Origin of the sequence: Sphingobium sp. (assembly GCF_033795625.1) — a bacterium.
GTDB lineage: Bacteria > Pseudomonadota > Alphaproteobacteria > Sphingomonadales > Sphingomonadaceae > Sphingobium.
Genome location: NZ_JARYGI010000024.1, coordinates 1 through 48,294, shown reverse-complemented (window position 1 = coordinate 48,294; position 48,294 = coordinate 1). Strand labels below are relative to the sequence as shown.

Below are 48,294 nucleotides of genomic sequence, written 5' to 3'. Positions count from 1 at the left end.
GCCTCTTGCCCATTTCCAAACTCCTTCATAATCCAAAATAACAGAGATTCTGGACCACTCAGAAGGGGGCAGATCAAATCTTCATCAGCAAGGGCAGCGCGGCGTCGGACGACTTCACGATTTTTCCGGGCGATTGCACCGAGACGAACGATCGCCTGGAAATCGAGCAGCTCGCACGCCGGATCATCGCCAAATATCAGGAATGACGATCCCGCGCCAGCAAGGCGGGCGCGTTCCCCGGACATGTCCTCAACCAGAACCGCAATTGCCGAGATACTAAGAAGTGCCCGACATGGAGGAGAGGAGGAGGGCTGGTGGTGCATTTATCTGGGAGTTTGCCATGACCGCTACCGGCTCTACCACGTACCATCGGCCGCCTACGCCGCCTGTGTTCATCTCCGGATCGCTTTCCATCCGGCAGCTTCCTGCTTGCGTAATGAAGCAGCTCGGCGTCATCATCGACCAGGAGCTGCCGGTCGTAATCGGCGATGCACCGGGCGCGGACGCTGCCGTCCAGCAGTTCCTCGCCGATTGCGGTGTGCGTCACGTCACCGTCTTTTGCGGCGACACGATCCCCCGGCACAATATCGGCGCATGGCCCGTCCGGCAGATCCTGGCCGACGCTGCTCCGGGCACGCGCGCCTTCCATAGCGCCAAGGATCGGGAAATGACCCGTCTCGCAGGCGCAGGTATCGTCGTCTGGGACGGTGTCAGCCAGGGCAGCCGTGCCAACATCCGGCGCTTGTGCGAACGCGGACGTCATGTCCTCGTGTATCTTCGCCCCATGGATCGCTTCGTCACCGTGGCACCGATACGGAGCGGATGGCGTTTCTGACATCCGGCCGCCTCGGCTGACATCGTCGCAGCATGACGCAACTTCGTCGGTTTTGCATAGCCGCCGCGAGCTTCGATCGCCCATGACAGGAACAGCACCAATGACCGGAGCCATCCGATTGTCCGCCGGCGATGTCCGACAACTGCGCGAGGTCGCCGAGGGCATCGCCCGCCGCCACAGTTCTGCCACTCGCTTTGCGATCGAGATCGCCGAGCGCGTCAACCTCACAACGGGCAATGCCGCCCTCAATATCCTCGCGATCAGCGACGATCCGGATTGGGAGGACACCGACCTCTATACGACCCATCCCTGGTCGCGCATCCGCGAGCGCCATGAGCTTGTAAACGGCCGGGTGCTGTTCGATCTCTATATCTACGAGCGACCCGGCATCGGCGAGACCGGCGATCTTGTCTGCTGCGTCCAGGCCGAACTCGACGCTCAAGGTCTCGCAGCCGTTCATGCCGACAGCGCAAAGCATGTCTGGCGCCGGGCCGACCTGTAGGCTGATCGTCCGCCGATCCAGTACTATGACCGCGATCGCGGCAGCAACCACATCTTCGGGAACCTCGCCATGCGCCTATCAGATGACCTTGCCGCTAGACGCCGCCTCTATGCCATGCCGCTGGTCACGGCCCCGGCGGTGATGGTTATCGACATTCCTCCGCACCTTGCCGGACAGGGCCTCGCGCTCGATCGCTACTATATCGTCATGATCGAGACCAACGAAGAACTTGCTGCGTTCGAAGCATTCCTCACCGCCGACCGGGACGCCCTGCGATTGCCCGATCTCCTCGATCGCAAACCCAGTTGCCGCGAAGCCAGAGCGATCGGCTTCTTCGAGTTCGCGCCTCCCGAACCGGGCTGGCCATGGATCCTGCTTTGCCACTGGCCGCGGCGCTTTGCACAGCTGTTTGGCGCCGACCCCGATGCTCTCGCGCGCGACGCCTATTCGATGGAGGCGTTTGAGGATCGGGATAGCCTGCAATCGGCGTTGAAAGCGCACATTGCTGTGTTCGGCGACCTGGCGAGCGTCAAGATCATTCCACCACTGCCCGGCACAGCCGGGCGAGCATGATTGTGCCGCCGGACATCCAACTATGGACTTTCTAATATGGTCATCCTATATGACCAGTCAGAAAACATGACCAGAAAGGCCCGCCCCATGCGTGCTGAAACTTACGGCGCAGCCGATTTCAAGACCAACTGCCTCGCGATCCTGGACCGCCTTGCACGCCGCGATCTCGATCAGGTGACGATCACCAAGCGCGGCCGCACCGTTGCGGTGCTGACGCCGCCACCCAGCTCGGCCGAGGCGGTCGAAATGCTGCATGGCTTCATGCGCGGCTCCGTTGCGGTTCCCGAAGGGGTGGATCTGCTTTCGCCCATTCTCGACGAGCCGCTGAGCGCCAGCGACGGCAAGCTGCACCAGTGACGAAGCGGAAGAAGGCCGGGCCGGCGCCCAGCGCCGTGCTGCTGGATACATGCGCGGTCATCTGGCTCGCCAACGGCGATCCGATGCCCGCCGATGTTCTGGCGGCGATCTCGCATGCGGCGCTCGCGGACGGCGTATTCGTCTCTCCCGCGTCCGCGTGGGAGGTCGGATTGTTGAGCCGCGCCCGCGGCGAGAAGCAGCCTGCCGTCTCTTTCCTGCCCGACCCTCAGAGCTGGTTCGCCCGCTTCATGGGCGGGCCGGGGATCAGAGAAGCGCCGCTTCTTCCCGAGATCGCCATCGCATCTTCGCATCTGCCCGAGCCGCTACATGGCGATCCAGCCGACAGGTTCATCATCGCGACAGCCCGTCATCATCAGATTCCGGTCGTTACGCGGGACGGCAAGATCATCGACTATGCCGCACAGGGGCACATCGACGTGATTGCCTGCTGATCAGCACGGCCTGCTAACACTCAGGTCCCTTCGAGAAGCCGCTCTCGCGCCAGATCGAGCGCATGCGACAGGCGGAATGCCACCACCTGGTCCTTCGGATCGACGAGGCACTCGAGCGCTGCCTCCATGTGCTTGATGGCGTTTTCCAATCGAGGTTCTTCGTCCGTCATGATTGCTCTCCGCTAAACCGCGCTCAGTCGGCTGGCACCCTCCATAAGGAGGATGCCGGCCCCTGAGCCGGACGAGTCGAAAACGCGAACAATAGGACGCGTGCCTGATCTTTAGCCGGAGCCTGGACATAATACAGGCCATCCGGCCGCAAAGGCATGCAGCCGACTCTATTGTTCGGAGTTTCGACGCTCCGGCCCGCCACCGGCGGACGCACATCCTCTAGCCCGATCAGGCAGCAGCTGCCAATCGGTTCGTTGCGAAATTGCCGGAGGTCGAGATCAGGTGTGCGGGTTCAGCGCGTCGACAGACGTGCCGCTTCGACCGGACGATACATGTCCGCGCGATTGCGCATCAGGCCGGTGAGCCAGACGAGGTCGCTTGCGGCATCAGCCAGAGGCAGCTCGGCCACCGCATGGAACAGACCGCGCTGGTAGGGCGAGGCACGATCTAGGATCCCGGCGAGACGCTCGCGCGCGGGACTGTCCGGATCGGTGATGTCCGCATTGTCTTCGCGAGCCGCCTCGAGAAAGGTTTCGGCCAGCTCCTGGACTTCGTAGTAGCCCGAATCCAGACCTTCCCCAAGGGCGATGGCCGCGATCTGGCTGCGCACGCCCGGAAGATCGGGATCATTGACCGCATCGATCAAAGGCAGATTGAAATCGAAACCGGCGAGATAGTCCGCGATCATGGGGAGATATCCTTTCTCCCATTTACTAGAACATAGGAGGAACGTATTCAAGCCCCAAACCTCTTGAGGTACGACAGGACTATCATCATGCTTTCTTCTTCCGCATGGGCCGCCCGCACCGGCCGTCATCCCGCGCCGTGATCATGGCGGCCGCGCCCCTACGCCTCCATGGCCATCTGCGCCGCAACGCGCGCGGGTTCCTCCTCGAAATGGACGACGGCCACGTCTGGCGGCTCAAGGGCGCGCAGGATTTCCCGCCGCTTCTGGACACCGCCGTCATCGTCGAGGCACGCAAGGCCAGCAGCAGCCTCCTCGACGTTCTCTGGCTCGGGCCAGCGTAGCGGTCCCAGCGGCGCGCTGCGTTCTACCCCTCCGGCGTCGCGTTTGTGGCGAGGGCCAGCGGACCTCGGCGAGGACGCCTCGGCCCGCAATCAGCGTCGGACGAGGTCTGTCATCCCATCCTGCGCCGCCCTCGCAGGGTCTCGGCGTGCCAGGGCTGGTCCGGGCAAGCAAGGGCTGCCTCCACCCAAGCTCCGGTAGAAGAAAATGGGCCTGCCGACAGGATTATCTGATCCAAAGGGGTCGGCAGGCCCATTTTCTTCAACCTCCACTAGGGCGCAGCGCGACGTCCCTTGCTTGCCCGGACCAGCCCTGACCCTTGAGCCCCGGCGACGGCGGCTCCGGATGGGATGACAGACAGGCCCCGTCGCGTCCTCCGCTGATCAGGAAGGAATGGCTTCGCCATGCTTTTCTTTGTTCGGGCCGCTACCGCGGCCATTTTCTTGGCTCTGGCTCACCAAATAGGATGAAATTCTGTCAAGAAAACAATGGGATATACTCAATAAAGGGGAGGGGGTATAAGTATAAGTGCAGATGGGGATTGGCCCCGGACGCACTTATAGGAGTAAAGGCAATGAATATCGGTGAGTTTAACTTGAAGAAGGGCCGTGTCGTCGGGTGGATTGCTACCCGCACAATCGACCTGCCCAAGCTGGCCTTGCGTCCGGTGGAAAGCGAAAACGAACTGGCCCCCGCTTATGAGATCATCGCTCCCAATGTCGGCGGCCGCGTCGTGCAAGTCGGCGCGCTCTGGGAAGCCGTCGCCAAGCGGACCGGCGAAGTCTTCTATCAAGGCAATGTCGATGATCCTTCCATGCCCGAAGCACTGCCTATCGCGCTTTTCGGCTCGATTGAGGAAGGCTTCCGCGTGGCATGGCGCAGGCAGGAACGCGACGATTTTGGACCTGCCGTCCGCACGTCGCGCAACGATGCGCCTTCCGGTCCCAGCCGTGGCGACGATTACGGCTTCGGGGACAGCACAGCCAATGAAAACGGCGAACTGTCCAGCCAAAGCGCCGCCGCCGATCTGGACGATGAAGTCCAGTTCTAGGCGCTAGGCCAAGACGGGCCGGGGGGGCGCTGGAACGCTTCCCCGGACCCTGACCGATCATCGAGCATCAGGAGTCACACCCATGAGCAAGAAATCAGCTAGAAAGGCCGTTAGCACATTTGCCGACTTGCCGGAACTTATCGCGGAGGAAACCGCAACGCCCGAATTTGAAGCGTCGTTCGGAGACCCGATGCCGCTTTCGATCATCGAGCACGGCGACGAACCGGGCGAACATGACATGCCCGAACCGTTCGCCGCGCAGAAGACTTGCGGCGAGCTTATGACCTCGCTCTATCTCCTCTTGACGGACACGCGGCTTGACCCGCTCGCCCCGGATATTGCTTGGGGCATCGTCAATTCCTTCCACTTTGTCGCCGGAACACTGCAACGGCGCGAGGATAGCTTGGCCGATAAAATCCGCGACATGACGCGGCGCATGGAACCGGGCGAGGTATTCAACAAGGAACTGGAGGATTTGCAGCTTCAATGCCAATCCGTCATTGAACAGCGCGCCGCCGTGGAAACCATGCGCGACTATGCCGCCGCCATGTATCGCGCTTGCTGGCGCAAGGCTTGGTCCCCTAGCAAGGGCAGCAAGGCGTCATCCGTCACGACCGCAAGCTATATCAGCGCGGTTGACTTCCTGCGCGAACGCGCCCTTGCCAAGCGCGAGAAATACCAGCCCGACGGCCTAGTCGTCGTGTCTTCCGGCCCCGCTATCTGGGACGACTGGCAACCGATCTGGACCACGATGAGCGCAATCAAGCAGCGGACGCCGCGAATGGTTGTCGTCACCACGGGACAGCGCACGGGATGGGATGCCATCGTTGCGGCATGGTGCGCGCGTGAAGGCGTGCCCTTGGTCGCCTATGCTCTAACCGGACGTGGCAAGGCAGCGTTTGCCCGTAATCGCAAGATTGGTGAACTCGACATTTCCGAAGCCGTGCTAGGCGAAGGATCGGGCATTCAGGCGAACCTCTATCAGATGCTCCGCAAGAAGGGCGTTCCTATTCACGCCTTCCGCAAGCCCGCCGATGCCCCCAAGCCGCGCAAGCCGGAGGCATCCGGCGAATATTCCTTCAGGCGAGCGCGGCGCTACGCCTGACACGAGACGGCGCGGCGCCTTCCCCAAGCGCCGCGCCACCCATCACAGCAGACCCGCCAAGGCTGGCGCGCTTTCCAGCGCGCTGGCCTTTTTTCGTGCCACCGGCCGCCGCCGCGCCTGACGGCGCGGCGGCGGGGGAACCCGAAAGGGGAAGAGCCGACAGTCTCACGCCCCCGCGCCGGGAACGGCAGTCGCGCCGCCATCCCCCTTCGCAGGCAATGACGCGGCTGGCGATTTCCCCGAGCGGGCGGCATCGGACACAGCCGACGCCCCCTTGAGCGCAGCCAGCGCGGCAGCGCCGCCGAGCCGCAGCACATGGCCGACCAGATCGCGAAACTCGCGTTCGGTTACCTGCAAATCCTCGACCGGCAGCGCCGTGACGATCGCCGCATAGCGATCACGCAGCCGCTTGCGCGTTGCGGCGATCTCACCGGCAAGCTTTTTCTCGCGCTCGACCAGATCGGCGAGCTTATCGCGTTCAGACATTTTCGGCATGACCAGTTTCCTTGTTCAGGCTGGCCCGCTCGTCACGCCCGCCTTGTCGCACAGGCGCACCCGCGCCACAAGCGACCCCGCCGCCAAGCGCGGCCAAACTCCCCCACATCGACCGACACCGCATAGGGTGCGCCCGGCAGCGGTAGAGAAGACGCAGCGACGCCGTCGCTGCGAGGCAAGCGACGCACTCGCTTCGCGGTTTGTATTGCACCGTACGCACGGGTGCTGTGGCCAGAAACGGCCCTGAAATCAAATGCTTCCGTTGGCAGACGCGTCAGCCAGAATGCACTTTATTTGGCTGACGCGTCTGCCACCTCAGAAAATCTCCTCTCGAAACCCCAGCATTTCCGCGGCTTTCGGCTGGCAGACACGTCTGCCACGCCGATTTTATTGTGATTCCCGCCCGTCCGCGCTATATTGTCCGCGCGTCGTGACCTCCTTGCGAAGCTCCATTGGAGCATCGCCTTGGCAAGGGTCACAATCCGGATCGACGATGCCCTTTACGAGCGGCTGCAACGTCGCGCTCGTAAAGTTGGCGTCAGCGTCGCCGAACTCCTCCGTCCCGCGATCGACCAGGCAGCTGATCCCCGCAGCGGCTACGTTTATACGACGCAGGACGAAATCCTTTCCTGCGTCCTGCAGACGCTCTCGATCGTCGCCGCATCGGTGCGGCGCCGTTCGCCCGAAACGCTCGAGCAGGGCATGGCCGACGCCAAGGCGCTGCTCGAAGCGAAGGGCCTGCTCGGGCCGGAGCAGCAACCATGAATCGGCGCGGCAATCCCCCCGTCGCGAGCGTGCGGCGTGCGTCCCGGTCCCCCCTTCCTGGAGTCCGTTCGGCCGTATCTCACCCTGATCGGGGGAGCGCCCGGCCATGAGCATCTTCCGCAACGATACCCTTGGTAGCTGGACGCGCGGCGGCCAGGCCATCGTCCACAATGTGAGGATGACCACCCAGGTCTTTTTCCAGACGGTGATCGCCGGGATCGTGCTGTGGGCGATGGGCACCGGCTGGTATGCCTTCGAGAAGTCGAACGAGTATCAGCGCTTCGTGCTGGTCAAGATGGCAGAAGCCAGCTTCAAGGCCGATACGGCGCGGGGGACCAGCGACCCGCTGCTGTTCCGTACCCCTGACGGCCTGCAATACTGGACCTCCGCCGACGCCCTGCTCGAATCCAACATTGGCAAGCAGTCGCTCCTCAAGCTGGAAAAAGACCTCATCCACGGGGCTGCCATCGCCGGTCTCGGCGCCCTGGCGGCGCTCGTATTCGCCTGGTTCTATTTTACCCGCACAGGGCGGGGCCTCGGGTCCAACGAATATCTGCGCGGCGCCCGCTTCGGGACGATTTCCGAAGTCCGCCGTGCGCTCCGGGGGCAGAAGAAGGGCTCTCTCACCATCGGCGGTATCGCCGTGCCCGATGCCTTCGAACCGGAGCATATCCTGCTGGTCGGCGCTCCCGGAACGGGCAAGACCAACCTCATCACCACCATGCTCGAAGGTGTTCGTAAGGCGGGAAAACGGGCGATCGTCTATGACACCGCCGGGAGCTTCGTCGAGAAGTTCTATCGGCCCGGCACGGACATCCTGCTCAATCCCCTCGACCGGCGCACCGACATCTGGAGCCCCTGGGTCGATGTCCCGCAGGAATATCACTACGACCAGATCGCGGAATCGACGATCCCTGACAAGCTCGGCGATCCCTTCTGGTCGAAAGCGGCGCGAGGCACACTGGTTGCGGTCCTGCGCAAGCTCGCCCGGCAGAAGCACACCCTGATCTCGGTTCTGCTCGACCGGGTGTTGCGCTCCCCGCTCGCGGATCTCGCCGCCTATGTGAAGGGCACCGATGCCGCCGCCTTCATCTCCGCCGAAGGGGAACGCACCTCGGCCGGCGTCCAGGCTGAGCTTGCCTCGGTCATGCGCAGCTTCGCCTATCTCGACGATACCGAGGACGGCTTCTCGATTCGCAAATGGGTCGAGAACGAGAAGGACGACAGCTGGCTGTTCGTCACCGTCAAGGCCGACCAGCTTCCCTCGCTGCGTCCCCTGATAACGGTTTGGCTCGACATCGCGATCAGCGCGATCATGAGCCTGACGCCCGATCGTGAGCGGCGGCTCTATTGCGTGATCGACGAGCTGCCCACGCTCCAGAAGCTCCCCAGCCTCTCCGACTTCCTTGCCCGCGCGCGCAAATATGGCGGCTGCGGCATATTGGGCTTCCAGTCCTATCCCCAGCTCAACGCGACCTATGGCAAGGAGGATGCGGCCGCGATCACCGGCTACTGCTCGACCTGGGTGGCGCTCCGCGCGAACGATACCGACACGGCGGAGCTGGTCTCCAAGAATCTCGGCCGGGTTGAGCAGGTCGAGGCGAACGAGGGCATGTCCTATGGCGTGAACGACATGCGCGATGGCGTGAACCTGTCGCGCATGCAGGTGACCCGTCCGCTGGTGATGGACACCGAGGTCAACCATTTGCCCAACCTGTCAGGCTTCCTCCGGTTCGGCCGCAATCTCCCCGTCGTCCGCTTCACCGATCGCTTCAATCCGCTCCCCAGCGTCGCGCCCGCTTTCGTCGAGCGGACCGATCCCCCCAAGCGCCTGCCGCTCGGCAAGGCCATTATCTCCCAGGCATGGGCACGGCGCCGCGCGATCCAGGCGCAGCAGGCGGCGGCACGGCAAGGGCAGGCTCCCGTTCCACCTGCCGTGCCGGGCGCGTCGCCATCCCCCGAGAAACCGCAGGGCGATCTTTTCTCCCACCCGAAGAGGCCCCCTGCCTCCGACGAGGCGGTCGGCGTTCCCCGTCCCGAAGAGGCCGCGCCGCAGGAAGAGGCGTTCGTGCCGCCGGAGCACGTCGAGCCCGACATGGCGGATGATGTTTCGCCGGTCGCCGATCCCGGAGACGAGGAGAATGTGGTCGCAACGCCCGTCACCCTGCTGGGTGCGACGCGCGGCACTATCCGCGTATCGCTTGCCAGCCATGGCCGGGCCGAAGGCCCGCGCGAGAAGGCCAAGCCGGCATGATCCATCCCCGCCGCCTCAAGGGTACGCCCGCCAATATCGCCCGATACTATACAATCGGAGATTATTATACCAAGGGCGGCAACGAGCCGTCCGAATGGGGTGGCAAGCTTGCCCCCAGCCTCGGCCTGTCGGGACCTGTCGACCCCAAGCAGTTCGAGGAACTGCTCGGCGGGAAGGTCGGCGACCAGCAGCTCGGCCGCCGCCGCAAGGAAGGCATTCAGCACCATCCGGGCTGGGACTTCACGATCAGCGCCCCCAAGTCGATCTCGATCCTGGCGCTGGTGACGGGCGAGGAGCGGATTCTTGCCGCGCATGAACGGGCGGTCGGTGTTGCGCTCGCCTATGCCGAGGAACATGCCGAACTCCGCCGCCGCGTAGAGGGCGAGATCGTCCATGAGACGACAGGCCGGCTGCTGTTCGCGCGCTTTACCGAGCATGCGAGCCGCGAGGGCGACCCGCACCTGCATACTCATGTCGTCGTCCTCAACATGACCAATCATCTCAATGGCGACCGCATGTCGAGCCTCGAGACGCGCTCGATGTATGCCGAGCAGATCGTCATGGGCCAGATCTATCGCAACGAGATTGCCCGTGATGTGCGCGAGATGGGTCACGAGATCATTTTCGATCCGCGCAAGGGACTGTTCGAGGTCGAGGGCATCCCCGGCCAGCTCATCCACGACTATTCGCAGCGCGCCGAGCAGATCAACGCCCATGCCGCGGAACATGGCTACGAGGGGCAGGCCATGCGCCGCGTCTCTTTCTTTGCGACGCGTAAGCCCAAGGAGAGGGTTGGACTGGACGAGTTGCACGGCCAATGGCAGGCGCGGGCGGAACCCTATCGTGAGGACCTCGACAAGCTCCTGGCCGCTGCCCGCGAGCGCGGTGAACAGACCATCGAGACCGACCCGCGCGTTGCCCGCCGCGCCGCTCTGTTCGGAATACGGCAGAGCGAGACGCGTGAAGCGGTCAACAATATCGGGCGGCTCTATCGCACCGCGCTGGCATCGCATGTCGGCGAAGTCCGCTTCGGCGACATGCGGCCGTTGTTCGAGACGCAGGAAGCCAAGGGCAAGCTGTTCGTCACTGTCCGGCAAACGGGGGATCAGCCGCTCCCGCGCGGACGCACGTCGCGCCGGACCGCCAAACTCGAACTGGCGCTGTCCGAACATATTTCGCTCGCGATGCGCGACGCCGCTCCGGCCGCGAGCCGCGAGCGTCTCGCCGAAGTCGCTGCGGCGCAGGGCCTCAACGCCGAACAGACCACGGCGCTGATCGCGATCGGCAGCGGCACCAACCGGGCGGTCGGCGTCCATGGTGCTGGCGGCGTCGGCAAATCGACCCTGGTCCGCGCGCTGGTCGAGGCGACAAGCGACGATCACATCACCGTCGCGCTTGCGCCTACTTCTTCGGCGGCAGCGGAACTCGGCCGCAAGGCGGGCATCGAGTCCCGCACGCTCGCCTCGCTCCTCGCCAGCGGCGGCCATGGCCTCACCGACCGGCATATTCTCGTGGTGGACGAGGCGGGCCAGCTCGGCAACCGGCAGGCGATACGCGTGCTGGAGATCAGCCGCGCGACCGGCGCACGCCTCATATTTCTCGGCGACAACAAGCAGACCGGCGCCATCGAACAGGGCAAGGCATATTGGCTACTCCAGCAACTGGGCCTGCCGACCAGTCAGCTCAAGGAAGCTATGCGCCAGAAAACCGGCTCCACGCAGGAGGCGGCCGACCTCGCGCGCAAGGGTGACTATGCCGCCTCGCTTGCCGCCCTCGACCGCGTGACAACGGGCGCCAGCGCGGAGGAACTCGCCAAGACCATGGTCGCCGAATGGACTCGCCTCAAACCGGAGATGCGGGCCGACACCAATATCCTCGTTCTCGACAATGCGACTCGGCTGACCGTCAACAGCCATATCCGCGAGGTGCTGAGGCGCGAGGGCACGGTCGCGGCGGAAGAGCATCGGCTCGAAGTGCTGACGCCGGCCGGGATGACCGATCAGGAAAAGCAGATGGCGCGCTTCTACCGCGAAGGCCAGGTGCTCAAGTTTTCACGCGACAATCAGGGGCTGGGTATCGCCCGCGACGCCGACTATCGCGTTGTGGGGATCGGCCGGAACAACCATGGCCGTCAGGTCGTGCGTCTTGCCGACGAGCATGGTCGCATCATCGAATGGCGTCCGGGGCTCGGCAAGGCCGCCCATGTCAACGTGTTCCTGACTGAGGACCGCCAGATTGCCCAGGGCGACCGCATCCAGTGGCGGCTCCTCAACAAGGAGATCGACGTCAAGAATGCCGAGCGCGGCACCGTGTTGGCGCTCGACGGCCATATCGCGACCATCAAATGGGACCGGGGCGAGCGCGTCCAGCAGGTCGACCTCTCGGTTCATCGGACCTGGGATCACGGCTATGCAGAGACCGTCTATTCCGCACAGTCGAAGACCTATACCCGCGTCTATGCGCTGGCGCCGGTGGAATCGGGCCTGGTCAACGGCCAGAACTATTACACCGCCATCACTCGTGCCGCCTATGGCGTCAAGCTCTGGACCGAAGACCAGAAGCATCTCGCTGAAAAGCTTGCCTCACGCTCGGGCGAGAAGACCTCCTCGCTCGAAGGTCTCGGCCGGATCAAGGCCGACAGCCACAAGATCCGTGGCGCGCGGCACAAGGACCGGCACGACCGCTCCCGCGAGGCCAACGCCCGTGAACGGGATGCCCGTAAAGCGGAGCGCGAGCAGCGCGAACGCGAACTGCAAGAGCGCGCCGACCGTCCGCTCGGCTTTGCGGAAACCCTCGCGGGCCGCGCGCAGGGGGCCGCTTCGCTGGTCGACAGCTTCCTGCGCGGCACCATCGAGCGCGACCGTGCCCACGCGGCGCCTGCCCCCGACCACGCCGGTGCCCCCGAGCCTGTCCACCAGCCCGAGCCCCAACCGCAGCATGACCATGGCGGTCATGGCGGCGGACGCGACCGATAGGAGAGTTCCCATGAATCTGAATCTTGTGCTCGTCCTGATCCTCTGCGCCGCACTGCTGGCGCTTGTCTTTCGTCACTATCGCATCCCCATCCGGCATCGCTGGCGACGGCGGCGGGCGCGCGAGATGTGCGAGCAACTGCGCGGGCGCGACCGCGATCAACCTGCCGGAATCCATTATGCGCGGCTCCGCGCCATGGACCCGCTGGCATTCGAGGAGCTGCTGCTCGAGGCCTTCGAACGGCGCGGGCATCGCGTCATCCGCAATCGCCGCTATACCGGCGACGGCGGCGTCGACGGTGAGGTCATCATCGCGGGCGAACGCTGGCTGATCCAGGCGAAGCGTTATCGGGACGCCATCAGGCCCGAACATGTGCGGGACTTCGCACAGCTTTGCGCTACCCGGCGGCGTCGCGGCCTGTTCATTCATACCGGCCGCACCGGCGGGATGAGCCGTGCTGTCGTCGATGGTGCGACTGGCATCGAGATCGTGTCGGGACAGCGGCTTCTTGCCCTGTTGACCGGAGCGCCGTTCTCCCCGGAACCGCCGCCGCAACGCTTTCCTATCGGTCCGGGTCGCACAGGCTATCGCGATCGGGCACCGCAATGAGCGTGCATCGATCACGGCTCGCCCGCCGGCCGAATTTCCGGATGCTGCTCGCGGCCATCGCGATCCTGTCCGCCGTGCTAACTTCCACGCCCGCGCTTGCGAAGCGCGCCTCGCCCGGCGAGGCGGCCGAGATCGCCCGCTGCATCCGCATCGCCGCGCGCGGTTACGGCTGGCTCGAAAAGACGCTCTGGGGCCTCCGCGAGCAGGAGGCTGGCTGGATCGGTGCGGAAGTCGCCAATACCAACGGCACGCATGACTTGGGGCCGCTCCAGATCAACACATGGTGGGTGCCGCGCGTCGCCCGTCTGATCAACAGGCCCGAACATCATGTTCGGCATTGGCTACGCTACGATGCCTGTTTCAATGCGGAAGTGGCACGCTGGATTTTCCTGTCGGGCCTGGAGTCGACTGGCGACTATTGGAAAGCGGTCGGCGTCTATCACAGTCCCACGGTCTGGCGGCAGCGTAACTATGCCGCAAAGGTTGCGACCCATATGCGCGCCAGGTTCGGCACGAGCGTGTTCGCGGCGAGCAGCGCGGAAGGGAGGAGGTAGCATGGGTAACGCATTCCGCACCGAAGCTACGGCGGCATGAGGAAGGATGATGAGGGTGACCGGCAACGAGATTAGTCGTCGCGGCTTGCTGGGCGCGGCGGGCGGCCTGGCGGCCATTCCGTTGCTCGGCGCTGCGGGAACGCCCTCCCATGCCCAGGCGGCGGGGAGCGTTCGGGGCCGTACTCAATCGACTGGGGGGACCGGCCGACGCATGCTGGGGTCGCTCGATTTCTCCAGTGTCGGGCTGGGCGTGCAGAACATGCACCGCACCTATCAGACGACGATCCCCAACCGGGCGCAGATGATCGACATCATCCGGGCCGCGTTTCGGATTGGATCGGGCTGACCGGAGGGTACTTCCGCAGATTTGACGCTACTCAGCGTATTGGTAAACACCCATAGGGACCGCGGTTTTACCCCTTCGTGCAGGGGCAGCGACGTGTCGCATCAGGCGATAGATCGCGAAGCCAGATCGTTGGCCGCGTCCTGCTTCGCCACATTGGCCTTGCGTTCGGAATAGCGGTCGACGAGTTGTTCCGCGTGGCCGCGCGTTAGCACGGTGAACCGGACCAGTTCCTCCATCACATCGACGATGCGGTCATAATAGCTCGATGGCTTCATGCGCCCGGCCTCGTCGAACTCCTTGAAGGCCATGGCGACGCTCGACTGGTTGGGGATCGTGAACATCCGCATCCAGCGACCAAGCAGCCGAAGTGTGTTGACGGCATTGAAGGACTGCGATCCGCCCGACACCTGCATGACAGCGAGCGTTCGGCCCTGTGTCGGCCGCATGCCGCCGAATTCCAGTGGAAGATGGTCTATCTGCGCCTTCATGATGCCGGTAATCTGGCCGTGGCGCTCGGGGCTGCACCACACCTGACCTTCCGACCACAAGGCATGCTCGCGCAACTCGTGGACCGCAGGGTGGTCATCGGCCTTCACCTGATCGGGCAATGGCAAATCGCTTGGGTCGAATATCCGCACCTCGGCGCCGAACAGGATCAGCAACCGCGCCGCTTCCTCGACAGCAAGCCGGCTGAACGACCGCTCGCGGAGCGAACCATATAGAAGCAGGATCCGGGGTGGGCGCTCGAGCGAGCCGAGCCCCGTCGCGAAATCAGGGCGAATCGCGTCGCGATCGAGCGCCGGCATGAAGTCGGGGTCGGCAAGGATACGAAGACGCGACATCAGGCAATCCGTTTGAAAAGAAGGGCAGCACTCGCCGGGCAGAGCGACCGAAACTCGGCTGATCCGGTTATGGCGTCGGGCGCATCGGCACGGTTGGCCGGGACATAGCCATGCCGCCGGAAGAACGGTTCGGCCGTGGTGGTCAGCAGATAGAGGGCAGCGACACCCTCATCGGTTGCCGCCTTTTCGATCGCCCCGAGTATGGCAGTACCCAGTCCGCCGCGACGGCGATCCGCCGTCACGACCAGGGATCGCAGCAGCCGGTCAGGTCCATTACCCTCCATGCCACCATATCCGGCGATGCCGACGTCGTCCTCGAACTGGAAGAAACGACGATCCGGTTCGCCAAGATCGCTGGTCGGAAGGCCAGCGTCTGCAAGCTCGGTCGCCAACTCGGACAGGGCGGTGGACTCGAGCGCGATCACGATCACGCCGGGACCCGTCCCTCGTACCAGGGCCGGGTCGCCTTCACGATCTTCACCACCGACAGCATGACCGGAACCTCGACCAGCACGCCGACCACGGTCGCCAGCGCTGCACCCGAGTTGAGCCCGAATAGGCTGATGGCGGCAGCGACCGCCAGTTCGAAGAAATTGGATGCGCCGATCAGCGCGGCGGGCGCGGCCACGCACCAGGCGACACCGAACCGGCGGCTGAGCCAATAGGCCAATCCCGCGTTGAAATAGACCTGGATGAGGATCGGCACCGCGATCAGCGCGATGACGAGCGGATGGGCAATGATCGCCTGTCCCTGGAAGCCGAACAGCAGGACCAGTGTCGTCAGCAGCGCGACCAGCGATGCCGGACCCAACCGGGCCAGCAGCCGGTCAAGTGCCGACTGCCCGCCCGATAACAGCACCACGCGGCGGATCAACTGGGCGACCACCACCGGCACCAGGATGTAGAGCAGCACCGAGATCAGCAGCGTGTCCCACGGCACCGTGATCGATGCGACGCCAAGCAGCAGGGCAACCAGGGGTGCGAAGGCGAACACCATGATGACGTCGTTCAACGCAACCTGGCTCAGGGTATAGGTCGGCTCGCCGTCGCACAGGTTGGACCAGACGAACACCATCGCGGTACAGGGGGCGGCAGCCAGCAGGATCAGGCCGGCGATATAGGAGCTGACATCGGCGGCCGGCAGGAGCGGCCGAAACAGCCAACCCAGAAACAGCGTGCCGAGCAGCGCCATCGAAAAGGGCTTCACCGCCCAGTTGATGAACAAAGTCACCCCGACGCCCTTCCAGTGCTGCCTGACCGAGCCCAGCGCGCCGAGATCGATCTTGAGCAGCATGGGGATGATCATCAGCCAGATCAGCACGGCGACCACCAGGTTGACCCTGGCAACCTCGGCGGACGCAATGACCGCGAACAAGCCTGGCAGCGCATGGCCGAGCGTAATGCCAACCACGATGCACAGCGCTACCCAGACGCTGAGATAGCGCTCGAACAGGCTGATCGCCGGCTTGGCCGGCGCCAATGGTTCGACAGTGGTGGCGTTCATGACGCGACCCGCTGGCCGCTGTCATCGACGACGCGCTCGCCGTCCTCCTTCGTGAATGCGCCGCGCTGATCGCTTGGCAGCAGGTCGAGTACCTCTTCGGACGGCCGGCACAGCTTCACACCGAGCGGCGAGACCACGATCGGCCGGTTGATCAGGATCGGATGCTCCATCATCGCACCGATGAGCCGGTCGTCGCTGATTGACGTATCGTTGAGTCCCAACTCGGCGAAGGGCGTACCCTTCTCGCGCAGCAGGGCGCGCGGCGGGCTACCCATCCGATCGAGGAGCGACACCAGCATCGCTCGCGACGGCGGGGTCTTCAGATACTCGACGACATGCGGCTCGATCCCGGCATTGCGGATCATCGCCAGCGTATTGCGCGAGGTGCCGCACTCGGGATTATGGTAGATGATGATGTCGACGTCGGCGCTGCTCATGCGCTTGGCGCCTTCTCGCCGGCGACGTCGGCGCGACCCTGCTCCTTGCCGATGCGGTTCAGCCTGGTCTGGAGGCTCATCTTGTCCAGGCCTTCGAAAGGCAGGTTGGTGAACAGCGATATGCGGTTGAACAACATGCGGTAGGTATCGAAGAACGCCGCGTGTTGTACCGTCTCGGTATCGTCGATCGCCGCCGGGTCGGGCACGCCCCAGTTGGCGGTCAGCGGTTGTCCCGGCCAGACAGGGCAGACCTCGCTCGCCGCATTGTCGCAGACAGTGAACACGAAATCCAAGGGCGGCGCGTCGGGTCCGGAGAACTCTTCCCAGCTCTTGGAGCGGAAGCGGCTCGTATCGTGGTTGAGCTTCTCCAGAAGGTGGATGGTGAAGGGATGAACCTCGCCCTTTGGTTGACTTCCGGCACTGAACGCCTTGAAGCGGCCAAGCCCCTCGCGGTTGAGGATGGCCTCCGCCATGATCGAACGGGCCGAGTTGCCCGTGCAGAGAAACAGGACGTTCAATAGTCGTTCGGTCATGACGAGATCCTTTCAGGTGGCTCGACAGGCAAGAAGATCGTCGGCAAGCGGGTGGCAAAGCTCGGCCCGTCCGCCGCAGCAGTCCTTGACCAGGAAGAGCATCATCGAGCGGAGTGCATCGAGATCGGCGCGATAGTTGATGATGCGGCTGCGCCGTTCCGCGTGGATCAGTCCGGCGCGCGCGAGCGTCGCCAGATGCACCGACATGGTGTTCTGTGGCACGTCGAGCGCCCGCGCAACCTCGCCGGCGGCGAGCCCGTCCGGCTCGTACCGAACCAGAAGACGAAAGGCGTCGAGGCGGGTGCCCTGCGCGAGCGCACCGAGGGCGACAATGGCCGAATCATTATCCATATATCCACTATGACAGATATATAGTGAGAACGCCAGCCCATGTGAATTCGATTCCAGTCGATCGGCATGGCGGCGCGCCTGTATATAGGATAGGGGGGTATGCTATGGGACATTTGACCGACGGCAATGATGAACTCCAGAAGCGGGTGCGCCGCATCGCCGGTCAGGTCACCGCAATTGAGAAAGCGCTGGCTGCAGGGGCGGACTGCACAACGACCCTGCATCTGGTCGCAGCGACACGCGGGGCCATCAATGGCCTCATGGACGTGATTATCGAGGAGCATGTTCGCGCGCATGTGGCGCATCCCGATCTTCCGGCCGAGGAGCGCGCCGCAGGGGCGGAAGAACTGATCGCGGTCATACGCCGCTACGCAAAATGAGGCTGAGATATTGACCACATCCCGCGACATCGACGCCTTTACGCACGACCATGTGTATCTGGGGGCCTCTCATGACGAGAACGCCCGCCGGACGTGGTGGGTTGTGGTGCTGACGGCTGTGATGATGGTCGGCGAGATCTTCGCCGGGTACTTGACGGGATCGATGGCGCTCCTAGCCGACGGTTTTCATATGGCGACCCACGCCGGGGCGCTGAGTGTCGCAGCGATTGCCTATGGCTATGCCAAGCGGCATGCATCCAATGGGCGGTTCAGCTTCGGAACCGGGAAGGTCGGCGACCTGGCAGGCTTCGCTTCGGCGCTCGTGCTAGGCCTTATCGCCTTGGGAATCGGGGTCGAATCGATCCTGCGGTTGTTCGAACCCATCAAGGTTGCGTTTGGCGAAGCGACGGTGATTGCGGTCATAGGGCTCGGCGTGAACATCATCAGTGCATTCTTGCTGTCGGGTAGCCATCATTATCACGGTCATGACGATCACGCTCATGACCATGATGCCCATGGCGGAGATAATAACCTCCGCTCAGCCTATGTGCACGTCCTCGCCGACGCTCTCACCTCTGTGCTGGCGATCACGGCTCTTTTGGCAGGCCGCTATCTGGGCTGGGTCTGGATGGACCCTGTCATGGGAATCGTTGGGGCAGTGGTGATCGCTCGCTGGTCCTGGAGCTTGATGCGCGATACCGCCGCAGTCCTTCTCGATACGACAGACAATCACGTCGCCGAGGAGATTCAGGATCTTGTCGAAGGACCAGGAGATGCGCGCATTTCCGATCTCCATGTCTGGCGCGTCGGCCCTGACGCCCATGCCGCGATCGTCGGTGTTGTCGGTGGCGTGGGCATCGATGCGGGTGTTGTCCGTAACCGGCTCGTCCCCGTCCACGAGTTGAAGCATCTGACGGTCGAGTGCCATTGAAAGCGCACGCGTGAAGTCCCCGTGCATAGACTTGTGCACGTTCGACGGTTCGACCGGCTTGTGCCGAGGGTGCGGCAGGTCCAAACCCGAATGCAGGACATGGAAGAAGGCGCAGCCGCAACAGCAACGCAAGACCGCTGCCGACCTACCGCACCGGCTCGCGAAGCTGGCAGGACGAGGCCTGCACAAGTGAATCGGCTAGCCTGGCGGCTAGCGGGCCCTGCTGGTGATCTTCCGGCCTCGCCAGATAGGCTCAGGAAGCCAGGCGCGTGAGTATCGGACATTCGGGTCGCTCGTTGCCGTGGCGGCCCATCGCAAGGTCGAGCAATGCTTCGCGCATCGCATTGAGCGCGTCCGCCTTCCTGCAGAGGTCTGCACCCGCTGTCGCGTCGCGGCGGCGACGGGATAAGGCCGATCTTCTCGTAATGGCGGTCATGCGCTGCGACACAGCGCTCGCCTAGGAGGCCGGGCCGCTGTTCACAGCTACACGCGATTGAGGCGCAGCGCGTTCGTGACGACGCTGACCGATAACAGGGCCATCGCGGCGGCGGCGATGGGGACACAGCCCGCTTTGCGCGTGCGGATGGCGAGCAAACGCGAGGCACCAGTTTTGTATTCGGCATCAGAACCTGGTTTTGAAGACCTCTCTCCGTCGCGGGTCGCGAAACCATCTTCGCGCTCAAGGCGGATTGAGTACGGCGTTGTCCCTGGATCATGATTGGTGTATTCGGTTACGTCTGTGAAACGTGCGTTTCATCTTTTTCTCCTGCTTGGAGCCTTGATCGGTCTGCTCGGCCAGGAAGCCGCCTTTGCATCTGGCCCGCCTGCGGGATCCGCGACGATGGCGATGGCGGGGATGACCGATTCAGGGATGTCCGAAGACTGCATGAAGATGATGGCGCAGCAACAGCAGCCCACTCAGAAGCCCTGCAAGGGCATGACCCTGGCCTGCATCGCCGCGATGGGTTGCGTCATTCCTATCGCCGTGCGCAATGACGCGCCGGTGCTTGCGGCGCGCGAGGCCGGTCCAACCTTGTCCTTCTGGACGACCACCACCGTCCTGCACGGCAGCGAGCTTACTCCCGAACCGGAACCACCGACTCTCCTTGGCTGATCGAACCCGGCTGTCAGGCTGACAGGATCGGTGCGCCTATCGCGCACCCAGACATCCTGTCCGACCTGCGGCCACCACGATGATTTGCCAAAGGATTACAGTCATGAAAAACCGTGTTTTCTATGCCCTGCTGGGCGTAGCCCTTGCCGTACCTGCCGCCGCATTCGCCGGCACGTCCGACCACAGCCAACAGTCCGGTCATTATGAGTGGAAGTCGGTTCCGCAATATGGCCCGCGCGCCACGGGACCGGCTCAGCGGCGCGTCTGGGTGCCCGATACCGCCCAGGTGGCAAGCTGCGATTGCGACATGATGAAGATGAGTGCCGCAGACTGCATGAAGGAGATGCATAGCATGGCGTCGCCTTCGTCGGCCTCTTCGGTCGGCTAGGCACAGGTTCTGGCCGCTTCAGGTCGCATAGACGGCTAGGCCAGCAGTGGCGGCGGGATGCCCCCATCCTGCCGCCACTGACATGCCTGTCATAGTTCGCGATGCTGGCCTGACCCTCCGATCAGGAGTTCTTCATGCGATTGTTTCTGTGTCTGCCGCTGCTGGCGGTGATCCCCGGCGCTGCGCTTGCCGGGCCGCTTACCTTCGAAGCCGCGCTCCAGCGCGCCCGGCAGGAGGCGCCGTCGATCAAGGCCAAGACGCTCGGCGCCGAAGCCGCGCGGTCCGCGCGCGGTGCAGCCGGCACGCTGCCCGATCCGACGCTCGGCGTGAGTGTCGAGAGCTTTCCCATATCGGGGCCGCTTGCGTTCGAGCCACAGCGGGACGATTTCACCATGGCGCGGGTCGGCGTGTCGCAGGACATTCCCAACCTCGCCAAGCGCCATGCCCAGCAGGCGCGCGCCGATAGCGATATCAAGGCGGCCGAGGCCGATACCGCTGTTGAGGCCCGCACGGTCGAGGTTGGCACCGCACTTGCCTGGATCAACCTGGCCTATGCCGAACGCAGGCTTGCCGCGCTCGACGATGTCCTGTCCCGGCTCGAGCGCGTAGTGGGGACGACGCCGGGCGCGGTCGCCTCGGGCACCGCACGACCGGCGCAGACCCTCGCAGGGCGACAGGCCGTCGCCACCATGCAGGATCGCCGGAGCGAACTGGTGTCGAACGTGGCGCGCGCCCGCGCCACGCTGACCCGCTGGACTGGCGATCCGGACCCCGAGATTGCCGGGCCAATCCCCGATTTTGCGGTCGATGCAGCAGCCCTGCGAGCGGGTCTCGATCGTCAACCGACGATTCGGATGATCGATGCCCAGGCCGGCCAGGCGGATGCCGATGTCCGCGTGGCCGATGCCGGCCGACGCTCCGACTTTGGTGTCAACCTGGCCTATCAACGCCGCGATCCCCGTTTCGGCGACTATGTCTCCGCCGGGGTGACGGTCAGCCTGCCATTCTTCACCCGCAATCGCCAGAATGCCGGGATCGCCGCGGCCCAGGCCAATGCTGGCCGCATCTTGGCTGAACGCGAGGCAGCCCGGCGCGCGCTCGCCGCCGACCTCGATGCCGATCTCGCCGACCATGTCATGCACCATGAGCAGTGGATGCGCGCGCGGGACACGCTGCGACCGCTCGCGGAGCAGCGCGTCAAACTGGAAACCGCCAGTTACGCGGCAGGGCGGGCCAGTCTCGTCGATATCGCCGAGGCCTATGTCGCGCTCGCCGACGTCACCCTCAATACTCTCGATCGCGAAGCCCTGGTCGCCGCCGATGGTGCCCGATTGACCCTCACCTACCGGAGCGCAGACCAATGAGCCTTGAGATATCGCCCCGTGTCCGGCTGGGTCTTGCCGCCGCAGCGCTTGCACTCGTCGCCGGTGGCGCAGGCTTTGGCATTGCCCATCTCGGCGGGACCGAAACTGCTCCTGCGCGAACCGCCGATGCCGGCCGCAAGCCGCTCTATTGGTATGATCCGATGGTGCCGTCGCAGCATTTCGACAAGCCCGGCAAATCGCCGTTCATGGATATGCAGCTTGTCCCCAAATATGCCGATGAAGGTGGCGGCGACGCCCCCGGCGTCCGAATCGATCCGGCTACCTCGCAAACGCTTGGATTGCGCACGGTTGCTGTCCGGCGCGGCGAACTGGCGAGCAGCATCACCGCCACCGGCACGATCGACTTCAACCAGCGCGATGTCGCGATCGTGCAGGCGCGCGCGGCAGGCTTCGTGCAACGGGTTTATGGTCGCGCGCCCGGTGACGTGGTCGGCGCGGGGGCGCCGCTTGCCGATATCCTGGTGCCGGAGTGGGGCGGTGCGCAGGCCGAGTTTCTTGCGGTCCGCCGCACCGGGAACGCGGCGTTGACGCAGGCGGCGCGCCAGCGGCTCATGCTGCTCGGCATGCCGTCGGGCACGATCACCTCGGTCGAGCGGACGGGGCGGCCCCATTATGTCATTACGATCTCCACGCCAACCGGGGGCGTGATCAAGACATTGGACGTGCGCGCAGGCATGACCCTGACGGCAGGACAGACGCTCGCCGAGGTGAACGGTCTCGGTACGGTCTGGCTCAATGCCGCGGTGCCCGAGGCGATCGCCGGTCCGCTCAGGCCCGGGCAAACCGTGCAGGCAACGCTCGCGGCGTTCCCCGGCGAGACCTTGTCGGGCCGTGTTTCCGCGATCCTGCCCCAGACACAGGCCGACAGCCGGACGCTGACCGTGCGGATCGAGCTTCCCAATCGCGGCGGTCGCCTGCGCCCAGGCATGTTCGCGACCGTTTCGTTCGGTGGCAGCGCGCAATTTGCATTGCTGGTGCCATCCGAAGCGCTGATCCGCACCGGCAAGCGCACCCTTGTCATGCTGGCGCTCGACAAAGGCCGCTACCGGCCGGCCGAGGTGCAAACCGGGCGGGAAGCCGGTGATCAGACCGAGATCCTGGCGGGCTTGAGCGAAGGCGAGAAGATCGTCGCGTCGGGTCAGTTCCTGATCGACTCCGAGGCGAGCCTGTCAGGAGTCCAAGCGCGGCCGATCGGTGGCGGCACGCCGCAGGCAGTGGGCGAACCCGCCGCTCCAGCCGCGCTCTACGAGACCGCCGGAAAGATCGAGCAGATCACCGACAATTCGGTGACGCTCAGCCATGAGCCGGTTCCGGCGATCGGCTGGCCGGCGATGACGATGACCTTCCAGCTTCCTGATCCGAAGATCGCGCGCGGCCTGAAGGCGGGCGACCGCGTCCGCTTCGGCTTCGATCGGCCACCTGCGGGACCGACCGTGCGGCGCATGGCCAAGGTGGTGGGCCAGTGATCGCCCATCTCATCCACTGGTCGGTCAGGAACCGCTTCTTCGTCCTGATCGGCATGCTTGCGCTGGTCGGCGCCGGGCTGTGGGCGGTGCGCTCGACCCCGATCGACGCCTTGCCCGACCTGTCCGACGTGCAGGTCGTGATCCGCACTTCCTATCCGGGACAGGCGCCGCAGATCGTCGAGAACCAGGTCACCTATCCGCTGACCACGACCATGCTCTCGGTGCCGGGCGCGAAGACCGTGCGCGGCTATTCCTTCTTCGGCGACAGCTTCGTCTATGTGATCTTCGAGGATGGCACGGATCTCTACTGGGCGCGCAGCCGCGTGCTCGAATATCTCAACCAGGTGCAGGGGCGCCTGCCCTCCAGCGCCCGCAGCGCGCTCGGCCCCGATGCGACCGGGGTCGGCTGGGTCTATGAATATGCGCTGGTCGACCGCACCGGCCGGCATGACCTGTCGCAGCTCCGTGGGCTTCAGGACTGGTTCCTGCGCTACGAACTGAAGACCGTCCCTGGCGTCGCCGAGGTCGCGAGCATCGGCGGCATGGTCAAGCAGTATCAGGTGCTGCTCGATCCGGTGAAGCTCGCCGCCTATGGCGTCACCCACGTCCAGGCTGTCGACGCCATTCAACAGGCCAATCAGGAAGCGGGCGGATCGGTGCTGGAGATGGCCGAGGCCGAGTATATGGTCCGCGCCTCGGGCTATCTGAAGTCGCTCGACGACTTCCGCGCCATTCCCTTGAAGACCGCCGCGGGCGGCGTGCCCGTGCGCCTCGGCGATGTCGCCACGATCCAGATCGGCCCTGAAATGCGGCGCGGCATCGCCGAGTTGAACGGTGAGGGCGAGGTTGCCGGCGGCGTGGTGATCCTGCGCTCGGGCAAGAATGCGCGGGAAACGATCGCCGCGATCAAGGACAAGCTCGCCGACCTCAGGAAAAGCCTGCCGCCGGGCGTCGAGGTGGTGACGGTCTATGATCGCTCGCAATTGATCGATCGCGCGGTCGAGAACCTCACGCACAAGCTGGTCGAGGAGTTCATCGTCGTGGCATTGGTCTGCGGCCTGTTCCTCTGGCACGTCCGCTCGGCGCTGGTCGCGATCCTGACCCTGCCCTTGGGCGTGCTCGCCGCGTTCGTCGTCATGCGGTTCCAGGGGGTCAACGCCAACATCATGTCGCTTGGCGGCATCGCCATCGCCATCGGCGCGATGGTCGATGCGGCGGTGGTCATGATCGAGAACGCGCACAAGAAGATCGAGCGCTGGGAGCATGATCATCCCGACCAGCAACTCGACACGCCGACACGCTGGACGGTGGTGACCGATGCGGCCGCTGAGGTCGGCCCGGCGCTGTTCTTCAGCCTGCTGATCATCACGCTCTCCTTCATCCCGGTGTTCACGCTGGAAGCACAGGAGGGGAGGCTGTTCGCGCCGCTCGCCTTCACCAAGACCTACGCGATGGCGTCGGCGGCGATCCTGTCGGTGACCCTTGTGCCGATCCTGATGGGTTGGCTGATCCGGGGCCGTATCCCGGCCGAGCAGGCCAATCCGGTCAATCGCTGGCTGACCAACCTCTACCGCCCAGCGATCGACTGGACGATGCAGCGGCCGAAGACGGTGCTGCTGATCGCGGCCCTGGTATTCGCGACGACCGCCTGGCCGCTCACCCGGTTGGGCGGCGAGTTCATGCCGAACCTCGACGAGGGCGACCTGCTCTACATGCCCTCCGCGCTGCCCGGCCTGTCGGCGGCCAAGGCCGCGCAACTGCTCCAACAGACCGACCGGCTGATCAAGACCGTGCCCGAGGTGGAGAGCGTGTTCGGCAAGGCCGGGCGCGCGGAGACCGCCACCGATCCGGCGCCGCTGGAGATGTTCGAGACCACCATCCAGTTCAAACCCCGCGACCAATGGCGGGCGGGGATGACGCCGGAGAAACTGGTCGAGGAGTTGGACAGGACGGTGAAGCTGCCCGGCCTCGCCAATGTCTGGGTGCCGCCGATCCGCAACCGCATCGACATGCTAGCGACCGGCATCAAGAGTCCGATCGGGGTCAAGGTGTCGGGTGCCGATCTCGCCCAGCTCGACCGTATCGCGCACGATGTAGAGACCGTCGCCAAGACCGTGCCTGGCGTCAGCTCGGCACTGGCCGAGCGGCTGACCGGCGGGCGCTATGTCGATGTTGATATCGATCGGGCCGCCGCGGCGCGGTTCGGGCTCAACATCGCCGACGTGCAATCGATCGTCTCGGGCGCGATCGGCGGCGAGACGATCGGCGAGACAGTCGAGGGGCTGGCCCGCTATCCGATCAGTGTCCGTTACCCGCGCGAACTGCGCGACAGCCTGGAAGGTCTGCGGACATTGCCGGTCCTGACCCCATCGGGCCAGCAGATCACGCTCGGTACGGTTGCGACCATATCGATCGCCGAAGGGCCGCCGATGCTCAAGACCGAGAATGCCCGGCCCTCGACCTGGGTCTATGTCGACGTGCGCGGACGCGACCTCGCCTCGGTGGTCGGCGACCTCCAGCGCGCAGTCGCGAAACAGGTCAGGCTCTCGCCCGGCGTCAGCATCGCCTATTCCGGCCAGTTCGAATATCTCCAGCGCGCAGTCGAGAAGCTCAAGCTGGTGGTGCCGGCAACGTTGCTGATCATCTTCGTGCTGCTCTACATGATCTTCGGGCGCTTCGACGAAGCGGCGCTGATCATGGGCACGCTGCCGTTCGCGCTCACCGGTGGCATCTGGATCCTCTATTTGCTCGGCTTCAACCAGTCGGTCGCGACCGGAGTCGGGTTCATCGCGCTCGCCGGCGTCTCCGCCGAGTTCGGTGTGGTGATGCTGATCTATCTCAAGCACGCCTATGAGGATCGCGGTCCAGCCCCGGATGCGGCTCAAGTCGAAACGGCGGTGCGCGAAGGCGCGCTGCTCCGCGTCCGGCCCAAGGCGATGACGGTGGCGGTGATCCTCGCCGGCCTGCTGCCGATCCTGCTCGGATCGGGCGCGGGTTCAGAGGTGATGAGCCGCATCGCCGCACCGATGATCGGCGGCATGCTCACCGCGCCGCTGCTGTCGATGTTCGTCCTGCCTGCCGCTTATCTGCTGCTGCGCCGGCCGAAGACCAAGCCGATACCTCAACCCGTTTAACCTGCAGGAGAAGACCATGAACTATGCACGACTGACCATTGCCCTCGGCCTCGCCGCCCTGACCGCCGCCTGCGGCAAGAAAGCAGAAACACCGGTCGCGGCGGAAACCAACCAGGCAGCGCCCGCCGCAGCCATGAGCGGCGACATGGGCAACATGGCGATGGCACCTTCGGCCCCTGCGCAGATCATGGCCAAGGGCCATGGCACGGTCACTGCCATCGACAAGGCCGCAGGCACGATCACGCTCGATCATGGCCCGATCCCCGAAGCCAAGTGGCCGGCGATGACCATGGCGTTCAAGGCGGCCCCGGCGATCACCGATGCGGCCAAGGTCGGCGACAATGTCGATTTCGATCTCACGCTGACCGGCAATACCGGCGAGGTGACGGCCATCAGCAAGAAGTAGCCCACGAGCCATTGTCGCGAAGACATCCAACGGCCGCAGTCGGCACAAATCTTCTGTGCTCATACTGCGGTCGGTGGTCTGGGCTCCGATCGCCGGTTGTCGGAAATTGGGCTTGACCCTCTAGCTGCTAGAGGGTGCAAACCGCGAACCATTCTTAACAAGAGACTCGTCGATGCGCTCCGGCCACCTTGCTGCCTCCACCGCTGTTGTCGCTCATCGGCCGTTCCCGATGCGATGGCTCATCCTGATCCTCGCGGCGCTAACGCTGTCGCTGCCCGCACGCGCGTCGGCCAGCGACGCCGAAGTGCAAACGGCCTGGCGGCTGCTTGACTATATCGCGGTCGACTATTCAGGTGCGGTTTCAGACGGCAGGGTGACCAGCGCTGCCGAATATGCCGAGATGACCGAATTTGCCGGGCAGGTCGAAGCCAGGATCCAGGCACTGGCTGTAACTTCGGCCAAGGCGGATCTGCTTCGCCGGTCGGGGACGCTGCGCAATGCGATCGCCGCCAAGGTGCCGCCGGCGACAGTGGCGGAACAATCCCGAGCGCTCGCCGCAGCGCTGCTTGCGGCATATCCCGTACCGCTCGCGCCGAGTTCGCCACCGGATTTGACGCGCGCCACTGCGCTCTACGCGCAGAATTGTGCCGCCTGCCATGGTGCCAGCGGTAACGGCCACGGGCCCAACGCCGCCAAGCTCGATCCCCCACCGATCGCCTTCACCGACAAGGCGCGCGCCGATCAGCGCAGCCTTTTCGGCCTCTATCAAGTCATCAGCCAGGGCCTGGACGGCACCGCGATGCAGAGCTTCGAAGCACTGCCCGACGCCGATCGCTGGGCACTGGCCTTCTATGTCGGCCAATTCGCCTATCCCGAGGCCGCCGCGCGCGACGGCGAGCGGTTGTGGCGCGGCGATGCCGCGCTCCGTGCCAAATATCCCAATCTCGCGGCCCTGATCGGCGTCACCCCGGCTGCGCTGACGGCCGATATCGGCCCGGAAAAGGCGGCCGCGCTTACCGCCTTTCTGCGCCGCCATCCCGACGCGGTGACCGTGCGCGTCGATGGCTCGCTTGCCTTGACGCGCGAACGGCTCGACCAAAGCATGGCAGCGTATCGCGCAGGCGACCGCAAGGCCGCAGCAGATCTTGCGCTTTCCGCCTATCTCGATGGCTTCGAGCCGGTCGAGCCGGTGCTTGCCGCACGCGATGCGGCCCTGATGGCGCGGATCGAGGGGGCGATGGCGAAGCTTCGCGCCGCGATCGGACAAGGGCGTCCGGCAAGCGAAGTCGAAGCGGCGAACCGCGCGCTGGCCAGCCTGTTCACCGAGGCTGAAGCCGCCCTGGCGCCTGAGCGGGCGAGTCGTGCATCGAGCTTTCTTGGCGCTTTCGGTGTCCTGCTGCGCGAAGGGCTCGAGGCGCTGCTGATCGTCGTCGCGATGATCGCGTTCCTCAAGAAGACCGAGCGCCCCGAAGTGCTGGGTTTTGTCCATGGCGGCTGGATCGTCGCACTTGCGGCCGGTGTCGCCACCTGGTTCGCCGCGACCTATTTCATCAGCGTGAGCGGTGCATCGCGCGAGCTTACCGAGGGCTTCGGATCGCTGTTCGCCGCGATCATCCTGCTCACCGTCGGCATCTGGATGCACGGCAAGAGCAACGCCGAGGCGTGGCAGCGCTATGTGAAGGCGAGGGTCACCGCCGCGCTGTCGCGCCAGTCGGGCTGGTTCCTGTTCCTGCTGTCGTTCGTGGTCGTCTACCGCGAGGTGTTCGAGACGATCCTTTTCTATGCGGCGCTGTGGGCGGAAGGAAATGGCGCAGCGATGCTGGCCGGAGCCGGAACAGCGACCGGGTTGCTCGCGCTGATCGCCTGGATCATGCTCCGCTTCAGCGCCCGGCTGCCGATCACCCAATTCTTCTCGTGGAGTTCGATCCTGATCGCGATCCTGGCGGTCGTCCTCGCCGGCAAGGGCATCGCCGGGTTGCAGGAGGCTGGTATCCTCGGGGTGGTGCCGCTGGCCAATGTACCGCGCATCGCGCTTCTGGGGCTGTTTCCAACGACCGAGACCGTGCTTGCGCAGGCCGCGGCGATCCTCGTGCTGGTCGCCGGCTTCTGGTACAGCGGCCGAAGTGCGGCCACGGCCCACTCGTCGGGATCAGCCGCCGAATAGGCGACCGAGGAGCGACGCGAGCGCGACGAGGTAGCAGATCAGCGACGCGAGCGCAGTCGTCGCCATCCCGAAGGCGCGCGCGCCGGCGCCGGCCGGATAGCAACGGTAGAAGCTCCATCGGCCGACCGCAAACAGCATGGGCGATGCGACCAGCAGTCCCAGCCAGCGGTCGCCGGTGACCGAGGCGAGCAGCAACTGCGCGCCGACGCCGAGAAATGCCTGCTCCAGCGTGTTCTGCAGGAACGCGGCCTTGACCGCGAGCGCGGGGCTCGGTGGCGCCTTGGCCGCGCCGCCGATGTCGGCGGCCGACCGGTAGCGGCCGCTCGAGACCATGCGGACGGCAAGCAGGACGAGGGCGAAATGGACGAAACTCGTCTGGATCGCGAAGGCAAGCCGCGCGCCGATCTCCGACGGGAAGGAGATCAGCTTGGGCAGGAAAAGGACGCACGTAACCGAGATCGCGGCACACAGCAGAAAGGCTAGCAAGGACTGCTTCCTGATCTCCTTCTGCTCCGCCTTGAGGTCCATCGTCGCCACGCCCCGTCAGCCCGGCCGATCCGCCGCGATCAGTGCGATCGTGCCCGTCACCGTATGGATGTCCGCTGCTTCGCGTACTTTGTCGAACCCCGTCGCGCAGACGAGCTCTGGAAGCACGCCGTCGGCATTGGGCTGGGTGTCGGCCACGCCGTCGAGCCGCTGGATGGTCAGGCGGAACAACAACCGCATCAGTCCCCGTTGCCGCCCATAATCGGCGATCACGAGCCTGCCGCCGGGGCGGAGTGCCGCGTGCATCGCCGCGAGGCCAGCCCGCTTTTCCGCCATCGGCACCTGGTGGAACATCAGGCTCGACACCACGGCGTCGGCCGAACGGGAACCGATATCCCGCGCGAAGCCGCGCTCCCAATGGATGTCCGCGTCGGCGGCGTCGCCCTTGGCGCGAGCGATCGCCAGCGCTTCTTCGTCCGGATCGATGCCGATGACATGCACGCCAGGCGCGGCAGCCTTGAGCATGACCGCGAAGCTGCCGGTTCCGCACCCGACGTCTATGATGGTCTCGCCGGGGCGCGGCGCGAGCAGCTCGATCATGGCACTGCGCCAGCGCAGCTCGCGGGTCCAGCGCCGGATGGCGCGATCGTAATCCGCGGTATCGCCGGTCCCGAGCGGCGGTGTGTAGGCGCGGTCGCTCATGCCCGTGCCCTCGTCGCATGTTCCGCCAGCTCGCGTCGCGCGTCGCGGATGATGTCATAAGCGGAATGGAGGAACAGCAGCGCGATCACGCCGGCGACGACAAGATCGGGCCAAGCCTGGCCCGTCCAGCCGACCAGTGCGGCAGCGGCGATCACGGCGATATTGGCAAGCGCGTCGTTGCGCGAGAACAGCCAGATGGCGCGCGACGTCGCATCACCCTGGTCCCGGAACCGCGCGAGGACGAGGGCGGCCGATACGTTGACGACGAGCGCCGCGATACCGATCCCACCCATCAGCTCGGCTTCGGGCGGGATCGCATGGAACGCGCGCCATGCAGCGAACCCGATGACCCCGAGCCCGAGGCTCGCGAGAAAGATTCCTTGCACGAGCGCGACGCGGCTGCGCGCGACCGCGGCCCAGCCGAGCGCGATCAGCCCGACGAGCGTGATCGACCCGTCGCCGATGAAATCCAGCGAATCCGCTTTCAGCGCCTGCGAACCGGCGACGAAACCGCCGACCAGCTCGAACAGGCCGAACCCGACGTTGAGGATGACCACGATCCACAGCGCACGCCGATAGGCCGGATCGGTGCCCGCCCGCTTGGTGTCCGCCTCACATCCGCAGTCGCTCATCATCATCTCCGCCGCGAGTCGCGAGCATGTTCTGCACCCTCTAGCAGCTACAGGGTCAATGCCTTGCGTGGCTCGACGGTCCCAGTGCTTCGATGATCCGGCAGTCGGAAATCGCGCCCTGGCTGCACTGGCCGATCACTTCGTCGAGCTCGCGGCGAAGCGCGCGTAGATCGGCGATCTTCTGGTCGATCTGGGCGAGATGCGCACGCGCGACGCTATCGACGGCGCTGCACGAGCGGGTCCGATCGTCGGAGAGGGCAAGTAGCTCGCGCACCTGATCGAGCGTGAAGCCGAGGTCGCGCGCGCGGCGGATGAAGGAGAGCCGCGCCAGATGGGCGGCTCCATAGTCGCGGTAGTTGCCTGCGGTACGCCCGGGTTCGGGAAGCAATCCGATCTTCTCGTAGAAACGAATTGTCTCGACCTTGGTCGAGGTCGTTCTCGCCAGTTCACCAATCTGCATCAGAAATCCCGCTTGACCCTATAGTTGCTACAGGCCGCACATAGCGCATGACATCGAGTCGTTCGAGGTAATGAAATGGCCTGCACCAGTTGCGCCTCCGCGAAGCCGGACCCATCCAACGATCCGCGCTGGCGCCGCGCGGTCTGGATCGCGTTGATCATCAACGCGATCATGTTCGGCGTCGAGATTTTCGCGGGCGTTACCGCCCACTCGGCCGCACTCAAGGCCGATGCGCTCGACTTCCTCGGCGACAGCGCCAATTACGCGATCAGCCTCGGTGTTGCAGGCATGGCGCTCACCTGGCGTGCGCGCGCGGCGATGCTCAAGGGTGCCACCCTGTTCGCGCTCGGGGCGTGGGTGATCGGCAGCACCGGCTATGCCGCGTTCGCGGGCACGCTTCCGCAGGCTGAGACGATGGGGATTATCGGTGGTCTCGCGCTCGCGGCCAATGTCGCGGTCGCCTTCATCCTGTACCGTTTTCGCAGTGGCGAGGCGAACATGCGCTCCGTGTGGATCTGCTCGCGCAATGACGCGATCGGCAATGTCGCCGTGGTCGCCGCCGCGTTCGGCGTGTTCGGCACCGGTTCGGGATGGCCCGATCTGATCGTTGCCGCGATCCTCGCCACGCTCGGGATCAGCGGCGGCATCCAGATCATGCGCCAGGCGGGCGCCGAGTTGCGATCGGCGTATCTGCCGCGCACGGCGCCCGCACAGCCTATTCTTCAGGGGGAATAAATATGGCGTCGAATCAGAATGGGAGCCGATCCCGCCCCGCCGGTTTGCTTGCCGGCACCGTCCGGCTAGGTGGACAGCCGATGCGACAATCGCTCGCCCTGGTCGCCGGCTTGATGCTCGTCCTCTCCTTGTGGACAGGTCTCTCGGTGTCGGCGGCGCACGCGGCGGAGATCGTCGGCTGCATCGAGCTGTCCGCCGGCGCCGGAGACCATGTCGCTGGCGATGGCGACGAGGTTCCGGGCGACATGGACAATCCGGCGCCGCATCACCACGGCAGCTGCCACAATCATCATCTGGGCATGCCGACCCTCGACGGCCTGGCAACGACCACCCCGATTGCCCGGACTGCGCTGCGGATCGATCCCGCGATCGAGCCCGACGCGATAGCCGCCGCGCGCAACCTGAGGCCACCCATCGCCTGACGCGCCGTTCGTCCACGCGGCCGCATGCCGCGAGGGACTCTGAGCCATTCGTCAGGAGACCGTTCCCTATGTCCCGTATCTTCGCGGCCGCCCTCGCCGCGGCCCTCTGTTCCACTCAGGTCGCAGCACAGGACGCGCCGCCGGCCACCGTGGCGCTCACGCTCGATGAAGCGCTCGCTGCCGCCCGTCAAAACTCGCCCGCGCTGGAAGCGGCATCGGCCGACCTGCGCGCCAGCAGCGCGGCGCGCACTGTCGCCGGCCTGCGCCCCAATCCCTCGATCGAGGCGCAGACCGAGAACGTCGCCGGCAGCGGCGCCTATCGCGGCATCGACAGCGCAGAGACCACCGTGGGGTTCGCGCTGCCGATCGAACTAGGCGGCAAGCGTTCGGCGCGGATCGGTCTCGCCGAAGCACAAGGCGCGCGGGCAAGGATCGACGCGGCAATCGCCGATGCCGATGTCACGCTGCGAGTCACCCAGGCCTATGTCGCCGCCGTGGCCGCCGAACGCAGGCTCGGCATCGCCCGCGCGCAGGCGGGGATCGCCGCCGAGGCGTATCGCGCCGCCAGGATCCGCGTGAGCGCGGGACGCGCGTCGCCAATCGAGCAGCAACGCGCCGACGTGCTCCGCATCAATGCCGAGGCGGCGGCGGCGCGCGCCGAGCGCGACACCGCAGTTGCCCGCGACACGCTGGCCCGGCTGATCGGCCGCCCGGTCGTGGCCGGGCTTGACCTTGCCTGGTTCGACCGGATCGACGGCTATGGTCCCGTGGCAAGAACCAGTGTCGACGGCACGCTCGCGCTTGCCGCCGCCGATGCCGAGGTCGCGACCGCCGATGCGCAGGTCGGGCTCGCCCGCTCGCAGCGCATTCCCGACGTGACGCTGAGCGCCGGCGCGCGCCGGCTCGAGGCGACCAACGACACCGCCGCGGTATTCGGCGTGTCGATCCCGCTTCCGCTGTTCAACAATGGCAGCGCCGGCGTCGCTCAGGCGCGCGCCGAGCGCGACCGGGCCGACGCGCGACGGCGCATGGCGCGAATCGACGCCGAGCAGGCGATCTCTGCTGCCGAGGCCGAAGTGGCGAACGCGGCGGCCGACGCGCGCAACGCGACCGGGCCTGCGCTTGCCGCCGCGGTCGAGACCGCACGCATCGCGCGGATCGGCTATCGCGAGGGCAAGTTCGGCCAGCTCGACCTGCTCGACGCCGAGCGCACGCTGGCGGAGACCCGCGCGGCTGCGGTCGATGCGCTCGCCGCCTGGCATGACGCGCGCGCGCGCCTCCAGCGCCTCACCGGCGCCGCTCCCACGATCACGAAAGACTGAGCCCATGAAGATCACGATTTTGCGGGCGACGTTGCCCCTCGCGCTTGTCGCCACGCTCGCCGCTTGTGGCGGCACCAAGCCCGCCGAGGAAAAGACCGAGGCCGAAGCCAAGGAAAGCGCCGAGGCGCCGGAAGGCATTGTCAACCTCACGCCCCAGCAGATCACAACAGCCGGTATCCAGCTCGTGCGTCCGACCATCGGCGGCGGCGGAGCGATCGAGCTGCCTGCGACCATCGAAGGCGACCCGCAGGGCACGCAGGTCGTGTCGGCGGCAATCGGCGGACGCATTGTCGCGCTGACCCGCAACCTCGGCCAGTCGGTCGGACGGAGCGAAACGCTGGCGGTGATCGAAAGCCGCGAGGCCGCCCAGCTCAACGCCGAGGTCGAGGCGGCACAGGCGCGCGCCGTGCTCGCCCAGTCCAATCTCCGGCGCGAGCAGCGCTTGTTCGACGAACGCGTGTCGGCCGAGCAGGATCTAATCGCGGCGCGCACTGCCGCGCGCGAAGCCGATATCGCGCTCAGGCTCGCCCGCCAGCAGGTGTCAGCGGCGGGCGGTGGCGGCGGCTCGCTCAACCGTATCGCGATCCGCGCCCCGATTGGCGGCCAGGTGATCGCGCGCTCCGTGACGCTCGGCCAGACCGTTGCCGCCGATGCCGAGCTGTTCCGGGTCGCCAACCTCTCGACCGTATCGCTGACCCTGTCGCTGTCCGCCGCCGATGCCGGCCGCGTCCGGCCGGGCGCCACCGTCGAAGTGAGCGCGTCGGGCCGGCAAGCCACGGCGCGCGTCACCTTCGTCTCGCCGGTGCTCGACGAGACTACCCGGCTGGTGCCGGTGATCGCGACGCTCGACAATCGCGCCGGCCAGTGGCGGGTCGGCGAGAGTGTGCAGGCGGCGATCCTGCTGGGCGGCGGCCAAGGCGGCAGCGCGATCAGCGTGCCGTCGACCGCGGTGCAGACGGTCGAGAACAAGCCGGTGGTGTTCGTCCGCACGGCCACCGGGTTCCGCGCGGTGCCGGTCACGCTTGGCCAGGCCAATGGCGCCTCGGTCACGATCCTGTCGGGGCTGACCGGCCGCGAACAGATCGCCGCCGCCAACAGCTTCACCCTCAAGGCCGAACTCGGCAAGGGCGAAGGCGGGGACGAGGACTGAGCCATGATCGAACGCATCGTCACCCTCGCGGTCGAGCGCCGCTGGTTCGTCCTGCTGCTCACCGCCATCGCCGCCATCGTAGGCGCCGCCTCGCTCTATCGGCTACCGATCGACGCGGTGCCCGACGTCACCAACAACCAGGTCCAGATCAATGTCCGTGCGCCCGCGCTCTCGCCTGAGCTGATCGAGAAGCAGGTCACCTTCCCGGTCGAGACCGCGCTGGCCGGTATCAAGGGGCTGGAAAGCACACGGTCGCTGAGCCGGAACGGCTTCGCCCAGGTCACGGCCGTGTTCACGGATTCGACCGACATCTATTTCGCGCGGGCGCAGGTGGCCGAGCGGATCAACGATGCCAAGGAACGGCTGCCCGACGGCGTGACCCCCGAAATGGGGGCGATCGCGACCGGTCTCGGCGACATCTATATGTGGACCGTCCGCTATCAGGATCGCGGGCACGAGCAGCACAAGCCGGGCGAACCCGGCACCCAGCCCGACGGCAGCTACATCACGCCCGAGGGCGACCGGCTGGTCGGTGAGGCCGACAAGGCGACCTATCTCCACACCGTCCAGGAATGGATCGTGGCGCCGCAGATCAAGTCGGTGGCCGGGGTCGCGGGTGTGGATTCGCTCGGCGGCTACGACAAGGAATACCTGGTCGTCCCCGACGTGCAGAAGCTCTCCGCGCTCAAGCTGTCGCTGAGCGAGCTTGCCACCGCGCTCGAAGCCAACAACAGCGCGATCGGCGGCGGCATCGTCGACCGCAACGGCGAGGGTCTCGCGGTTCGCGCCGATGCGCGGATCGTGAGCATCGCGCAGCTCGCCAACACCGTCATCGCAACGCGCGAAGGCACGCCGATCCTGCTCGGCCAGGTCGCGGCCGTGCGGCTGGGCCAGGCGATCCGGCTCGGCTCGGCGTCGGAAGCCGGCCATGAGGTGGTCACCGGCACCGCCGTCATGCGGATCGGCGAGAACAGCCGGACCGTCTCGACCGGCGTCGCCGAGCGGTTGCGGCGCATTAGCCCGTCGCTGCCGCCCGACATCGTCATCGAGCCGGTGCTCGATCGCACCGACCTCGTCAACGCGACGATCTCGACGGTCGCGCGCAACCTCGGCGAAGGTGCGCTGCTCGTCATCGTCGTGCTGTTCGTGCTGCTCGGCAATTTCCGGGCGGCGCTGATCGCGGCGGCGGTGATCCCGATCACGATGCTGCTGACCGGGTTCGGCATGCTCCACGCCGGGGTCTCGGCCAATCTCATGAGCCTGGGCGCGCTCGATTTCGGCCTGATCGTCGATGGCGCGGTGATCATCGTCGAGAACGCGCTCAGGCGGATCGCCGACCGCCAGCACCATCTCGGCCGTCCACTCGACCGCGGCGAACGTCTCGCGCTGGTGGCGCAGGCCGCGCGCGAGATGATCCGTCCGTCGGTCTTCGGTCAGGCAATCATCATCCTGGTCTATGTGCCCTTGCTCACCCTCTCAGGCGTCGAGGGCAAGACATTTGAGCCGATGGCGCTGACCGTGATCATGGCGCTGCTGTTTGCATTCGTCCTGTCGCTGACCTTCGTGCCGGCCGCGATAGCGATCTGGCTGAGCAAGCCGGTCGAGGAGAAGGAAGGCCGGATCGTCGGCTGGCTGCGCCGCCGCTATGAACCCGGCCTCGACCAGGCCATGCGCGCGCCCAAACGCACGTTCGGCATTGCGATCGGCGCGCTGGCGCTGGCGGGTGTGGGCTATGCGACGCTCGGCCAGGAGTTCCTGCCACAGCTCGACGAGGGCAATGTCCTCGTCCAGGCCTTCCGGGTGCCCGGCACGTCGGTCGACCAGAGCCAGAAGATGCAGTTCCAGATCGAAAAGGCGCTGTCGGGCATCCCCGAGGTGCGGGTCGTGTTCTCGCGCACCGGCACGGCCGAACTCGCCTCGGACCCGATGCCGCCCAATGCCACCGATACGTTCGTGATGCTCAAGCCGCGCGGCGAATGGCCCGATCCGGGCGAGACCAAGGCCGATGTCGTCGAGCGGATCGAGCAGCGGTTGGCGCAGGTTCCGGGACACAGCTACGAGATCACCCAGCCGATCCAGATGCGGTTCAACGAGTTGATCGCGGGCGTGCGCAGCGATGTTGCGGTCAAGGTGTTCGGCGACGACTTCGCGCAGATGAACGCCACGGCCGACAAGATCGCCGCGCTGCTCCGCCGCACCGAAGGCGCGCAGGACGTCAAGGTCGAGCAGACCGAGGGGCTGCCGATGCTCGACATCGCGTTCAACCGCGATGCGGCCGCGCGCCTGGGCGTGACCGCCAGGGACGTGCAGGACGTCGTCGCTGCGGCAGTCGGCGGCCGCGCGGCGGGTGTGATCTACGAAGGCGACCGCAAGTTCCCGATCGTGATCCGCCTGTCGGATGCCGAGCGTGCCAATTTCGCGACGCTCGGCCAGACGCCGGTGCCGACGCCGTCGGGCGCATTCGTGCCGCTCGCCAGCGTCGCCGACATCCGCGTCGCCGATGGCCACAACCAGATCAGCCGGGAGAACGGTAAGCGCCGCGTGGTGGTCCAGGCCAATGTCCGTGGCCGCGACGTCGCCGGCGTGGTCGCGGACGCTCAAGCCGCCATCGCCAAGGATGTTCGGTTGCCCGCCGGAATCTGGCTCGAATGGGGCGGGCAGTTCGAGAATCTCGCTTCCGCGCGCGACCGCCTGATGCTGGTCGTCCCGGCCTGCTTCGCGCTGATCCTGCTGCTGCTCTACGGCGCGCTCGGCAGCGCGCGCGACGCGGCGATCGTGTTCACCAGCATACCGTTGGCGCTGGTTGGCGGCGTGGCTGCGCTGATGTTGCGTGGCATGCCGTTCTCGATCTCGGCGGCGGTCGGATTCATCGCGCTCTCCGGCATCGCGGTATTGAACGGCCTGGTGATGGTCACATCGATCCAGGACCTGATGCGGGCTGGCATGGATCGCGTCCGGGCGAGCCGCGAGGGCGCGTTGCTCCGGTTGCGGCCGGTGGCGATGACCGCGCTGGTCGCCTCGCTCGGGTTCGTGCCGATGGCGCTCGGCCACGGCGCCGGCTCGGAGGTCCAGAAGCCGCTTGCGACCGTGGTGATCGGCGGACTGATCTCCGCGACGCTGCTGACGCTGTTCGTGCTGCCGACGCTCTACGCGTGGCTCGGGCGTCGAGAATTGCCGGCGTCGAAGGTGGCCCATGCCGACGAGTTGCTGCCATATCCTTCCGCGAAAGCAGAGGCCAGACGCTGATCATCCGTATCGGCATCGCGCACCGGGAGCGGCAATCGCTTGGATGACGCGGCAGTCGGCCATGCGCCTGCCCGCGCAATCGCTGCGAGTGCGGCGCGGAAACGAATGTCCGGCACGAATTCCGTTCGCTTCCACAACCCGATAGCCGAAAAATAGGGGTGACTTTGAGTGCGATGAAACCTGCCTTTCGAGCGATGGAAGGTGGCGTGGGCGATTTGAGCCGGGAATGCCTGTTGGAGATTTGCGCGACGGTGGTCCTCGGCGCTCGGTATACGGGGGCACGCTGCCTTTCGCGCTGACCAGAGAAATCTGGACGCTCTATCTGCTCGGATTCAACCAGTCGGTCGCGAGCGGGGTCGGGTTCATCGCGACGGCCGGCGTCTCCGCCGACTTCTCGGGCGCGGGCTCCGAGGTGATGAGCCGGATCGCCGCGTCGATGATCGGCGGCATGCTGACCTCGCCGCTGCTCTCGATGTTCGTTCTGTCCGCCGCCTATTCTGTTGCTTCGCAAGCCGCGACGCGGCGCCCATCTTCCGAAATTACCCCCGCCTCTCAACAAAGGAGATCATCATGAGAGCATTACGCGCCGCACTGTTTACCGCCGCCATTCTGGCCGCTGGTCCAGGCTTCGCCCAATCCATGAGCGGAGATATGAAAGGCATGTCCGGTATGGCGGGCATGGACAAGAAAGCGCCTGCCGCCAAGACGGGGCAGGGTGTCGGTGTCATCACCGCGATCGATGCCAAGGCGAACAAGCTCACGATCCAGCATGGACCGATTCCGGCGGTGGGCTGGCCCGCTATGACCGTGGCGTTCAAGGCCAATCCGCCGACGCTGCTTCGCGGCCTGCGGGTGGGCCAGCGGATCGGGTTCGACGTCAAGACCCAAGGCATGGCCGCCGAGGTCACTGCCGTTCGACCGCAATAGGGACTATCTGCGCGAGGCGGGCACCATTTGGGTCCGCCCGCCTCGGCGAGATGTCTTGCAGGAATAGCCTGACCTCATGGAGATCAGTCAGGCGCAGCAAGAAGCGCCTGGACCCGAAAGTTGAATCGGTGGGCACGCTACCGTCCCATAGGAGCAGAACACACAGCAATCTCCTGCCATCGGGCGCAACAAGGCGCCGCAGCCGGTGCAATCGTAGAAATATTGGCAGGCGTTCGTCGGCATCGTTTCCGTCTTCACCGTGCCGCATTGCGGGCAAGTGATGGTCGATTCGAGAAGGGGCGCGCGCTCAGACATAGGCATATCCAAGCCAGAGCAGGATCGCGCCGACCGTCAAGCCGACGAACACCACAACAAGTAAGGCAGGTGGCGTGCAGGCGCCGTCGGGTCCACAGGTCATCGCCACGCGCTGTTGCCGCCAGAGCATGATTGCACCACCGACAAGGCAGAGTGCACTCAAGCCGAGGAGAAGCGTCCGATAGGGAGCTGCGGCAACGGCGATGCCGCTCAGCCACCCCACACTGACGCCAACGGTGGTCAGCAAGATCGGCAAGGCGCAGCAGGAGGCTACGCCGAATGCCGACGCTATTGCGCCGAAGGCGAGTAACAGCGCCCCACGCGCGCTCGAAAAGCGGCCCAGGACATATGGTTTGGACGTCATCGGCGACTCCTTGCGATCAATTGGCTGGAACTCTACCCTCTGTAGGAACTACAGACTCAACCCCCCAATTTCGAAAGGCGAGGGGCGGCCATGGAAGCCATCGCGATTGGAGAGCTGTCGCGGCGCACGCGCTGCAACATTGAGACGATCCGCTATTATGAGCGTATCGGACTGCTGCCTATGCCGGCTCGCCGGGGCCGGTACCGCAGCTTTGGCCTCGCGGATGTTGCGCGGGTCCATTTCGTCCGGCGTGCGCGCGAGCTGGGCTTTACGCTAGACGAAATTCGGGCGCTGCTCGGAATCGCCACCGCCGAAGATATGGCATGCGGCGACGCCCGCGAAATCGCGGCTTCGCACCTCCGACAGGTGCGCGCGCGGATTACCGACTTGAGGCGTATGGAGCGCGTGCTTGCCGACACCGTCCGTGCCTGCGACGCCGGCGATCAGGTCGGATGCCCGTTGATCACGACATTGTCGGCTGCCGCCCAATTGGGGCTTAGTCGGCGATGAACTGCCGCACCTGCCCCGAAACATTCAACGACTGACGCGATCCTGGTGGCCAGAAAGGATGCCCGCCGCCAACTCGGCCGCGAACATGACAATGTTGATCGCTAGCGATGCAGTGCTCCGACGCCAAGCGAGACTGGGGGTGGGCCGGCTCTGTCGGTTGCACCGTCGCGGCAGGCGATCTCTTCGGAATCCGTCCGGGCAAGCGCTGCGGGTCCGGAGCTGGCGCATGGCGGGCGCAGCACTTGATTTGACCGGCAGAACATAGCTGCGGCCTATACGTATATCGAGGCTGGACCTGGGACCGTACTCCGACGCTCGAAGAGAAGTTCTTCCCCTCGCTTTCCGAGTGGTGGTGCCAACATTTATTAAAGGAGGAGAATATGATCAAGAAGTCGCTCATGGCCGCGCTGGCCGGAATTTCGATGCTTGCCGCCGTTCCGGCGATGGCCCAGGGCATCGGGCATACCTTCTTCATGCGCGGCTCGATCGTCGACACCGGCGACACCGGCACGGTGGTCTGTATCGGCAAGGCCGATGGCGCCGAGGTCGGTCAGACTCTCGAGGTATACCGGGTCGTGCGGCACCCGGGCCCTGTCGCGTCGAAAGGCAATGTCGCTCCCTTCCATCGGCAGCGCGTCGGCCAGGTGACGATCGATCACATCTACGACGATCATTTCGCCCATGTGAGCGTCACCGAAGGTTCGCCAGCCAAGAACGACATCGTCGAGCTTCGCAAGAACTGACCGTGCCTCCGGTGACCGGCCGGCCGCAATGGCCCGACTGCGAAGATGTCGGGCTGCGCGCCGGCTGGCATGGCGCCGGTGGCTTGAACAGGGCCGAGCAGGGGGCAGTAATACTGCTTGACCCTGGACCATGGTCCCACCGGCATAATCGAGCGGATGTCATGGGCAATTTCAAGATCGGAGAGCTGGCCTCGGCAGCGGGCGTGGGGCGCGACACGATCCGCTATTACGAGCGGATGGGACTGTTGCGTGCGCCTGAGCGAACCGCAGCGGGCTATCGGCTGTACAATGAGACGGATCTCGAGCGCGTCGACTTCATCCGCTCGGCACAGGAACTCGGCTTCACCCTCGAGCAAGCCCGGCAACTGTTGGAACTCAGGGCTTCCGATTCCACCAGCGCGCAAGCCGTGCTTGACATCACGCACGCCAAGATCAGCGACGCCGAGGTCCGGCTCAAGCTTCTGTCCGACATTCGCGACATGCTGCAGATGCTTGCCGACGAGTGCCCGGGCGAAGTGCCGATCTCCGATTGTCCGATCCTGGCCTTCCTGGCGGCAAGGCGGAAAGACCAACGTCAAAAAACAAAAGACGAAGTGGCGCGGGAGGAACAATCACTATCATCGAAAGGGGTTATATCATGACAAAAAAGCATATCATCGCCGTAACCGTTCCGGCGTTGCTGTTGGGAGCCTGCGTGACCACGCCGCCCACTACCGCACAGGTGGAAAGCTGCCGGGCGATGGAGAGCGATATGGGTCTGCAGACGCCCCATGACCATCGCGAGATGAAGGGCCAGGGCCGCAATCCCATGAATCTCTCGCACGACCAGTGCCTTCGGATTCTCCGCAACGCGGAATGAGCCGGTCCGGGCGGCAGTCTGCCGCCCGGACGTTTCCAGAGAGAAGGAACAAGCCATGATCAGACACGCCAAGACCTTTCTTCCCGTTGCCGGCGGGAGCTTGCTGGTGGCGCTCGCGCTCGCCGGCTGCGACCGCAAAAGCGATCAGACGGTGCCGGCCGCGGAGAACAGCGTCGCCGCCGCCGCCCCGACCGACACGATGAACGATGGTGCCACGGATTCCGCGCATGAGATGAACAGTCAGGAGGAGATGGACCGACATCACCGTCAGGCCATGGACCATGATGCGATGCGAGCGGGCGGCATGAACCAGAGCGCACCGGCAACCGACGCGGCGCCGACGAATTCGGCGATGCCGATGAAAGATATGTAGGCGCGCAAAAGGGGAAGGGGATGCGCAACCGGATCAGCCTGCGCCGCTGCAGCCTTTGGCTCGTGCTCGCCCTGAGCGTCTCCACGAGCGTCAGCGCGCAGGAAGGCGAGGATCATGCAGCCCATCATGGTGGGGACACGGGTACAGCCTCGATGCCGACGGGTGGCGCCATGTCTGCTCCGGCGGTGCCGGGCTCCACCGACATGGCGAAGATGATGGACTCCATGATGGAGCGCATGATCAACGGCGAGGGAGAGAATGAGCACGGCCACGATTCTCGGCGGTCGGCCTTCTTCTCGCAGCTGCTCGCCTTTCCGGCGCTCGATGAAGCAGCCCGGCAGCGTGTGGCGTCACAGGCCAGCGAACGGGTCAACACAGGCCTGGCGATGATCAACGCCGCGTCCGCCGAGGGAGCACGTGCGACGACGGTTTCGGCCCGGCTTGATGCGGCCCGGCGCATGCGCGAGGGCACCGATATGTTTCGCGCGGGCTCCGCCGCACAGGGCGCGATCGGGGGCCTGCAGCCGCCCCAGGACGTGGGCCTTTCCTGGTTTCGCGACCAGCTCGATCTGGACGAGCCTTCACCCGGACATGCCAACCATTGGTTCGGCATCTCCCCTTCGCATCTGTTGCTCATGATCTTCCTGGCGCTCGTCAGCGCCACGTTGATCGCATTGCAGATGTTCCGCCTGCGGCGGATCGGCGCGATCGTCGGCGGAGGTGCCGTCAAATCGCCGGCGTCGGCGTCGCCGGTGGCTGCTCCGATTGCCGGCAAACTCGCGGCGCCGTCCGCGCCGGACGTCGTGGCGCTTGCGCCCAGCAACGCCGCACCGCCAGCCGGCGCCTCGCTGCGCAAGCCGAAAAGCTGGGCCGGGCAGCTGCGCGTCGTCCAGATCGTCCGCGAGACGCCGACGGTGCTGACCTTCCGTCTCGCCGATCCGGCGGCCGATCGGCTGCCGTTCGATTTCCTCCCCGGCCAGTTCCTGCAGGTCGAGGTGGAACCCGAGGACGGCAAGACGGCGCGCCGGTCCTATACCATCGCATCCTCGCCGACGCAGCGCGCCTATGTCGAGTTGACGGTCAAGCGCGAGGAGCAGGGCGTCGTCTCGCGCCATCTGCACGACAAGGTTTCCGCAGGCGACCTTCTGAAGGTGAGCGGTCCATTTGGTGCCTTCACTTTCACGGGGACCGATGCGCAGAGCATCGTCCTGATCGCGGGCGGGGTGGGCATCACACCGATGATGTCGGTGCTGCGCTATCTCACCGACACGGCCTGGGATGGTGACATCTTCTTCTTCTACGGCGCTCGTTCCACCGAAGAATTTGTGTTCAGGGACGAGATCGAGCGTCTCGAGCGCCGCTTCGCCAACCTCCACGTCATAGCCGCCATGCAGCGCTCACCCGGCACGGTCTGGATGGGACCCGAAGGCCCGATCACCCGGGAAATGATTCTGGCGGCGGTTCCCGAGATTGCGAGCCGCCGCATCCATATGTGCGGTCCACCGGCGATGATGGGCGCGATGCGCACCATCCTTGCCGAGCTTGGCGTGCCCGAAGCGCAAGTGCACACCGAAGCCTTTGGCCCGGCCTCACCGCCTGCCGATGCCGACGAGCTCGAGGTGAAGCCCGCATCCCCACCCGCGCAGGATCAGCCTGCGGGGCCGGCGGTGGCGCCGAGCACCGTGACCTTCTCCGTGTCCGGCGTTTCAGCGGCCCTTCCGGCCAACGAGACCGTGCTCGAGGCGGCGGAAGGCGCGGGTGTGGAAATCCCCTATGCCTGCCGCGTCGGTCAGTGCGGCGTCTGCGTCGTCAAGCTGCTTGAGGGTGAGGTGACGATGGAGGTCGAAACCGGCCTGGCGCCGTCCGACAAGGAACAGGGCTATGTCCTCGCCTGTCAGGCCAAAGGAACGGGCACACCGCTCGTCGTGGAAGCCTGATGCGCGAGCGGGGCGACCTCATCGTCGGCCTGCTGGTCGCTTTTCTGCTGCTGTTTCCGCTCGGCTATCTCGTGCATGTGTCGCCCCGGTTTCCGGGCAGTCTCGCGGGCGGGATCATCGGCATCGCGGCGCTGGTGCTGATGGTGCTGACGCTTCCCTATGTAGCAGCCAAGCATATCAAATGGGTCGACAAGGGACTCTCGCATGTCGTGAGCAAGCCGACCTTGCTCGCCATCCACATCTATGCCGGCGTGCTCGCGCCGATCCTGGGACTGGTGCACGCCGCGCATAAGTTCGAAAGCCCGGTCGGCCTGCTCCTCACCGTTATCCTGTTGATGACAGTCATCACCGGGTATATCGGCCGCTATCTCCTCGCCCAGATCGCCAAGGCGCTGAGAGGCCGCAAGTCGGAGCTGGCTTCCCTGCGGTCCGCCTTTCTCGACGAGCCGGCCCCGCCACCTGCAACAGCTGGGACCAAGGCGCCGCTGTCGGGCTGGAAGCGTTATTTCTTCGTCGCGGGCGACGCACCGGCCGTCGACTTGCCCGAGGACAGGGAGGCGCTCGCGGCGGCGCTCACCGACACCGAATTTGCGATCCGGGCTGAAGAGGCGACGAACGCGCTGTTCGCCAAATGGCGGCTCCTGCACATCCTTCTGGCCTGTCTCATCTATGCGCTGCTGGCGCTCCACGTGGGCGCCGCGATCTATTTCGGGCTGCGCTGGCTATGAGATGGCAACGCCTCCTCTATGCCGTGTTCATCGCGGCCCTGCTGGCGATCGTGATCGCGATTCCGGTTCGGATGCGATCGAGCGCGCCGGCCGATGCGGGGTTGGTCGCGCGGCTCGTGGCGCCGGGTCCGCTGTCGAGCGCCCACCAGGCGTTCGCCGGCCAATGCACCGCCTGTCATACGCCGGGCAAGGGCGTGGAAACCACGACGTGCCTGACCTGCCATGCCGGAACCGATTTCGGCTCCAAGCAATCGACGCAGTTCCATGCCCGCGCGACCGAGTGCACATCCTGCCATGTCGAGCATGAGGGCGATCGCGGCATCATCCGCATGAATCATGCAGCGCTGCTCGACCCGAAGCTATTCCGGCAGCCCCTCGACGGGTCGGCGGTCAATCCGCATGGTTTCTCGCCCGAAGCCGGGTTGAACTGCGCGAGCTGCCACTCCTACCGCGATCCCCACCAGGGACTGTTCGGCACCGATTGCGCGAGCTGCCACAAGACCGACAGTTGGAAAATCGCGAACTACCGGCATCCGTCGGTCAATTCGACCCAATGCTCCGAGTGCCACAAGGCGCCGCCAAGCCATTTCATGGAGCATTTCAGCATGGTCTCGCAACGCGCGGCCGGTGAGAAGGCGCGCGTCGACCAATGCTACGCCTGCCACACGACCGACAGCTTCAACAATATCCGCCGGCGAGGCTGGTATGATCACCATTGAAGCGGGATGGCTGAGCACGTTCTTCCGGCTCGCGGTGATCGGTCTCGAGCTCGCGGGGACGCTGACGATCCTCGTCGGCGCGGCGCTGGCGACAATTCTGTTTGCGAAGCGGGCAAGGGCCGGCGATCGGACGGAAGCCTATAGTGCGTTCCGCTCCGCCCTGGGCCGCAGCATTCTGCTCGGTCTGGAATTCCTGGTCGCAGGCGACATCGTCAAGTCCCTGGTGATCAACCCCACGCTCGACGATCTCATCGTGCTCGCCGGTCTGGTGCTGGTCCGCACTTTCCTCAGCATCTCGCTCGGGTCGAGATCAACGGCCATTGGCCGTGGGAGGAAACCCGGATGGCGCGGGAGAAGGCGCGCCTGGCGTCGGATGGTTCGTCGCCAAAGACCGATTCAGCGCCCCGAGGCGGAACGCCAACGGTGAAATAGCGGATGGGAGCATGATGATGATCGAGAGACGCGAATTGCTGATGGCCGGCGCTGGCCTGGCCGTGGCCGGTGCGATGGCTGCTCCGGCGGTGGCGCAGCACCATTCAATGGAGGGTATGGCGATGCCGATGTCGGACTGCATCGACCATTGCATCACGTCGCACCGCATGTGCCTCGAGACCGCCGGCTATGTGACGAAGCAGGGCGGGGCCCTGGCGAAGGCGTCGCTGGTCGCGATGCTCACCGACTGCGCCGAGATCTGCCAGACGACGGCCAACTCGATGCTGCGGGAATCCACCTTCCACCGGATCCTGTGCGGCGCGTGCGCCGAGGCTTGCGAGCGATGCGCGCAGGAATGTCTTCGTCATCGTGAGGACCAGCAGATGGCGCGTTGTTCGGCGACCTGCAAGGCGTGCGCCGCAAGTTGTCGGATGATGGCGGATATGGCCAGCTGAGCGCACGCTTCGCACATTACGTATACAGCAAGGTCGAAGGCGACACCATTTTCACGGGCAAGCTCCGAGAGGAGCGACAATCGGCCGGGCATTCGATCGGGCCGAACCGAAAACCAGACTTGAAGGAATGGATACTTGCGCAAAAAGACGGCAATTATCGCTTCGCTCGGAGCTCTCGGCATCCTTGCCGCCGGCGCCGGGCCTGTTCTCGCTGACGAAATGCCGCCGGGCATGCCTGCCCTTGAGGGGACCCCCAAGGCCAAGCCGGTGCCCGCCCAGCCCGATCCCGCCCACATGCAGGGCATGCGGCACGGCAAGGAGGAGATGCATGGTCAGATGATGCACGGGCATCGGATGGCCATGCGAGGCTCGAGGGGTCGGGATGGCGCATCCGGCATGTCACGCATGTCGGGTGGCGGTTGCTGAACCAGCTCCCAGGCCAAGCCCCGGTGACAAGCCGGGCGACAGGCTCATAGCCATGTGCGGCAGGTGAGTTGACCGATCAGACCGAAGCTTTGGTCCGCCGTTGAGAACGGCGGGCCAATTGCCATTCTGGCGGGTTACAAGCCGACAAGAACGATCGCGGTCATGAATCTGCTTGACCCTGGACTATGATCCAACCCGCATGATCCGGCGATTATCACTGCTGATCGAACCGGATTCGTAACTTACGTATACAGAGTGGACCTCGTTGGCAGCATTGCAGTGTTGGATTTGCCGGGATCGGAACGTCGATCGGGCAAGCGGGACAACATTTCGGAGACCTTCAATGCGAAAGACGACGCTTTTCACCGCCACGGTCAGTTGCCTGGCAACCCTGACCTTCGCCGGCACGAGTCTGGCCCAGTCGGCGCCGCCCCCCGCCGCCCAGCCGACACCGTCGCCGTCCCATGCCCACCAGCAAGGCATGGATCATGGCGGGCAGCAGATGCACGACCAGATGATGCAGGATCACCAGGCCGGCATGCAGAAGCAGCAAGGTCAGCAGGGCATGGCGGGCATGTCCGGCGGTGCAGCCCCGTCGAACGGATCGGCTATGGCGGACAAGCCGATGAGCGATTGCTGCGAGATGCCGATGAAAAAGGCAAAGCCGGCGCCCAAGAAGAAGGCCGACAAGCCCATGGCCGACAAGCCGATGAGCGACATGTGAGGTTTCCAGCCCCGAGAACAGACACCGGGGGCTGAGGGCCCGCCGTCGCCCCCGCGGCGGGCCAATTCTTTAACGATGCAAACGGTCTGCCAGTCTTCCCCGGTCGCGATTTCCGGGCGGCAGGCGTCCGGCGCGTGCGAGGAGGCAGCGATGCGGAGACATCTGGGCGTCGGCGCTGTGATAGGACTTTTTCTGCTCGGAAGCGCGCCGCTCCTTGCGCAGGGCATTGGGCACAGTTTCTTCATGCGGGGCAAGATCGTCCGCATGGACGCCGGGTGCACGGTCGCGTGCCTCGGCAAGGCCAATGGCGCTCAGGTCGGGCAAATCCTGGAAGTCTACCATGCCACACCGCGCCATCGGCGCATGGTTGGCCATGTCCAGGTCGATCAGATCTTCGACGATCATTTCGCGCATTTCCAGGTCTCGGATGGCACGCCGTAGAAAGGTGGGGACCTCCAAAAACCCCTAGCCAATGGCTGCGTGATTTGATTCATTGCGGCTGACGGGAGGTGAGGATGCGTCA

Annotated in this window: 59 protein-coding genes and 3 pseudogenes; 44 read left to right on the top strand and 18 right to left on the bottom strand. The window is 65.2% G+C overall.

Annotated elements, in window-relative coordinates; all coding sequences use genetic code 11:
* Positions 1 to 245, bottom strand: a 245-nt coding sequence (locus QHC67_RS12755) for a hypothetical protein (protein ID WP_319294859.1), incomplete at its 3' end; no start/stop codon positions are given.
* A 95-nt stretch (positions 246 to 340) separates the two neighbouring features.
* On the opposite strand from QHC67_RS12755, the gene QHC67_RS12750 reads away from it, so the two are divergent.
* The 5 genes from QHC67_RS12750 to QHC67_RS12730 all read left to right on the top strand — a co-directional run bounded on the left by QHC67_RS12750 (position 341) and on the right by QHC67_RS12730 (position 2,719).
* The gene (locus tag QHC67_RS12750; RefSeq protein WP_142634079.1) at positions 341 to 835 is read left to right on the top strand and encodes a hypothetical protein; all 495 of its coding nucleotides are present in this window, start codon (positions 341 to 343) and stop codon (positions 833 to 835) included.
* A 100-nt stretch (positions 836 to 935) separates the two neighbouring features.
* Positions 936 to 1,337: a hypothetical protein gene (locus tag QHC67_RS12745; protein WP_021243942.1), complete on the top strand. Its 402-nt coding sequence runs from the start codon at positions 936 to 938 to the stop codon at positions 1,335 to 1,337.
* 69 nt (positions 1,338 to 1,406) lie between these two features.
* On the top strand, positions 1,407 to 1,910 hold the full coding sequence (locus tag QHC67_RS12740) for a hypothetical protein (RefSeq protein ID WP_031290664.1): 504 nt from the start codon (positions 1,407 to 1,409) through the stop codon (positions 1,908 to 1,910).
* Between the two features lie 87 nt (positions 1,911 to 1,997).
* On the top strand, positions 1,998 to 2,267 hold the full coding sequence (locus tag QHC67_RS12735) for a type II toxin-antitoxin system Phd/YefM family antitoxin (RefSeq protein ID WP_051187071.1): 270 nt from the start codon (positions 1,998 to 2,000) through the stop codon (positions 2,265 to 2,267).
* Positions 2,264 to 2,719 carry a type II toxin-antitoxin system VapC family toxin gene (locus QHC67_RS12730; RefSeq protein ID WP_021243945.1) on the top strand — a complete coding sequence of 152 codons (456 nt, stop codon included), beginning with the start codon at positions 2,264 to 2,266 and terminating at the stop codon, positions 2,717 to 2,719. Before QHC67_RS12735 ends, QHC67_RS12730 begins: the two co-directional genes overlap by 4 nt.
* 20 nt (positions 2,720 to 2,739) lie before the next feature.
* Here QHC67_RS12730 and QHC67_RS12725 read toward each other — a convergent pair whose 3' ends face one another.
* Both QHC67_RS12725 and QHC67_RS12720 read right to left on the bottom strand, forming a co-directional pair.
* Entirely contained in the window at positions 2,740 to 2,889 is a 150-nt protein-coding gene (locus tag QHC67_RS12725; RefSeq protein ID WP_021243946.1) for a hypothetical protein, read from the bottom strand.
* A gap of 293 nt (positions 2,890 to 3,182) precedes the next feature.
* A complete protein-coding gene (locus tag QHC67_RS12720; protein ID WP_021243947.1) occupies positions 3,183 to 3,578 on the bottom strand; it encodes a hypothetical protein in 396 nt (131 codons plus the stop codon).
* Positions 3,579 to 3,721: 143 nt separating this feature from the next.
* Here QHC67_RS12720 and QHC67_RS12715 point away from each other — a divergent pair, with 143 nt between their 5' ends.
* The 3 genes from QHC67_RS12715 (at position 3,722) to QHC67_RS12705 (ending at position 6,073) form a co-directional block, all read left to right on the top strand.
* On the top strand, positions 3,722 to 3,919 hold the full coding sequence (locus QHC67_RS12715; protein WP_142634077.1) for a DUF5818 domain-containing protein: 198 nt from the start codon (positions 3,722 to 3,724) through the stop codon (positions 3,917 to 3,919).
* 572 nt (positions 3,920 to 4,491) lie between these two features.
* Entirely contained in the window at positions 4,492 to 4,968 is a 477-nt protein-coding gene (locus tag QHC67_RS12710) for a DUF736 domain-containing protein (protein ID WP_021243949.1), read from the top strand.
* Between the two features lie 82 nt (positions 4,969 to 5,050).
* Positions 5,051 to 6,073: an SLOG family protein gene (locus tag QHC67_RS12705; protein ID WP_031290669.1), complete on the top strand. Its 1,023-nt coding sequence runs from the start codon at positions 5,051 to 5,053 to the stop codon at positions 6,071 to 6,073.
* Here the strand turns inward: QHC67_RS12705 and QHC67_RS12700 are convergent.
* Both QHC67_RS12700 and QHC67_RS12695 read right to left on the bottom strand, forming a co-directional pair.
* Positions 6,048 to 6,242, bottom strand: coding sequence for a hypothetical protein (locus tag QHC67_RS12700; protein WP_319294847.1), 195 nt, complete (start codon positions 6,240 to 6,242; stop codon positions 6,048 to 6,050). The two genes, QHC67_RS12705 and QHC67_RS12700, sit on opposite strands and share 26 nt — an antisense overlap.
* On the bottom strand, positions 6,239 to 6,568 hold the full coding sequence (locus QHC67_RS12695) for a hypothetical protein (RefSeq protein WP_021243951.1): 330 nt from the start codon (positions 6,566 to 6,568) through the stop codon (positions 6,239 to 6,241). The genes QHC67_RS12700 and QHC67_RS12695 overlap by 4 nt, the downstream gene beginning before the upstream one ends.
* Before the next feature lie 465 nt (positions 6,569 to 7,033).
* On the opposite strand from QHC67_RS12695, the gene QHC67_RS12690 reads away from it, so the two are divergent.
* The 6 genes from QHC67_RS12690 (at position 7,034) to QHC67_RS12665 (ending at position 14,069) form a co-directional block, all read left to right on the top strand.
* Positions 7,034 to 7,333, top strand: a complete 300-nt coding sequence (locus tag QHC67_RS12690) for a ribbon-helix-helix domain-containing protein (RefSeq protein WP_021243952.1) — start codon at positions 7,034 to 7,036, stop codon at positions 7,331 to 7,333.
* Positions 7,334 to 7,439: 106 nt separating this feature from the next.
* Positions 7,440 to 9,587: a type IV secretion system DNA-binding domain-containing protein gene (locus tag QHC67_RS12685; RefSeq protein ID WP_059140293.1), complete on the top strand. Its 2,148-nt coding sequence runs from the start codon at positions 7,440 to 7,442 to the stop codon at positions 9,585 to 9,587.
* Positions 9,584 to 12,562 carry a MobF family relaxase gene (mobF, locus tag QHC67_RS12680; RefSeq protein WP_021243954.1) on the top strand — a complete coding sequence of 993 codons (2,979 nt, stop codon included), beginning with the start codon at positions 9,584 to 9,586 and terminating at the stop codon, positions 12,560 to 12,562. Before QHC67_RS12685 ends, mobF begins: the two co-directional genes overlap by 4 nt.
* Before the next feature lie 10 nt (positions 12,563 to 12,572).
* The gene (locus tag QHC67_RS12675) at positions 12,573 to 13,169 is read left to right on the top strand and encodes a restriction endonuclease (protein ID WP_319294838.1); all 597 of its coding nucleotides are present in this window, start codon (positions 12,573 to 12,575) and stop codon (positions 13,167 to 13,169) included.
* The gene (locus tag QHC67_RS12670) at positions 13,166 to 13,723 is read left to right on the top strand and encodes a lytic transglycosylase domain-containing protein (protein WP_021243956.1); all 558 of its coding nucleotides are present in this window, start codon (positions 13,166 to 13,168) and stop codon (positions 13,721 to 13,723) included. The genes QHC67_RS12675 and QHC67_RS12670 overlap by 4 nt, the downstream gene beginning before the upstream one ends.
* 46 nt (positions 13,724 to 13,769) lie before the next feature.
* On the top strand, positions 13,770 to 14,069 hold the full coding sequence (locus QHC67_RS12665; RefSeq protein ID WP_021243957.1) for a hypothetical protein: 300 nt from the start codon (positions 13,770 to 13,772) through the stop codon (positions 14,067 to 14,069).
* A 101-nt stretch (positions 14,070 to 14,170) separates the two neighbouring features.
* Here the strand turns inward: QHC67_RS12665 and arsH are convergent, their stop codons facing one another.
* Genes arsH through QHC67_RS12635 form a run of 6 tightly spaced genes read right to left on the bottom strand, consistent with a single transcriptional unit; the run spans position 14,171 to position 17,736 of the window.
* A complete protein-coding gene (arsH, locus tag QHC67_RS12660; protein ID WP_021243958.1) occupies positions 14,171 to 14,911 on the bottom strand; it encodes an arsenical resistance protein ArsH in 741 nt (246 codons plus the stop codon).
* The gene (arsN2, locus tag QHC67_RS12655; RefSeq protein ID WP_236614723.1) at positions 14,911 to 15,336 is read right to left on the bottom strand and encodes an arsenic resistance N-acetyltransferase ArsN2; all 426 of its coding nucleotides are present in this window, start codon (positions 15,334 to 15,336) and stop codon (positions 14,911 to 14,913) included. The genes arsH and arsN2 overlap by 1 nt, the downstream gene beginning before the upstream one ends.
* Positions 15,337 to 15,338: 2 nt before the next feature.
* On the bottom strand, positions 15,339 to 16,415 hold the full coding sequence (arsB, locus tag QHC67_RS12650) for an ACR3 family arsenite efflux transporter (protein ID WP_319294834.1): 1,077 nt from the start codon (positions 16,413 to 16,415) through the stop codon (positions 15,339 to 15,341).
* Positions 16,412 to 16,852: an arsenate reductase (glutaredoxin) gene (gene arsC / locus QHC67_RS12645; protein ID WP_021243961.1), complete on the bottom strand. Its 441-nt coding sequence runs from the start codon at positions 16,850 to 16,852 to the stop codon at positions 16,412 to 16,414. Before arsC ends, arsB begins: the two co-directional genes overlap by 4 nt.
* Positions 16,849 to 17,385, bottom strand: coding sequence for an arsenate reductase ArsC (locus QHC67_RS12640; RefSeq protein ID WP_021243962.1), 537 nt, complete (start codon positions 17,383 to 17,385; stop codon positions 16,849 to 16,851). The genes arsC and QHC67_RS12640 overlap by 4 nt, the downstream gene beginning before the upstream one ends.
* Before the next feature lie 12 nt (positions 17,386 to 17,397).
* The gene (locus tag QHC67_RS12635) at positions 17,398 to 17,736 is read right to left on the bottom strand and encodes an ArsR/SmtB family transcription factor (RefSeq protein ID WP_021243963.1); all 339 of its coding nucleotides are present in this window, start codon (positions 17,734 to 17,736) and stop codon (positions 17,398 to 17,400) included.
* Positions 17,737 to 17,840: 104 nt separating this feature from the next.
* Between QHC67_RS12635 and QHC67_RS12630 the strand changes: the two genes are divergently transcribed.
* Genes QHC67_RS12630 through QHC67_RS12620 form a run of 3 tightly spaced genes read left to right on the top strand, consistent with a single transcriptional unit; the run spans position 17,841 to position 19,240 of the window.
* The gene (locus tag QHC67_RS12630; protein ID WP_021243964.1) at positions 17,841 to 18,116 is read left to right on the top strand and encodes a metal/formaldehyde-sensitive transcriptional repressor; all 276 of its coding nucleotides are present in this window, start codon (positions 17,841 to 17,843) and stop codon (positions 18,114 to 18,116) included.
* 10 nt (positions 18,117 to 18,126) lie between these two features.
* Positions 18,127 to 19,047: a CDF family Co(II)/Ni(II) efflux transporter DmeF gene (gene dmeF, locus QHC67_RS12625; RefSeq protein ID WP_021243965.1), complete on the top strand. Its 921-nt coding sequence runs from the start codon at positions 18,127 to 18,129 to the stop codon at positions 19,045 to 19,047.
* A 10-nt stretch (positions 19,048 to 19,057) separates the two neighbouring features.
* Positions 19,058 to 19,240 carry a DUF1289 domain-containing protein gene (locus QHC67_RS12620; protein WP_081659656.1) on the top strand — a complete coding sequence of 61 codons (183 nt, stop codon included), beginning with the start codon at positions 19,058 to 19,060 and terminating at the stop codon, positions 19,238 to 19,240.
* 60 nt (positions 19,241 to 19,300) lie between these two features.
* Here QHC67_RS12620 and QHC67_RS12615 read toward each other — a convergent pair.
* Positions 19,301 to 19,483: pseudogene (locus QHC67_RS12615) on the bottom strand (hypothetical protein).
* 303 nt (positions 19,484 to 19,786) lie between these two features.
* Between QHC67_RS12615 and QHC67_RS12610 the strand changes: the two are divergent.
* From QHC67_RS12610 to QHC67_RS12580, 7 genes are all read left to right on the top strand, one after another.
* Positions 19,787 to 20,161: a hypothetical protein gene (locus tag QHC67_RS12610; RefSeq protein WP_021243967.1), complete on the top strand. Its 375-nt coding sequence runs from the start codon at positions 19,787 to 19,789 to the stop codon at positions 20,159 to 20,161.
* Positions 20,162 to 20,264: 103 nt separating this feature from the next.
* On the top strand, positions 20,265 to 20,549 hold the full coding sequence (locus QHC67_RS12605) for a hypothetical protein (RefSeq protein ID WP_021243968.1): 285 nt from the start codon (positions 20,265 to 20,267) through the stop codon (positions 20,547 to 20,549).
* 134 nt (positions 20,550 to 20,683) lie between these two features.
* On the top strand, positions 20,684 to 21,913 hold the full coding sequence (locus QHC67_RS12600) for a TolC family protein (protein WP_021243969.1): 1,230 nt from the start codon (positions 20,684 to 20,686) through the stop codon (positions 21,911 to 21,913).
* The gene (locus QHC67_RS12595) at positions 21,910 to 23,400 is read left to right on the top strand and encodes an efflux RND transporter periplasmic adaptor subunit (protein ID WP_021243970.1); all 1,491 of its coding nucleotides are present in this window, start codon (positions 21,910 to 21,912) and stop codon (positions 23,398 to 23,400) included. Before QHC67_RS12600 ends, QHC67_RS12595 begins: the two co-directional genes overlap by 4 nt.
* Positions 23,397 to 26,534, top strand: a complete 3,138-nt coding sequence (locus tag QHC67_RS12590) for an efflux RND transporter permease subunit (RefSeq protein ID WP_319294824.1) — start codon at positions 23,397 to 23,399, stop codon at positions 26,532 to 26,534. The genes QHC67_RS12595 and QHC67_RS12590 overlap by 4 nt, the downstream gene beginning before the upstream one ends.
* A gap of 16 nt (positions 26,535 to 26,550) precedes the next feature.
* Positions 26,551 to 26,940, top strand: a complete 390-nt coding sequence (locus tag QHC67_RS12585) for a copper-binding protein (protein ID WP_021243972.1) — start codon at positions 26,551 to 26,553, stop codon at positions 26,938 to 26,940.
* A gap of 229 nt (positions 26,941 to 27,169) precedes the next feature.
* The gene (locus QHC67_RS12580; RefSeq protein WP_040602602.1) at positions 27,170 to 29,104 is read left to right on the top strand and encodes a cytochrome c/FTR1 family iron permease; all 1,935 of its coding nucleotides are present in this window, start codon (positions 27,170 to 27,172) and stop codon (positions 29,102 to 29,104) included.
* Here QHC67_RS12580 and QHC67_RS12575 read toward each other — a convergent pair.
* The 4 genes from QHC67_RS12575 to QHC67_RS12560 are packed head-to-tail and all read right to left on the bottom strand — an operon-like array spanning position 29,090 to position 31,384.
* Positions 29,090 to 29,632, bottom strand: coding sequence for a hypothetical protein (locus tag QHC67_RS12575; RefSeq protein WP_021243974.1), 543 nt, complete (start codon positions 29,630 to 29,632; stop codon positions 29,090 to 29,092). The genes QHC67_RS12580 and QHC67_RS12575 overlap by 15 nt on opposite strands.
* A 15-nt stretch (positions 29,633 to 29,647) precedes the next feature.
* On the bottom strand, positions 29,648 to 30,292 hold the full coding sequence (locus QHC67_RS12570) for a class I SAM-dependent methyltransferase (protein WP_021243975.1): 645 nt from the start codon (positions 30,290 to 30,292) through the stop codon (positions 29,648 to 29,650).
* A complete protein-coding gene (locus QHC67_RS12565; protein WP_031290672.1) occupies positions 30,289 to 30,924 on the bottom strand; it encodes a cation transporter in 636 nt (211 codons plus the stop codon). The genes QHC67_RS12570 and QHC67_RS12565 overlap by 4 nt, the downstream gene beginning before the upstream one ends.
* A gap of 55 nt (positions 30,925 to 30,979) precedes the next feature.
* Positions 30,980 to 31,384 carry a MerR family transcriptional regulator gene (locus tag QHC67_RS12560; RefSeq protein WP_021243977.1) on the bottom strand — a complete coding sequence of 135 codons (405 nt, stop codon included), beginning with the start codon at positions 31,382 to 31,384 and terminating at the stop codon, positions 30,980 to 30,982.
* A 75-nt stretch (positions 31,385 to 31,459) separates the two neighbouring features.
* Between QHC67_RS12560 and QHC67_RS12555 the strand changes: the two genes are divergently transcribed.
* From QHC67_RS12555 to QHC67_RS12525, 7 genes and pseudogenes are all read left to right on the top strand, one after another.
* Entirely contained in the window at positions 31,460 to 32,119 is a 660-nt protein-coding gene (locus QHC67_RS12555; RefSeq protein WP_021243978.1) for a cation transporter, read from the top strand.
* An 80-nt stretch (positions 32,120 to 32,199) separates the two neighbouring features.
* Complete coding sequence (locus QHC67_RS12550) at positions 32,200 to 32,541, top strand: hypothetical protein (RefSeq protein WP_021243979.1); 342 nt, start codon at positions 32,200 to 32,202, stop codon at positions 32,539 to 32,541.
* Positions 32,542 to 32,609: 68 nt separating this feature from the next.
* Positions 32,610 to 33,863, top strand: coding sequence for a TolC family protein (locus tag QHC67_RS12545; protein ID WP_021243980.1), 1,254 nt, complete (start codon positions 32,610 to 32,612; stop codon positions 33,861 to 33,863).
* A 4-nt stretch (positions 33,864 to 33,867) separates the two neighbouring features.
* On the top strand, positions 33,868 to 35,013 hold the full coding sequence (locus QHC67_RS12540) for an efflux RND transporter periplasmic adaptor subunit (RefSeq protein WP_021243981.1): 1,146 nt from the start codon (positions 33,868 to 33,870) through the stop codon (positions 35,011 to 35,013).
* A 3-nt stretch (positions 35,014 to 35,016) separates the two neighbouring features.
* On the top strand, positions 35,017 to 38,259 hold the full coding sequence (locus QHC67_RS12535) for an efflux RND transporter permease subunit (protein ID WP_021243982.1): 3,243 nt from the start codon (positions 35,017 to 35,019) through the stop codon (positions 38,257 to 38,259).
* A 277-nt stretch (positions 38,260 to 38,536) separates the two neighbouring features.
* A pseudogene (locus tag QHC67_RS12530) lies at positions 38,537 to 38,777 on the top strand (hypothetical protein); the annotation flags it as partial.
* A gap of 52 nt (positions 38,778 to 38,829) precedes the next feature.
* On the top strand, positions 38,830 to 39,186 hold the full coding sequence (locus tag QHC67_RS12525) for a copper-binding protein (protein WP_031290674.1): 357 nt from the start codon (positions 38,830 to 38,832) through the stop codon (positions 39,184 to 39,186).
* A gap of 87 nt (positions 39,187 to 39,273) precedes the next feature.
* Here QHC67_RS12525 and QHC67_RS12520 read toward each other — a convergent pair whose 3' ends face one another.
* Both QHC67_RS12520 and QHC67_RS12515 read right to left on the bottom strand, forming a co-directional pair.
* Complete coding sequence (locus QHC67_RS12520; RefSeq protein ID WP_081659657.1) at positions 39,274 to 39,501, bottom strand: GDCCVxC domain-containing (seleno)protein; 228 nt, start codon at positions 39,499 to 39,501, stop codon at positions 39,274 to 39,276.
* A complete protein-coding gene (locus QHC67_RS12515; protein WP_021243985.1) occupies positions 39,494 to 39,865 on the bottom strand; it encodes a hypothetical protein in 372 nt (123 codons plus the stop codon). The genes QHC67_RS12520 and QHC67_RS12515 overlap by 8 nt, the downstream gene beginning before the upstream one ends.
* 90 nt (positions 39,866 to 39,955) lie before the next feature.
* Here QHC67_RS12515 and QHC67_RS12510 point away from each other — a divergent pair, with 90 nt between their 5' ends.
* From QHC67_RS12510 to QHC67_RS12450, 13 genes and pseudogenes are all read left to right on the top strand, one after another.
* Complete coding sequence (locus QHC67_RS12510) at positions 39,956 to 40,375, top strand: MerR family transcriptional regulator (protein ID WP_021243986.1); 420 nt, start codon at positions 39,956 to 39,958, stop codon at positions 40,373 to 40,375.
* Between the two features lie 380 nt (positions 40,376 to 40,755).
* Positions 40,756 to 41,118: a hypothetical protein gene (locus QHC67_RS12505; RefSeq protein ID WP_021243987.1), complete on the top strand. Its 363-nt coding sequence runs from the start codon at positions 40,756 to 40,758 to the stop codon at positions 41,116 to 41,118.
* A 161-nt stretch (positions 41,119 to 41,279) separates the two neighbouring features.
* The gene (locus tag QHC67_RS12500; protein ID WP_021243988.1) at positions 41,280 to 41,759 is read left to right on the top strand and encodes a heavy metal-responsive transcriptional regulator; all 480 of its coding nucleotides are present in this window, start codon (positions 41,280 to 41,282) and stop codon (positions 41,757 to 41,759) included.
* Positions 41,756 to 41,977, top strand: coding sequence for a hypothetical protein (locus tag QHC67_RS12495; protein ID WP_021243989.1), 222 nt, complete (start codon positions 41,756 to 41,758; stop codon positions 41,975 to 41,977). The genes QHC67_RS12500 and QHC67_RS12495 overlap by 4 nt, the downstream gene beginning before the upstream one ends.
* 55 nt (positions 41,978 to 42,032) lie before the next feature.
* Positions 42,033 to 42,350, top strand: a complete 318-nt coding sequence (locus QHC67_RS12490; protein ID WP_021243990.1) for a hypothetical protein — start codon at positions 42,033 to 42,035, stop codon at positions 42,348 to 42,350.
* Positions 42,351 to 42,370: 20 nt separating this feature from the next.
* On the top strand, positions 42,371 to 44,287 hold the full coding sequence (locus QHC67_RS12485) for a 2Fe-2S iron-sulfur cluster-binding protein (RefSeq protein ID WP_319294808.1): 1,917 nt from the start codon (positions 42,371 to 42,373) through the stop codon (positions 44,285 to 44,287).
* The gene (locus QHC67_RS12480) at positions 44,287 to 45,015 is read left to right on the top strand and encodes a hypothetical protein (RefSeq protein WP_021243992.1); all 729 of its coding nucleotides are present in this window, start codon (positions 44,287 to 44,289) and stop codon (positions 45,013 to 45,015) included. The genes QHC67_RS12485 and QHC67_RS12480 overlap by 1 nt, the downstream gene beginning before the upstream one ends.
* A gap of 23 nt (positions 45,016 to 45,038) precedes the next feature.
* Positions 45,039 to 45,734, top strand: coding sequence for a cytochrome c3 family protein (locus QHC67_RS12475; protein ID WP_319294804.1), 696 nt, complete (start codon positions 45,039 to 45,041; stop codon positions 45,732 to 45,734).
* Positions 45,721 to 46,166: pseudogene (locus QHC67_RS12470) on the top strand (DUF1622 domain-containing protein). The gene QHC67_RS12475 and the pseudogene QHC67_RS12470 overlap by 14 nt, the downstream one beginning before the upstream one ends.
* Positions 46,167 to 46,180: 14 nt before the next feature.
* Positions 46,181 to 46,621, top strand: coding sequence for a four-helix bundle copper-binding protein (locus tag QHC67_RS12465; RefSeq protein WP_319294861.1), 441 nt, complete (start codon positions 46,181 to 46,183; stop codon positions 46,619 to 46,621).
* Positions 46,622 to 46,756: 135 nt separating this feature from the next.
* Positions 46,757 to 47,047 (top strand): hypothetical protein, encoded by a 291-nt coding sequence (locus QHC67_RS12460; RefSeq protein WP_319294802.1) that lies wholly within the window; start codon positions 46,757 to 46,759, stop codon positions 47,045 to 47,047.
* 343 nt (positions 47,048 to 47,390) lie between these two features.
* The gene (locus QHC67_RS12455) at positions 47,391 to 47,771 is read left to right on the top strand and encodes a hypothetical protein (protein WP_319294800.1); all 381 of its coding nucleotides are present in this window, start codon (positions 47,391 to 47,393) and stop codon (positions 47,769 to 47,771) included.
* A 150-nt stretch (positions 47,772 to 47,921) separates the two neighbouring features.
* The gene (locus tag QHC67_RS12450) at positions 47,922 to 48,212 is read left to right on the top strand and encodes a hypothetical protein (RefSeq protein WP_319294798.1); all 291 of its coding nucleotides are present in this window, start codon (positions 47,922 to 47,924) and stop codon (positions 48,210 to 48,212) included.
* The last annotated feature ends 82 nt before the right edge of the window (positions 48,213 to 48,294 follow it).

Bases quoted from the DNA above. Each gene is read 5' to 3' on its own strand.
- QHC67_RS12565 (WP_031290672.1), bottom strand. From the start codon at position 30,924: ATGAGCGACTGCGGATGTGAGGCGGACACCAAGCGGGCGGGCACCGAT.
- QHC67_RS12450 (WP_319294798.1), top strand. From the start codon at position 47,922: ATGCGGAGACATCTGGGCGTCGGCGCTGTGATAGGACTTTTTCTGCTC.
- QHC67_RS12670 (WP_021243956.1), top strand. From the start codon at position 13,166: ATGAGCGTGCATCGATCACGGCTCGCCCGCCGGCCGAATTTCCGGATG.
- QHC67_RS12575 (WP_021243974.1), bottom strand. From the start codon at position 29,632: ATGGACCTCAAGGCGGAGCAGAAGGAGATCAGGAAGCAGTCCTTGCTA.
- QHC67_RS12675 (WP_319294838.1), top strand. From the start codon at position 12,573: ATGAATCTGAATCTTGTGCTCGTCCTGATCCTCTGCGCCGCACTGCTG.
- QHC67_RS12455 (WP_319294800.1), top strand. From the start codon at position 47,391: ATGCGAAAGACGACGCTTTTCACCGCCACGGTCAGTTGCCTGGCAACC.
- QHC67_RS12585 (WP_021243972.1), top strand. From the start codon at position 26,551: ATGAACTATGCACGACTGACCATTGCCCTCGGCCTCGCCGCCCTGACC.
- QHC67_RS12665 (WP_021243957.1), top strand. From the start codon at position 13,770: ATGATGAGGGTGACCGGCAACGAGATTAGTCGTCGCGGCTTGCTGGGC.
- QHC67_RS12720 (WP_021243947.1), bottom strand. From the start codon at position 3,578: ATGATCGCGGACTATCTCGCCGGTTTCGATTTCAATCTGCCTTTGATC.
- QHC67_RS12525 (WP_031290674.1), top strand. From the start codon at position 38,830: ATGAGAGCATTACGCGCCGCACTGTTTACCGCCGCCATTCTGGCCGCT.
- arsC (WP_021243961.1), bottom strand. From the start codon at position 16,852: ATGAGCAGCGCCGACGTCGACATCATCATCTACCATAATCCCGAGTGC.
- QHC67_RS12560 (WP_021243977.1), bottom strand. From the start codon at position 31,384: ATGCAGATTGGTGAACTGGCGAGAACGACCTCGACCAAGGTCGAGACA.
- QHC67_RS12725 (WP_021243946.1), bottom strand. From the start codon at position 2,889: ATGACGGACGAAGAACCTCGATTGGAAAACGCCATCAAGCACATGGAG.
- QHC67_RS12550 (WP_021243979.1), top strand. From the start codon at position 32,200: ATGCGACAATCGCTCGCCCTGGTCGCCGGCTTGATGCTCGTCCTCTCC.
- QHC67_RS12705 (WP_031290669.1), top strand. From the start codon at position 5,051: ATGAGCAAGAAATCAGCTAGAAAGGCCGTTAGCACATTTGCCGACTTG.
- QHC67_RS12465 (WP_319294861.1), top strand. From the start codon at position 46,181: ATGATGATCGAGAGACGCGAATTGCTGATGGCCGGCGCTGGCCTGGCC.
- QHC67_RS12750 (WP_142634079.1), top strand. From the start codon at position 341: ATGACCGCTACCGGCTCTACCACGTACCATCGGCCGCCTACGCCGCCT.
- QHC67_RS12635 (WP_021243963.1), bottom strand. From the start codon at position 17,736: ATGGATAATGATTCGGCCATTGTCGCCCTCGGTGCGCTCGCGCAGGGC.
- QHC67_RS12740 (WP_031290664.1), top strand. From the start codon at position 1,407: ATGCGCCTATCAGATGACCTTGCCGCTAGACGCCGCCTCTATGCCATG.
- QHC67_RS12490 (WP_021243990.1), top strand. From the start codon at position 42,033: ATGATCAGACACGCCAAGACCTTTCTTCCCGTTGCCGGCGGGAGCTTG.
- QHC67_RS12510 (WP_021243986.1), top strand. From the start codon at position 39,956: ATGGAAGCCATCGCGATTGGAGAGCTGTCGCGGCGCACGCGCTGCAAC.
- QHC67_RS12485 (WP_319294808.1), top strand. From the start codon at position 42,371: ATGCGCAACCGGATCAGCCTGCGCCGCTGCAGCCTTTGGCTCGTGCTC.
- QHC67_RS12540 (WP_021243981.1), top strand. From the start codon at position 33,868: ATGAAGATCACGATTTTGCGGGCGACGTTGCCCCTCGCGCTTGTCGCC.
- QHC67_RS12545 (WP_021243980.1), top strand. From the start codon at position 32,610: ATGTCCCGTATCTTCGCGGCCGCCCTCGCCGCGGCCCTCTGTTCCACT.
- QHC67_RS12595 (WP_021243970.1), top strand. From the start codon at position 21,910: ATGAGCCTTGAGATATCGCCCCGTGTCCGGCTGGGTCTTGCCGCCGCA.
- QHC67_RS12535 (WP_021243982.1), top strand. From the start codon at position 35,017: ATGATCGAACGCATCGTCACCCTCGCGGTCGAGCGCCGCTGGTTCGTC.
- QHC67_RS12630 (WP_021243964.1), top strand. From the start codon at position 17,841: ATGGGACATTTGACCGACGGCAATGATGAACTCCAGAAGCGGGTGCGC.
- QHC67_RS12505 (WP_021243987.1), top strand. From the start codon at position 40,756: ATGATCAAGAAGTCGCTCATGGCCGCGCTGGCCGGAATTTCGATGCTT.
- QHC67_RS12710 (WP_021243949.1), top strand. From the start codon at position 4,492: ATGAATATCGGTGAGTTTAACTTGAAGAAGGGCCGTGTCGTCGGGTGG.
- QHC67_RS12605 (WP_021243968.1), top strand. From the start codon at position 20,265: ATGAAAAACCGTGTTTTCTATGCCCTGCTGGGCGTAGCCCTTGCCGTA.
- QHC67_RS12515 (WP_021243985.1), bottom strand. From the start codon at position 39,865: ATGACGTCCAAACCATATGTCCTGGGCCGCTTTTCGAGCGCGCGTGGG.
- QHC67_RS12695 (WP_021243951.1), bottom strand. From the start codon at position 6,568: ATGCCGAAAATGTCTGAACGCGATAAGCTCGCCGATCTGGTCGAGCGC.
- QHC67_RS12715 (WP_142634077.1), top strand. From the start codon at position 3,722: ATGGCGGCCGCGCCCCTACGCCTCCATGGCCATCTGCGCCGCAACGCG.
- QHC67_RS12600 (WP_021243969.1), top strand. From the start codon at position 20,684: ATGCGATTGTTTCTGTGTCTGCCGCTGCTGGCGGTGATCCCCGGCGCT.
- arsB (WP_319294834.1), bottom strand. From the start codon at position 16,415: ATGAACGCCACCACTGTCGAACCATTGGCGCCGGCCAAGCCGGCGATC.
- QHC67_RS12495 (WP_021243989.1), top strand. From the start codon at position 41,756: ATGACAAAAAAGCATATCATCGCCGTAACCGTTCCGGCGTTGCTGTTG.
- QHC67_RS12480 (WP_021243992.1), top strand. From the start codon at position 44,287: ATGCGCGAGCGGGGCGACCTCATCGTCGGCCTGCTGGTCGCTTTTCTG.
- QHC67_RS12570 (WP_021243975.1), bottom strand. From the start codon at position 30,292: ATGAGCGACCGCGCCTACACACCGCCGCTCGGGACCGGCGATACCGCG.
- QHC67_RS12500 (WP_021243988.1), top strand. From the start codon at position 41,280: ATGGGCAATTTCAAGATCGGAGAGCTGGCCTCGGCAGCGGGCGTGGGG.
- QHC67_RS12555 (WP_021243978.1), top strand. From the start codon at position 31,460: ATGGCCTGCACCAGTTGCGCCTCCGCGAAGCCGGACCCATCCAACGAT.
- mobF (WP_021243954.1), top strand. From the start codon at position 9,584: ATGATCCATCCCCGCCGCCTCAAGGGTACGCCCGCCAATATCGCCCGA.
- QHC67_RS12640 (WP_021243962.1), bottom strand. From the start codon at position 17,385: ATGACCGAACGACTATTGAACGTCCTGTTTCTCTGCACGGGCAACTCG.
- QHC67_RS12580 (WP_040602602.1), top strand. From the start codon at position 27,170: ATGCGATGGCTCATCCTGATCCTCGCGGCGCTAACGCTGTCGCTGCCC.
- QHC67_RS12685 (WP_059140293.1), top strand. From the start codon at position 7,440: ATGAGCATCTTCCGCAACGATACCCTTGGTAGCTGGACGCGCGGCGGC.
- arsH (WP_021243958.1), bottom strand. From the start codon at position 14,911: ATGTCGCGTCTTCGTATCCTTGCCGACCCCGACTTCATGCCGGCGCTC.
- QHC67_RS12520 (WP_081659657.1), bottom strand. From the start codon at position 39,501: ATGTCTGAGCGCGCGCCCCTTCTCGAATCGACCATCACTTGCCCGCAA.
- QHC67_RS12735 (WP_051187071.1), top strand. From the start codon at position 1,998: ATGCGTGCTGAAACTTACGGCGCAGCCGATTTCAAGACCAACTGCCTC.
- QHC67_RS12745 (WP_021243942.1), top strand. From the start codon at position 936: ATGACCGGAGCCATCCGATTGTCCGCCGGCGATGTCCGACAACTGCGC.